Here is a 54943-nt window from a genome sequence, read left to right as displayed (position 1 = left end):
CTCACGGTGTGGGAGCGGGCGGTCCCGGCGGCCGAGGACCCGGCGCTGCGCGAGGTCGCCCTCGGCGCCGCGCTGCCCGACACCGCCGCCCGCGCCAAGGTCGTCTGGCAGGTGCTGCCGCTGCCGCTGACCACCCTGGGCATCGAGGACACCGAACCGGGACCGGCCGCCGTCCGCGACGCGTTCGAGAAGTGGGCCAGGGCCCAGGCGGCGCCCTCCGCCCGGCTCGCCGCCCGCGCCGAACGCCCCGGACACGCCGACGAGGACCCCTGCCTGGTCCGCCCCGACGCCCGCTACCGGGGCCCGGAGAACCAGCTTTACCGGGTGGAGGTGCACGCGGGCGGCGAGGCCGGGGACGCCACCTTCAAATGGTCCCGCGAGAACGGTTCCGTGGTCTTCCCGGTGGACGAACTGGAGGGCACCTGGGTGCGGTTGGCGACCCTGGGCGCCGACTCCAAGCTCGACCTGGAGGCGGGCGACCTGGTCGAGTTCACCGACACCGCATACGCCTCCCGCCTCGACGCGCTGCCCCTGCTGCGCGTCGAGGAGCTGGACCTGCCCGGCCGCCGCGTCCGCCTCTCCGCCGAGCCGGACCCGCGCGTCGGACGCCTGCCGCACCTGCACCCCTTCCTGCGCCGCTGGGACCACCGCGAAGGACCCCGCCGCAAGGGCCGTACGACGGCCCTGAAGGGCGGTGCCGTGCCGGTCGCCGAGGGGGAGTGGCTGCCGCTGGAGGACGGCGTCGAGGTCTACTTCGCCCGGGGCGGCGCCTACCGCACCGGCGACCACTGGCTGATCCCCGCCCGCACCGTCACCGGCGGCGTCGAGTGGGCCACCGACGCCGCGCGCCGCCCGCTGCTCCAGGCGCCGGCGGGCATCGAGCGCCACTTCGCCCCGCTGGCGCTGGTCACCGGCGAGGGCAGCACCGCCGACCTGCGGTACGCCTTCGGCCAGCTCGCCACGCAGATCCCCGCGGCCGACCAGGCGGCCCTGGACGCGGAGGAGCGGGCCGCCCGCGAGGAGCAGGCCGCCGAGGCCGCCCCCGCCGACGGCCGTTCACAGACCACGGCGGCGGCGGAGAACGCCGCGGAAGGAGACGAGTGATGGCACAGCCGATGAGCGGTTCCAAGCTGCTGGAGGTCCTGCGCGCCGAGGGCCTGACCGTCCACGAGGTGCGCGACTGGCGCCGTCACAACCGCAACACCAAGGGCCCCTGGGGCCCGGTCAACGGCGTGATGATCCACCACACCGTCACCTCGGGCACCGCGAACTCCGTGAACATCTGCTACGACGGCTACTCCGGGCTGCCCGGTCCCCTCTGCCACGGCGTCATCGACAAGGAGGGCCACGTCCACCTCGTCGGCAACGGCCGCGCCAACCACGCGGGCCTCGGCGACAGCGACGTGCTGCGCGCGGTCGTCGACGAGACGACGCTGCCGCACGACAACCAGGCCGACGTCGACGGCAACCGGCACTTCTACGGCTTCGAGTGCGTCAACCTCGGCGACGGCAAGGACCCCTGGCCCGAGGCGCAGAAGGAGGCCATCGAGAAGGTCTCCGCCGCGATCTGCCGCCATCACGGCTGGTCGGAGCGTTCCGTCATCGGACACAAGGAATGGCAGCCAGGCAAGCAGGACCCGCGCGGCTTCACCATGGACGGCATGCGTCAGCGCATCGCCGACCGGCTGGCCGCAAAGGGCGGCGGCGAGGGCGCGGGCGGCTCCGGGCCCGGCCCCAAGCCGAAGTACGCTCCCTTCCCCGGCAGCGGCTACTTCCACAAGGGCCAGAAGTCGCCGCTGATCACCGCGATGGGCCGCCGCCTCGCCGCCGAGGGCTGCGACCACTACGAGAAGGGCCCCGGCCCCGAGTGGACGGAGGCCGACCGCAAGTCCTACGCCGCCTGGCAGCACAAGCTCGGCTACCGCGGCAAGGACGCGGACGGCATCCCGGGCAAGGCGAGCTGGGACAGGCTGAAGGTGCCCTCGGACGGCTGACGCGCCCGCCGCCGGGCCACGCCGGTGCCGTCACCGCCCGAAGGGCCCTGCCGCGCGGGTGCCGTCACAGCCCGAACAGGCTTGCCGCGTTGTCGTGGCACACGGCCCGCAGCCACTCCTGTCCGAGGTCCAGCCGCTCCAGGGCGTGGAGCTGGTGGAGGTAGGGGTAGGGGATGTTGGGGAAGTCGGAGCCGAGCAGGACGCGGTCGCCGAGCGCGGCGAGCCGGGGCAGGGCCCGGCGGGGGAACGGCATGAACGCCTCGGTGAAGTCGGTGAGCGCCATCGTCGTGTCCAGCCGCACCTGCCGGTACCGCTCGGCGAGGCCGAGAAACTCCTCGTACTCGGGCATCCCCAGGTGCGCGACGACCAGCCGCAGCTCCGGGTGGAGCGCCAGCACCCGCGCGATCGGCTCGGGGCCGGTGTACTTGCCGGGCGCGGGCCCGGAACCGCAGTGGATCACCACGGGGACCCGGGCCTCGGCCAGCAGCCCCCAGGCCGGCTGGAGCAGTTCGTCGGCCGGGTCGTACGCCCCCACCTGCACATGTGCCTTGAACACGCGCGCGCCGGCTTCGATCGCCTGGCGGACGTAGGTCTCGACGCCCTCCTCGGGGTAGAGGGTGGCGGTGTGCAGACACTCGGGGGTCCGCCGGGCGAAGTCGGCCGCCCATCCGTTCAGCCACCGGGCCATGCCGGGCTTGTGCGGGTAGAGCATGGCGGTGAAGGCCCGGACGCCGAACCGCCGCAGCAGGTCGGCCCGTTCCGCCTCCTGGTGCCGGTAGCCGATCGGCCACTCCAGCCCGCCGGTCAGCGGCCCCTGGGTGTCGAAGTAGTCCCAGACCTTGCGCAGGACGCGCTCGGGCATGAAGTGCGTGTGGACGTCGATCAGGCCGGGGAGCCCGAGCCCGGCCCAGAAACGGCGGACCTCGGCGGCCTCCTCAGCCGCGGCCGCGACGGAGTCGGCAGGGTCGGCGGGGGCCAGGCGATGATCGTTCATGCCGCCCACGATCGTCCCTGATGCGGAGCGGGTCCACCCCTTTCCGCCAGGGGCGCCTGAGGAGTTCGTCACCCGCCGCTTTCCCGTGTGCGCACCGCTTTCCGGCGTCCGGCGGCTATCGCGCGACGCGCACCTGGAGGACGAGGTCGCGCGGCTCGGCGAAGCCGAGGCCCCGATAGAGCGCCTCGCCGTCGGAGGTGGCCGCCAGGCGCACGGTCGTGGCGGCCGTCTCGTCGGCGAACCAGGCGAGCAGCGCGCCCATGCAGGCGCGGGCGACGCCACGGCCGCGGAAGCCCGGTGAGGTGACGACGTTGGCGATCTCGCCGCGCAGGCCGCTCCGGTTGCGCGGACTCGGGGCGTGGTCGTCGATGGTGCCGACGGCGCAGCCGACCACCCCGGAGGCGGGCAGCTCGGCGACGAACGCGGCGAAGGTGCCCGCCTGACCCATCCGGCGGGCGAACCAGGCGGCGGCATCGGCCCGCCAGCCGGGGTCGGCGTCGACGTCCTCGCCCATCTCCGTCATCATCAGCGCGCGGAACGCGACCAGGTGATCGATGTCCGCGGGTCCGGCGCGCCGGACCCGGACGCCGTCGGCGTCACCGCCCATGCCGGGCCTGTCCCTCCGCGGGCGCGAGTACGGCGCGCAGCGCCTGCCGGAACTGCGCGGCCACGGTCGCGTCGAGCGGGGCGAGGAACTCGTCCTCCGCCGCGGTGTACGCCGCGTCCGCCTCGCGGTAGAGCGCCAGCCCGGACTCGGTCAGCTCGATGGCGTTGCGGCGGCGGTCGTTCGGGTCGGGCTTGCGGGTGACGACGCCCTTGGCCTCGAAGGCGTCGATCAGGGCGACCATCGTGGTGCGGTCGACGCCGAGCTTGGCCGCGACCGCCTGCTGGGACATGGGTTCGCGGCCGACGAGCACGCGCAGCACGCCGAAGTCCTTGCTGTCGATGCCGAACGGGGCGAGCGCGGCGTCGGTCAGCGCTGTCAGCCGCAGGTGCGCGTGCTTGACGAGATACCCGAGCGCGTCGTGCGGCTCCATGGCATGCGGTGCGGGGGTTGGCATACCCGAATCCTAGCCTTAGGCTGATAGTCAGCAACACTGACAATCAGTTGAGCGAACGAAAGAGGAACCAATGATTCTCGTGACAGGCGGAGCCGGCTTCATCGGTTCGCAGGCCGTTCGCGCGCTCCACGAGGCCGGGGAGAAGTGCGTGCTCCTCCAGCGCCGCCCGCCCGCGACACCGCCGCGGCTGGCCGACCTGCCCGTGGAAATGGCGCAGGGCGACATCGCCGATCTGGAGAGCCTGCGTGCGGTGGGCCGCCGGTACCCGATCACCGGAATCGTCCACCTCGCCATCACGGTGCCCTGGGAGGCCGGCGACGACGACGCGATCGGCGCCGCGGGCCGCGCGATCGACGGCTTCCTCAACGTCGTGCGGGTCGCCCAGGAGTGGGGCGTGCGGCGCGTCGTCGCGGCCGGCACCATCGGGGTCTACGGCGGCGTGGCCGTCGGCGGCGCGCTCGGCGAGGACCTGCCGCTGCCGATGAGCCACTTCCATGCCATCCCGACCCTGAAGAAGATCACCGAACTGCTGGCCGGACAACTCGCGGCCGGGACCGGCATCGAGATCGTCACCGCGCGCATCTCCGGCACCTGGGGGCCGGGCGGCCACCTGCCCGATCCCTTCTTCCCGGCGCCGTCCCTCCTCCACGCCGCCGCCCGGCGCACCACGCCCGACCTGTCCGGCCTCGTGCGTCAGCCGTACGCCGAGGACGCCCTCGACCTCTGCTACGTCAAGGACACCGGCCGGGCCCTCGCGCTCCTCCAGCTCACGCCGCGACTGCGCCACGCGACGTACAACGTCGGCTCGGGCCGGGCCACCAGCAACGCCGAGGTGATCGCGGCGATCGCCGCCGTCGAGCCCGCGTTCCACGTCGAACTGCCCTCACGGGAGGCGACGGCGCCGCAGTGGCTCGACACGACGCGCCTGCGCGAGGACACCGGATTCAGCCCCGCGTACGACACCGTTGCCGCGGCCGCCGATTACCTCGCCTTCCTGCGCGCGGGCAACGAACGCTAGAGCCTCTCGTTTGGATACGGCACGCCTCGCCGCCCGGGTCGTCGCCGTCGTCCATGAGGGCGCCGCCGTCACCCCGCCCCCTGCGCCCCCTCGGCGGAGACGAGCCAGGACCGGCACAGCCACCAGGCGTTGAGGGCGCCGAAGGTGTCATGGGGATCGATCCCGGTCACCTCCGCGAACCGCTGCACCCGGTTCCGCACCGTGTTCGGGTGGACGAACAACCGCTCCGCCGCCGCTGACACGTCCCGCCCGGCCTCCAGCCACGCCCGGACGGCGAGGGCGACCGGCCCGGTGTGGGCCCCGAGGGCGGTCGGCGCGGGGCGATGGCGTTCCGTCAGGACCGCGGACAGGTCCGCCCGGTCGGCCACCGCGGCGAGCACCGCCACGTCGGCGACGTGCACCACCCCTGTCCGCCCGGTCGACTCCGCGGCCGCCAGGGCGGCCAGGGCCAGCCGTCGCGCGGTGCCCAGTTCCTCGGGCTCGGCCGGACCGGCGAGCCCCGCGGCGACGGCGGCCCGGGCGGTGGGCGCCTGGGGGAGCACAGCGACCAGCAGCCCGTCGAGCTGCCCGGTGAGCGCCTGCGAACGGTCGCGCAGCATGTGCTCCAGGCCCCCGTCGCCCGGCCGGGCCACCAGCACCCACAGACCGCCGGTGACGGGCAGCCCGGCCTCCGCCGCGGCCAGCGCCGCCGCCGAGCCGCCTTCGAACAGCCGGCGCAGGATCGTCGGATTCCGGTCGCCCGCGCTGTGCCGGCCGGTGTCGGCGGCGCGGTGGGCCTTGATCAGCCGGGCCCGCACCGCCTCGGCCCAGTCGTCGTAGAGCTCGCGCACGTCGAGCAGCAGCCGGGCCTCGATCCCGGCCTCGGCGGCCGCCTCCCGGGCCCGCGACCAGATCGCGCGCTCGGAGACGTGGATGGCGCCGAGCACCGCCTCGATGGGCACGCCCTGCTGGGCGCGGGTGTGACCGAGTTCCGCCACGAAGGACAGCTCCGCCTCCGTGGGGCCCCGTCCGGCGGCCAGCGCGCGCGTCGCCGCGGCCAGCAGCGCTCTGGTGTGCGCGGCGATGTCCGCGGGCGCGAGCCCCGCGACCTCGGGCACCGTGGTACGGACGCCGGTCACCACGGAGGGCAGCAGGTCGTCCTCGCCGACCACCCGCTCGATCAGGTCGACCACGCTGCCCCAGTCCTCGCGTCGCATGCGGGGCATCCTCGCCCGGGTTGTGGCCGAGCACAAGCGGCTGGCCGAATCGGGTGACGCATGACATGTTCGGCGTGGTGAGGGGCCGCTTACCGTTGGGCCCAGCCACAACGCGGCGGCCGCGCGGTGAGACGCGGCGGCGCCCGCCCCTTTCCCCAGGAGCCACCATGCCCCCTTCCCGCCGGGTCGCCGTGATCGGCGCCGGTGCGGCCGGCCTCGCCGCCACCAAGGCCCTGCTCGACGAGGGCGTCGGGGTCGTCACCTACGAACAGGGCGACCGGCCCGGCGGGCTGTGGGCGCGCGACAACGCGAGCGGACTGTCCCCGGCCTACCCCTCCCTGCACCTCAACACCAGCAAAGGCCGTACCGAGTTCGCCGACTTCCCCATGCCGCAGCGGTGGCCGGACTACCCGTCGGCCGACCTGGTGGCCGGCTATCTCGCCGACTACAGCACGGAGTTCGGCCTCACCGGACACATCCGGTTCGGCACCACCGTCACGTCCGTCGAGCGCTCCCCGCAAGGCTGGACGGTGACGACCGGAACCGGCGAGACGGACCGGTACGACGCGGTCGTGGTCGCCAACGGCCACAACTGGCGGCCCCGTTGGCCCGAACCGGCCTACCCGGGTGACTTCGACGGCAGCCAGATGCACGCCCACGACTACCGCGGCCCCGAGATCTTCCGGGACCGGAGGGTGCTCGTCGTCGGCATGGGCAACTCCGCGATGGACATCGCCGTCGACGCCTCCTACGTCGCACACGGCCCCGTGCTGCTGTCGGCCCGCCACGGCGTCCACATCGTCCCCAAATACCTCTTCGGGCGGCCCTCCGACGCGACCGGCGGCGCCCTCGCGGCCCTGCCGTGGCGCATGCGCCAGCGCGTCGCCGAGACCATGCTGCGGCTGGCCGTCGGAACCCCGCAGCAGTACGGCCTGCCCGCCCCCGCAGGCGGTCTGTTCCAGAACCACCCCACCATCAGCGACACCATCCTGCACCGCCTCACCCACGGCGAGGTGGCCGCCCGGCCCGGTATCGAGCGACTCGACGGGGACAGCGTCGTCTTCACCGACGGCAGCTCGGAACCGGTCGACGTGATCGTGTGGGCCACCGGCTACCGCGTCCACATCCCCTTCCTGGACGCCCGCTGGCTCGGCGAGGACCCGGAGCGACTCCCGCTGTACCAGAGGGTCTTCCACCTGGAGGACCCGAGTCTCGCCTTCGTCGGGCTGATGCAGTCCACGGGCGCGGCGCTGCCCGTGGTGGAGGTCCAGGCCAAACTGGCCGCCGCCTGCTTCTCCGGCGGCTACGCCCTGCCCTCGCCCGAGGAGCAGCGGCGCGCCGTCGACCGCGCCCTGCGCGCCGCCGTCGCCCGCTGGGGGGACCGCCGCCCGCAGATGCGCATCGACTTCGACCAGTACGTCGCGGACATCCCGCGCGAGATCACGGCAGGACGCGCCCGGCTGCGGCGCGGCGCCCGCCCGTTCACCACCCCGGCCCGTGAAGGGAGCCCCGCATGAAGGCCGTGTCCAAGGGCCGAAGGGGCCTGCGCGACGCGCGCGGCCTCCGCGTCGTCGTCACCGGTGCCTCCGGCACGTTCGGCCGGGCCATCTGCGCCCGCCTCACCGAACTCGGCGCCCACGTCGTCGGCCTTGACCGTGCGCCCCGGCCGGACGACCCGGTCGAGGTGGTCGCCTGCGACATCACCGACGACGCGGGCACCGCGAGCGCCGTCGCCGCCGCGATCGACCGGCTCGGCGGCCTCGACCTGCTCATCAACAACGCCGGTGTCGGCGGGCCCGCCCCGGCCGAGTTGCCGCCCGGGGACGAGGTGCGGCGCCAGCTCGACATCAACCTGCTCGGCGCCTGGCGGGTGACCGCCGCGAGTGTGGCCGCCCTGGTGGCGTCCCGCGGCCGGATCGTCATGGTCTCCTCACGGATGGCCGCCCTCCAGCTCCCCCTGGCCGCCGCGTACGGCGCCTCCAAGCGGGCGCTGGTGGCCTACGCCGACGCACTGCGCCTGGAACTCGGCACACACGTGGGCGTCACCTGCGTGTACCCGTCGGCGGTGCGCAGCCCGATCCACGACTCGACCGCCGAAGCCGGGCTCTCCCTGGAGGGCATGAGCAGCTACGAGCCCCTGGAGGGCGTGGTCGACACGGTGCTGCGCGCCGCGCTGGGCCGCCGGGTGCGCCGCGACCTGTCGACCACCCGCCGCGGCGCCGTCGAGTTCTTCCTGGCCCGCCATCTGCCCTCCCTCACCGACCGGATCGTCGCCCGCACCCTCGCCGCCCGCGCCCGCTCCGGCGCCTTCGAGGGAGCCGAACTGGCCGCCGGCGTCGTCAGACGCCACACGGAGACACCGTGACCACGGTGCCCCGCACGCCGGGGGCGGACGACACCTCGACCCGCCCCCGGACCGGCGACCTCACCCTGTACGCGGCCGGGTCGATCGGCATGGGCCTGTGGGTCACCGTCCCCGGCCTGCTGCTCCTCTACTTCCTCACCCGGACCCTCGGCGTCCCCGCGGTCCTCGCCGGCACGACCCTGCTGCTGCCCAAGATCGTCGACGTCGTCGTCCATCCCCTCCTCGGTTCCCTGACGGACCGCCAGGCGCGCCGCAAGGGCCACCGGCGCGGACTGCTCCGGGTGGGGCTGTGGCTGGCGGTGGCCTGGATCGCCCTGTTCTCCGTGCCCGGCGGCCTGTCCGGAACGCCGGCCGCGCTGTGGGTCGGCGCCTGCTGCGTCGCCGGGAACCTGCTGTTCGCCTGCTTCCAGGTGCCGTATCTGACGACGCCGTCCGACCTGCGGATCGGCTACCACGAACGCACCCGCGTCTTCATGTTCCGCATGGTCTTCCTCACCCTGGGACTGCTCGTCGCGGGCGTCGCCGCCCCGGCCCTGGTGTCCTCCGGCGGGCACCGCGCCTACGCCCGGATGGCCCTGCTGCTGGCCGGACTCCTGGTGGCCTCGCAACTCGTCGGGCTCGCCGGTGTGCGCCGGCTGACCGACCGCTGCGGGTTCCGGCCCCCGGACGAGCGCGTCCACTCCGCCCGCGACGACATCCGGGCCGCCTGGCGCGACCGCGACTTCCGGGCGCTGGCGCTGTCGTACCTGTGCACCGGCACCACCACGCACCTGTTCCTGGCCGCGGTGCCCTTCTACACCGAGTACGTCCTGCGCGACCGGGGCCTGACCGCCGTGTTGATGGGAGCCTTCCTGGTCCCGGCGACCGTCGCCGGACCCGGCTGGCTGCGCGTGTCGAGACGCGTCGGCAAGCAGCGCGGGCTGCTGCTCTCCCAGGGCGTGTTCGTCGCCGGGTCCCTCGCGCTGGCGGTCGGCGGCCGGCTCGGCGCGGCCGGGGCCGCCGTCCTGGTGGCGGTCATGGGCACCGCCTTCGCCGGGCTCCAGCTGTTCGCGTTCTCGATGGTGCCGGACGCGGTGGCCGCGGCCGAGGCGCGCGGCTCCGCCCGCGCGGGCGCCTACACCGGGGTGTGGACCGCCACCGAGGCGGCCGGGACCGCGCTCGGCCCCTATGTCTACTCCACGGTGCTCGCCCTCGGCGGCTTCGTGTCCACCACCGAGGGCCGCTCCGTGCCGCAGTCCCACGCCGCGCACGTGGGGCTGCTGCTGGGCATCACCGTGGTCCCGGCCGTGTTCATGGCGGTGGCGATGGTGTGCCAGCGCCGGTGCGGCCTCGACCGCCGCTGACTTCTCGGCGGGGCGCCTGCGCCGGTATGCGCTCCAGGACCCCGCCCGCGAACACGTCGTACAGCGGCAGCGTCTCCAGGTGGACGTAGCCGATGTGGCAGTCGCAGACCGCGAGCGGGCAGGGGCGGGGCCGCAGCGCCCGCCGGTACGAGCCGTCGTACAGGTTGCCCAGCTCCGCGCGGACGAAGTGACAGCGGCGCACCGTGCCCTCGCCGTCCACGGAGACGACCGACTCCCCCGTACGGCAGGGCAGGCCCGCGCTGCGGTGCGGATGACGGCTGTAGGGGAAGAGCGGGTCCAGCGCGGTCCACCGTTCGGCCTCCGCGTCGGTGTAGGAGTGCCCCTCGGCGGCGTTGACCCACAGATAGACCTGCTCGGGCAGCTCGGCGCGCAGCCGCACGGCATGCTCCAGGTGCTCGGGCAGGCCGACCACGCCGACGCTGTGGCGCACCCCGCGGGCGGCCAGGTCACGGCACTTGGCGAGGAAGCGGTCGTACGGCGTCTGCCCCGGGTGGTAGGTGCACCACAGCGCGAGGGTGTCCAGGTCGGCCCCCTCCAGCCAGTCGGTGCGGCAGCTGAGGTTGGTCTGGATGGCCACCCGGCGGATGTGCGGCAGCCGGCTCAGTTCCACGAGCGCCCGCCGGTACCAGGACCGCACCAGGCCCTCGCCCCACGGGGTGAACAGCAGCGAGAGCCGGTCGTCCTGCTGCGCGGCCGCCCAGCCGGCGAAGCGCTCCAGCGCGGCCCGGTCCGCGGCCAGCTCGGCGCGGCTGTCCCGGCGCTTGGCGAACGGGCAGTACGGGCAGTCGTAGTCGCACGACGCCAGCGGGCCCCGGTAGAGAATCGTCAGGTCCATGCGCGCCCCGTCACTTCGGCTCGTAGGCGGCCATCCGCGCGCGCACGGCGGCGGAGAACAGCTCGGGGCCCACCGCGTCCGAGTGCGCCAGCCCCTCGGGGCTCAGCCGCAGCAGCCCCGGGCCCGCCGAGTCGTCCAGCCAGCCCCGGTCGCCGAACCGCGCCAGCTCGGCGGCGAAGTCGTCGCCGGGCGCGCTGCCGAACCGGTCCCGGTAGCCGGCCACCGGCATGCCCTCGGCCTGGAGCAGAGACTGCAGCAGATGACGGCGCCGCGCCTCGTCCGCCGTCATCTCCCACCCGAAGTCCGCGTGCCGGAAGCCGTCGGCGGAACGGGAGGCGTACGCGTCGATGATCCCCCGGATGCGGTGCATGTCCACCGCGTAGTCGAACGAGTAGTGCCACCGGGAGGTGTACGACCGCGCGCCGCAGCCGAGACCTACCATGCCGTCCGTCTGGCAGGCGTAGTCGCCCGCGCCGGTGTCCGGGGCGTCCGCGCGGCGGAACATGCGCATCGACACCTGCTCGTAGCCGTGCGCGAGCAACTGGTCCCGGCCGTGGCGGTACAGCCGCAGTCGCTGCTCGTCCCACTCGGCGTCACCGCACTCCACCCGCTCGCGCTGCCGGCCGAGACCGGTGAGCGGGCGCACATAGAGCGGGTACAGGTACAGCTCCTCCGGCCGCCAGGCGAGGGCCGCGTCCAGGGAACGGCTGAAGGACTCCTCGGTCTGGCCGTCGATGCCGTAGATCAGGTCGATGTTGAGGACGGGTATCCGCGCGTCGCGGACCCGGGCGAGGGCCGCCTCCACGTCCGCACGCCGCTGCGGTCGTACGGCGGTGCGCGCCTCGGCGTCGACGAAGCTCTGCACGCCCAGGCTCAGCCGGGTGATGCCCCGGTCGGCCAGCACCGCCAGCCGGTCGGCGGTCGCCGTGGCGGGCGAGGCCTCCACCGACAGCGGGATCGCGGCCAGATCGGCGCCCAGCCCCCGCTCGGCCAGATCGCACAGCCGCTCCAGCTCCGCCGCCTCCAGGAACGTCGGAGTGCCGCCGCCGAAGGCCGCGTTCGCGAACCGCGCCCCCTCGCCCAGCGCCTCGCGCACCGTTGACGCCTGCCGCTCCAGCGCGTCCAGGTAGGCGCCGGTCAGGCCGTCCGGCGCGCCGATCCGGGTGAAGAGGTTGCAGAACCCGCAGCGCACCTCGCAGAACGGGATGTGGAAGTAGAGCGAGAGGGCGTCCTTGGGCTCGTCCGCCCACAGGGCGCGCAACGACGCCTGCTCACGGGGCAGCGGACGGTAGGCGGTCTTGTGCGGATAGGCGTAGACGTACTGCTGGTACGGGCGGACGGCGGTGGTGGCCGTCGCGGTGGTGCTGGTCATCGGGCCTCGTCGACGAAGAAGTGGGCGTAGGGGACGGTCCAGACGACCTCATGGCCGATGCGGTGGCCCGTGTGGCCGTCCTCGCCGTACGCGGTGCCGTGGTCGGAGCAGACGATCGCGAGGCACGGGCGGCGGCTGCCGGCCGCGGCCAGGAGCCGGCCCATGTGCCGGTCCACGTACTCCAGCGCGGCCGCGTGCGAGGCTCGGGTGTCGCCCGCCTCGCGGGTGGCCCCGGGCAGATGGAACCAGTTGGGCTGGTGCAGCGCCGCCACGTTCACGAAGAGGAAGAGCCGCTGCTCCCGCGGGAGATCGGCGACGACCTTCTCGGCGCACGCCACCTGGGCCTCGAACGAGGTGGGGGAGGCCACCCCGAACTCCGGCTCCCAGTGACTCTCCTGGAACATCCCCGGCAGCACCGAGCCCAGCGGCCCCTGCTTGTTGAAGAAGCCCACACCGCCGATGCACACGGTGCGGTAGCCCACGGCGGCCAGACCCGAGACCAGGTCGGGCGTGTCGTAGACGAACGTGCCCGACGCGGTGCTCTCACTGCCCGCGAAACGGGCGGCGAACAGCCGAGGATGCGGACCCGGCGCCGCCGGCGTCGGCAGGAAACCGGCGAACATCGCTTGGTGGGAGGCGTAGGTGAAGCTGCCGGGCGCGTGCCGGCGCTCCCACCCGCCGCCCGGCAGATGCCGCGCCAGGTTCGGGATGCGTCCGGCCGCCGCCAGCTCCTGTGCCACGTCGTAGCGCAGGGTGTCGAGCGTGACCAGCAGCAGATCGTGGCTGCCCACGATCTCGGTCATGTCAAGCGGGGATGTCATGGTGGTGCTCCTCGTGTTCCGCCCGCCGCACGGCGGCCGGGGCCGCGGCGACCTGCGCGGTATAGGTGTCCAGGTGCTCGGCGCCGCTGCCGGGCAGGCCGGTCAGCCGGGGCAGCAGATCCCCGAAGGCGTTGACCTCGCCGACGGCGAAGCGGCGCCAGCCGGTGGCCGGCAGCACGTCCACGCCGACGCACAGCGTGCCCGGGAAGCACGCCGCCGCCCGCTCGGCCACCTCCAGCACCTCGGCGAAGTCGCGGCCCGCGGCCCGGACCGCCTCGCGGGCAGCGTCCAGATCGCCCCGGGCGCCGCCCAGGTGCAGGTTGGTCATGGGATGCCGGCTGGTCCGCACGACGGCATGCGTGGCCCGCCCCGCGACCACCACGACCCGCAGATCGGCCGCCCGGCCGCCCTGCGTGGCCTTCGGCAGCCACCGCTCCACGTGGATCCCGTCCGGGACCAGCGCGTCGACCAGGGCGGCGACCTCACGCTCCGAGGTGTAGTCGCGCACCCGCAGCGAGTTGTACAGCCGGCCGTCGTCGGTCCGCTCCACGGACGTCGTCGCCTTGACCCGCCCGGGACCCGCCACCGACAGCGCGAGGACACCGGAGGCCGACGAGCCATGGGCCGGCTTCACGAACGCCCGGGCGAACCGGGCCTCCCGCAACTGCCGCCGAAGCCCGTCCCAGCCGTCGACCGGACCGGTCAGCGCCGGCGGGACCGGGACGCCCGCGGCGGCGAGCCGGGCGTGGCAGCGCCGCTTGTCGAACATCACGGCGACCTCCTCCGGGTCCACGCTCGGCACCGCGCCCGCGCGGTGCGCCGCTCGTGTCAACTCCGTTACCACGGCGGTGAATCGGCGGTGCCACAGCGCCGTGCCCTCGACCCGGGTCGGCTCGTCGACGCCCCGCAGAAGCCGGTCGACCTCGGTGTTCTCACCGGGGGAGTCGATCCGTACCCACTCGTGCGGAGCGAACGCGTACCGGCCGCGCAGCACGTCCCGCCAGGCGAGCACGCGCGGTGCGGGGTGCCCCGCGGCGCGTACGGCGTCGGCGAACATGGTCGTCCGCCGGTTCTCGGGGTTGCCGACGACGGCGAACCGGAGGCCCGCGCCGGGCGCCGGGCTACTCGGAGACGGCGACATGACGCCACTCCTCGTCCCGCCACCGGTGCGGCACCTGACGGTCCGACAGGTCTACCTCGGTTCCGCCGTCGGCGAGGGCCGCGCGGATCCGGTCGGCCATGGAGTCGCCGAGGAAGTGGTGGTGCAGATCCAGCCGCTTCAGATGGGTGAGCGGCTGGCCGAGCAGCAGCGCCTCGCCACCGGCGTCGGTGAGGGTGCCCATGGACAGGCTCAGCGACTCCAGCCGGGCCACGACCGGCGCCGAGGCGACGGCGGCCGCGATCTCGTCCTGCGACTCACTGTCCTGGAGGCCGAGATGGCGCAACGACGGGAAACGGCCCCCGGCCAGGATGGGCGCGAGATCGGCCACGGTGGCGTCGCCGCCGTACGCCGCCGTGCCCAGCCACAGCTCCAGCCGCTCCAGCGCGGGCAGTTCACAGGCGCCGACCGCCTGCACCACCTGCCCCGGCAGGCCACCCGACTCGAAGCGCAGTACACGCAGCGCGTCGTGCCGCACCGGACGCAGCGACAGGGGCTCCTCGCCGAGCCCCTGCGAGTCGCCGCCGCGCACGCCCAGCTCCTCCAGCAGCGGGAAGTGTTCCAGTACCGGGGTGATGTCGGTGAGCTGGAGCCAGGAGATCTCGCACTCCTCGCTGGTGACGTCGGCGAGGAACAGGGCGCGCAGCGCGGGGAGACGTGCGGCATCCGCCACGATCAGCTCCAGCGCCGGCCGCAGTTCGCTGTACTCGTCCTCCCACCAGGGACCGACGACGAGGGCCCGGACCTCCCTGCTCGGCACCCGCTCGGTGAAGCTCCGCCACAGCTCGGGGAACGGAACCTCCCCGGCCTCGAAGCAGTCCAGCCGCCAGGCCACGTCGCCCGCGGCCGGAAGCGCCTCCCCGCCCGGCTCGGGCAGGGTGAAGACGGGCAGCCCGTGGAAGGTGTCGAAGTGATCGGCGAAGGTCATGGCCGCCTCACTCCGCGACCGCGGTGTAGCGGTGCACGACACCGTCGTGCTCCCAGGTGTCACCGTGCTCGGACAGGTCGACCTCGACACCGGCAGGCTCCAGCGCCGCCAGGACCCGCTGGGCCACCGGCTCGGTGACGTAGTTGTGGTGCAGGTCGAACCGGGTCAGATGGGTGAGCGGCTGCCCGTCGAGCAGCGCGAGAACGCCCTCGTCGGTGAGCACGCCCATGGACAGGCCGAGCGAGGACAGCTGGGCGACGACCGGCGCGCCCGCGACGGCGGCGGCTATCTCGTCCTGTATCTCGCTGTTGCGCAGGCCCAGGTGGCGCAGTGCCGGGAAGCCGCCCCCGGCCAGGAGCGGCGCGAGGTCGGCCACCGTGGCGTCGCCGCCGTACTCCGACACGCCGAGCCACATGTCGAGGTGCTCCAGCGCGGGCAGTTCGCTCGCGGCGACACCGCGCACGACCTCGCCGGGCAGACCGCCGGCCTCGAAGCGGAGCGTGCGCAGGTGCTGGTGGCGGACCGCGGGGAAGCGCAGTCCGGAGCCGCCGCGGATCCCGAACTCCTCGAGCAGCGGGTAGGCGTCGAGGACGGGGGTGACGTCGGACTGCTCGATCCAGGAGATCTCTTCCTGCTCCTGCTCCAGGTCCCCGATGAACACGGCCCGCAGGCCGGTCAGCCGCTCCCGGGCGTCCACGAGGCGGCGCACGATGAACTCGGAGTCGTTGTCGTACGCCTCGCCCCACTGGCCGACGATGATCGCACGCACACCGGCGGGGTCCACGGTCTCCAGGAAGCGGTCCCAGACCTCCTCGAACTCCTCGTCCGAGTCGTCGTCGTAGGGATCGCTGCTCAGCCGCCACGCCACGGCATCCGCCTCCGGCAGCTCCCGGCCCGACCCGGGGAGGGGGAAGTCGAAGGCCGGAAGGCCGTGCAGTTCCTTCAGATGCTCGACGTACGACATGACGCGCTGGCCTCCTGGGACCGTGATCGTGCGGTGGTTCCAAGAGTTCTACCAAGCGGCACCGACAACGCGGATGACGGGCTGTGGAAGACCGCCGAGGCGGGCCCGGACGGGGCCGCGGGATGATCCTGATGCCTTGACCACGCGGGCCACCGACGTGCTCACTCTGATGGCGGGTCAGGGAATTCACGCTCCCAGAACACAATGAGGCTGGCCATGGTCGTCCCATTGGAGGGGAGAGGGATGCAGTCCCGACAGTATGAAGAGGCGGTCGATGCCGCAGAGCTTCCCGCACGGCTGCGGCACGTGTATTGGATCGGCGGCGGGAGCGGGGCGGGCAAGTCGACGATCGCCCGCCGACTCGCCGACCGTTACGGTTGGCGCCTCTACGCGACCGACGACGTGATGCAGGATCACGCTGGACGGACCACGCCCGAGGAGGCCCCTTTCCTGCACGAGTTCATCGCCATGGACATGGACGAGCGATGGGTGAACCGGTCCCCGGGGATCATGCTTGAGACGTTCCATTGGTTTCGAGGCGAGGGCTTCGGTCTGATCATCGAAGACCTTCTGCGCCTGCCGCAGGAGCCGTGCGTCATCGTCGAGGGCTTCCGACTGCTGCCACACCTCGTGAAGCCTCTGCTCGCTGCTCCCGAGCACGCCGTCTGGCTCCTTCCCACACCTGATTTCCGCCAGGCCGCCATCCAGAGTCGGTCCGCACCGGGGGAAGGGTTCGTATGGAAGACCAGCGATCCAGCAAAGGCCGGCCGCAATATCGCCGAACGTGACCACATGTTCACAAGACGCCTTCAGCGGGAAGCCGAGCGTCTCCGACTGCGCACCATTCAGGTCACCACCACGATGACCGAAGACGATCTCGGACAGCAGGTGACCACAGCGTTCGGACTCGCAGGCGGGCGATGCCGAGCACGGCGTGATGTACCCCGTCACCCTTGAGACGGCAGTCACTCTGGCAGGTGAGGGAGGGATCCCGAAGCGAAGGCGAGGATGTCGCCGACTGCTTCGCGCAAGGTGCCGAAGTGGCGATGCACGCCCTCCACCGCTGTGGAGGTGTTGACGCCCCACACCGTCATCCCGGCGCGCAGCCCGGACTGCACTCCAGAGGGGGCGTCCTCGATGACCAGGCAGTCTCCCGGATGAGCTCCGAGTCGCGCGGCCGCCTGCAGATACGGCACCGGCGACGGCTTGCCTTCCTCCACGGCGGCCGCGTCCACCACGACCTGCGGGACCGGCAGGTTCGTCCGTGCGAAACGTCCACGTACCCGGTGCTCATAGTTCGACGTCACCAACGCCCAGGTCCCGGGCCGCAGAGCGTTCAGCAGTTCCGAGCCACCGTCGAAAGCCGTGTAGACGCCGGTACGGACGTCCTCGTCCTCCAACTCGTGCAGTGCGGCAAGACACTTCCGAGGGTCCTGGTCCGGAGCGACCTGCGCGAAGGTCTCCATCGGCCGAGTTCGTAGCGCCACTCGGTAGACGTCATCAGGGTCCAGCCCGTACCGCTCTGCCCAAGTCCGCCAGACCAGGCGCTGATTGTCCACAGCATCGATCAACGTGCCATCGACGTCAAACAGGACATACCTCATCGCGCCAGACTGCCCGGGTTCAATGCTCACTCTTCGATCATGCCATCAGGCTCTGACGAGGCACTTTGCGGGACAACTTAGCTCGGAGAAGCGGTGATCTCCACGACGCCCTGGACATCGCCGAGATCGTCCGCGAGCTCCTGGAGGAGGGATGGGAGATCGACCCCGAGGCGTGCGACCCAGCTCGACATCGACTTCACCCCGCTGCGCGAGCAGGACCTGACCGCCGCCGGCCTCACCCCGGCCGCCCGAGTACCGACGGACTCCGCCTTGCCCGCCACCGCGCGCACGGGCCTGTGTCTCTACAGCGCCGAGCGCGCCTACGTCGACGAGGACGCATCGGCCACCATGTCCCGCACTTGTACAACACCGGCCACACAGCCACCGGCATCCCGATGGACGAATAGAACTGGCCTACCAGACCTGAACAGAACTCCACGTCGCGTGCACGAGCGGCTACAGCCCCGGACGCCGAGGACCGTCAGGTCCTGCACTGCCTTCGTGGCGCCCTCTACCGCGCCGCCGCCGCGACGTGAGTTGGCCGCGTCGGCGAGTCGCGTGCCCGCGTCGTCGGTGGCACCGACGGGATCCGGTGCCACCGAACGGGCGCGGGAAGAGGTGTGCTTCGCAGCGTGCCGGGATGAGCGGCTGCGGTCGGAGTCCGGGTCAGCCGATCTTGCGGCGGACCAGCCAGACTGTGGCGATGGCCAGGAGCAGGGTGAGCAGGCCCATCCAGCCGGCCTCGATGAGCTGGAAGGGCCAGAAGCGGCCGGCGGGGTGGTAGCTCGTCACGATGGTGTAGTGCCGGGCCTGGAGCCAGTCCCTGTAGGTGGCCGAGGGACCGTTGCCGGACGGAAGTTGCGCCAGGTACTTCATGTACAGGCTGTGGCTCTGGGAGTCGTTGAGCGGGTGACCGGTGGGATCTGCGTATGCCGTGCCGATCACCCAGTCACGTGGGCCGGGTTTGCCGATGGTGGTCAGCGGCGTCATGTAGTGCTGGCGGAGCTTGAAAACGGTTGCCATGAGCAGGCCGAACGAGCCGAGGAAGACGGTACCGACCGCGACCATGGTGCGGCGGATGAGCAGGCCGACGAAGACGCCTGCCGCGAAGGCCAGCAGCGTCTGGACCGGGAAGACGATTCCCTCCAGCTCGAAGCCGAGATAGTCGCCGAACCCGACAGGCAGGACGTGGTCCAGCGGGGCGTTGTACCACGTGTACAGAGCGCCGAATGCCTCCGTGACCGCGACCAGTGCTACCGCGATCAGGGTCAGCTTGGTCAGCAGCCAGCGGGTGCGCCCGGCCGCCTGGGTCCAGGCGAACCGGTAGGTGCCCGTCTCCAGCTCCCTTGCGATCAGAGGCCCTCCGAGGAAGGCGCCGAATGCCCCGGGCAGCAGGAGGAGGAACAGGAAGGGCCACTTCGTCGCGTACGAAGTGAACAGGTCGTCGGCGAGCTGCTGGCAGCGGCCGCTGGAGTAGGACGTGCACTGGGCCAGCCCCAGCTGGTCGTAGGTCGAACGTGCCTGTATGCCTCCGGCCACCATCAGGGCGGCGAAGCAGGCCAGCATGGCCAGCAGGCCATAGAGGGCGAACCGGTGCTGGCGCCAGGTCACCCAGACGAGCCCGAGCCGGGGCAGCGAGGCGCCGCGGGTCAGGGACGGTGCATCAGTCGTCGCCATCAGTGGACCACCTGTTCGCCATGGAGGGGCTTCGGGCCGGGCAGGGCCGAGGCGGAGGGTTCACGCATGTAAGCCAGCACCAGTTCCTCCAGACCGACCGAGTGCCGTTGCCAGCCCGGCAGTGCGGCCGACGGGTCGGGGGTACGGACCAGCAGATGCGCCTGGGCGGTTGTGCGTCGTTCCCGGATGACCGGTAAGCGCCGCGTGACGGAATCGGCCTCCGCGGCCGGACCGGTCAGGACGTGATGCCCGGCCACCAGTTCCTCGACCTCACCGCAGACCTGGATCCGACCGCCGTGTACGACGACCACGTAGTCGCACACCCGCTCCAGTTCCGCGACGACGTGGGAGGAGAACACCACCGAGATGCCGTCCTCCGACACGGCCGTCATCAACGCCGACATGAAGTCGTGGCGCGCAACCGGATCCAGCGCGGCCAACGGCTCATCCAGGATGAGAAGTTCCGGGCGCTTGGCGAGCGCAAGGGTGAGCGCCACTTGCGAGCGCTGGCCGCCTGACAGAGCGCCGACCTTCGCCGCCAGGGAAATGCCCAGCTCCTTCAGGCGGTCCTGGGCGTGGTCGGCCTCCCATCGCCGGTTCATGGCGCGACCCATCCGCAGCATGTCGGCCACGGACAGGTTGCGGTAGAGCGCCGTTTCCTGGGCCACGAAGGCGACTGCGTCCAGCGCGTCGGCCGACCCCGCGGGCCTGCCGCCTGCCACTCGCACCTGCCCCGTCGTCGCCCTGGCCAGGCCTACCGCCAGGCTCAACAGTGTCGTCTTGCCCGCACCGTTCGCGCCGACCAGGCCGACCACGTGTCCGGCCGGAACTGCCAGCGAGCAGTCCCGCAGGGCCCACGTGCGGCCGTAGCGTTTGCCGAGTCCGGCCGTCTCGATCGCCAGGTCGCTGCTCATGCGACCACCCCCGCCCGGCTGCTGCCGCCTTCCTCGTCCGCGCGGCCTGCACGGCTGTGCCGCAGATCGTGCAGGGCCGCGGTGAACAGGGCGCTCATGCCTTCCTCGTCCACCCCGGCCTCGCTCGCCGTGCGCATCCAGGCCAGCAGGCTCTTGTGCAGGGCTGCCTGTTCCCGCAGCCCCACATGCTCCACGGTGCCCTCGACGAACGTGCCGACTCCCCGCCGGCCGGCCACCAAGCCCCGGTGTTCCAGCTCCCGGTAGGCCTTCAGCACGGTGTTCGGGTTGATCGCCAACCCGGCGACGACGTCCTTGACCCTCGGCAGTTGATCTCCGTGCCGCAGATACCCCAGCCGCACCGCCTGCTCCACCTGATGGACCAGTTGCAAGTAGGTGGGCACCCCTGATCCCGGATCGAGACGGAACTCGATCGGCGATGGCGAGCCATCTTTATCTACATTCATAGTTATTGAGTTAAAGCAGGTTTCTGGCGCCGTGTCAAACCCCCCTGTCCGCTCCGCCGTCGTCGTACACCGCGGCGATCGAGCGGTACCTCACCGGCGCGGCATCGCGAAGTCCTCCGCACGGATCCACCGGATCTCGCTGGTCCAGCTTGTTCGCCCGCGCTGCCGCCGGCTCGGCCGGCGCCTCCGGCAGTGCCGGGTCGTCGATGGCGGTGACGGGGAAGGCGGGCGGCTTCGCGCCCCGGCGGGCGGGGCCGGTGGCCGCCACCGTCGACCGCGAGCTGTCCATCGCCCACAGGGCAATCGGCTGGTGGCAGCGCCAGGGCTGGATCGAAGGCGGCCCGACGATCGGCATCGGGCGGCGGCCGGCACCGCCCGACCGCACCAAGGCCCTGGCGCCGCAGAGTGGATTCACTGACAGTCCGGCACTGCCCAGCTTCGCTCATCTCGGCGATCCCCCGTGGGAAGCCGCTCGCGGGGCCGTTGTCAGACCCCCCGCGTAGCGTCGTGGACATCGGTCGGCGAGGCGCCGCCGGGGGAAGGGGACACGTATGTACCGGCAAGGGGACGTCCTGATCGTGCCCGTGGCGGAGGAGGCACTGCCGCCGGGCACCGACCGGCTGCCGCACCGGCCGCGGGACGCCCGGGGCAGGCTGGTGCTGGCCCTCGGTGAGGTCACCGGCCACGCGCACGCGGTGGTCGGGCCGGGCACCCTGGTCCGGGAGACCGGGCCGTTCGGCACCGCCTACCTCCATCTCCCGGACGGCGGACGGGTGGTGCACGAGGAACACGCGGCGATACCGCTGCCCAAGGGCTGGTACCGCGTGGTGCGCCAGCGCGAGTACGTGCCCGGCGCGGTCCGCGTGGTGGCGGACTGAACCGACGGGGGCGGCGGCTGTGGTTCGAGGAGACCGGACGAGCGATGAGGGCGGGGACGCGGCGGTGACGATGGCGGATGGGGAAGCCGGGGGAGCGATGACGGCGGGGAGCGGCGCGGTGACGACGACGGGCACGACGGATGCGACGGGCATGACGGAAGCGACGGACGCGGCGGACGCGACGCAAGCGGGGGACGTGACGGACAAGTGGCGGGCGGTGGCCCGGGCGACCGGCCCCGCGGATCGCGCCGCCGCCGAGGAAGGCGTGCGTCTGGCCTACCGGCTGGCGGGCCTGCCCGAGCCCGAGAGCATCCTCTGGGTGGACTCGCCCCGCGAGGGCGCGGTGCTGGCCGCCCGGATCACGGCGGCGGGCACGGCCGGCCGCGGCGTCCGCGACGCGGTGCGCACCCGGCCCTGGGCCACCGCACGCCGGCGCCTCCTCGACCGGCTCGGGCCGGCCGGCTGGGCCGAGCACTGGGCGCTGACCGGCGGTCAGTTGTGGGACGGCATGGTGATGCTGACCGATCGGATACGGACCGCTGTGACGGAGGACCGGACCGGCGTGGTGGCCGCCGGGCAGGCGGATCCCCTGGTGCTCCTCGACGCGGTCCTGGGCCAGTACGACGCGGCCTGGCTGGCGGCCTTCGACGGCCAGGAGGGCGGCGAGGGGCTCGCCGGGCTCGCCGCGGTGGCCCGCTCCGCGGGCTGGTGGTGGCCGTACGAGAGGACGGTGGTCGTCTGCGAGCGCCCCGTGGAACTCCACCTGGACGAGGCGGGTCGGCTCGACAGCGGCGACGGCCCCGCGCTCGCCTTCCCCGACGACTTCGCCCTGTACGCCTGGCGCGGCATGCCGGTCCCGGCCGAATTCCTCGCCGAACTCGCCGAGTTGACGCCCCGGCGGATACGCGAGGAGGGGAATGCCGAACTGCGCCGCGTGATGCTGGAGCACTACGGCTACGACCGCTACCTCAGGGAGTCCGGCGCCGAACCGGTCCAGCGGGACGAGACGGGCATGCTCTGGCGCCTGGAACTGGAGGGCGACGAGCCCCAGGTGATGGTCGAGGTCGTCAACTCCACCCCGGAACCCGACGGCACCCACCGCACCTACTGGCTCCGTGTCCCGCCCCGCACCCGCACCGCGCGGGAGGGCGTCGCCTGGACCTTCGGCCTGGAGGAGGCGGAGTACGCCCCGATGCGGCAGACCTGAACCAGCCGCAGCACGCCGGCCCTCAGCGGAGGCGGCCGTCCTTCGACGCCGCCTCCCGGGCGTCCAGGACCTCCTCCAGGTGCTCCTCCGCCCAGGCACGCGCCGCGTCCAGCAGTTCCAGAAGGCTCCGGCCGAGCGGGGTGAGTGCGTACTCGACGTGCCGCGCGGGTCCCGCCTGGACCGTGCGGACGAGGAAGCCGTCGCGCTCCAGCGCCCGGAGCGACTGGGTGAGCACCTTGGGCGTGACGCTCCTCAGCGGGACCCGGAGTTCGGAGAACCGCCGCGGGCCGTACGCGAGGCACTGGATGATCATCCCTGCCCATTTGTCCCCCACCCGGAAGGGCATCAGATCAGAGGGGCAGACGGGGTCGAACATCTCCGGATCCAGTGGCGTCGTCACCGGGCCACGGTAATGCGGTATCCGGGTGGTAACCACGGCCTCGACTACCTTGCCAGGACGAGTCGGCAGGAACGAAGAGGCGAGGTGGGCGGTTCATGAGCGAGATCATCGTCTTCGGCGCGGGCGGCAGCGCCGGACGGGCGGCTGTCGGCGAGGCCCGGCGCCGCGGGCATCAGGTGACCGCGGTCGTCCGGGTCCCGTCAAGGCACCGTGACCTCGACGGCGGGGGAGTCCGTCTCCTGGCGGGCGATGTCACCGACGCGGACGCTGTCGCGGGCCTCGCCGCCGGGCACGACGCCGCCGTCATGGCCGCCTACGATCCCGGCGCCCGGCCCGACGTCTTCTTCCCGGCCGCCGCCCGGGCGCTGCTCGACGGGCTGGCGCGGGCGGGCGTGGGCCGGCTGGCCGCCGTCGGTCTGTCGGCGACGATGGAGACCCCCGAGGGCACGCCGCTGATGGACACCCCGGGCTTTCCGCCGGAGTACCGGCCCTTCTGCCTCGGCCACGCGGCGGGGACCGCCGTACTGCGGGCGTCCGCCGGCACGCCGGACTGGGTGATCGTCTCTCCGGCGGGCGACTTCGGCTCCACCGGGACGCGCTCCGGCCGCTATGCCGTCTCCGGCGTCGACACGGCCGCCCGCGTCTCCCACGGCGACTTCGCGATCGCCCTGCTGGACGAGATCGACGCGCCCCGGCACCACCGGACGCACATGGGCGTCAAGAGCGCCTGACCGGAGCGGGCCTCAGGCCGCGGTGTCGAGCGTGTTCCCCCAGGCCTCGACCGTGATGACCTCGCCGCGCCGGGCGAGGACGTGGTTGACGAGGGTGTCGTGCAAGACGGGGTCGGGGTCCGCGCAGGCGTCGGACAGGACGGTGACCCGGTAGTCGAGGTCGGCGGCCTGCAAGGCGGTGGACAGGACGATCCCGCCGGTCGCGATGCCGGCCAGGACGAGATGGCCGATGCCCTGAGCGGCCAGGATCTGCTGGAGGTTGTTCCCGGCGAACGCGCTGACACGGTTCTTGTACACGACGATCTCGCCGTCCGCGGGGGCGACGTCCGGGTGGATCGCGGCGCCGGGGTCGTCGGGCGTGAACAGGTGCAGCGGCAGCGCCCCGAAGGTCTTGTTGCGGGGGTGGGCGTCGACATGACCGGGGCGCAGCCGAAGCGCCACGTGGATGACCGGCACACCGGCGGCACGGGCGGTGTGGAGGGCGCGCACGGCACGGGGCAGATAGTCGTCGGCCACATGGGAGAGATGACTGTTCTGCAGGTCCATGAGCAGCAGGGCGGTGCGGGACACGGTGGTGCCTTTCGTACGGTCTTGCGGTCTCGGTCCGCGGTGTCGGCCCGTGGTCTCGGTCCGCGGTCCCGGCCCGTGGTTTCGGTCCGAGGTCGTGGTCTCGGGCCGTGGGGAGGGCTACTTCGCCGTTCGGGTGTCCGGCGTCGCCGCCCGGCCGAGCGTGCGGTCGAGAACGGTCAGCAGGAGGTAGAGCACTCCGGCGCCGAGCATCACCCAGGCGAGCTGGTGCATGCCGCCGGTGTCGGCGCGCTGCCCGAAGGACGCGGCGGACGCGGAGGAGGCGATCATCGAGCCGATGTAGGCGAAGGTGCGCAGCAGTCCGGCCGAGGACGCGATCCGCTCCGGATCGGCCTGGAAGTAGACGGAGTTCTGCAGGGCCAGGTTGTTGAGTCCCTGCGGGATGCCGAAGAGCAGGGAGACGAGGAACAGCGCCCACAGCGCGCTGCTCCCGCCGAGCGTCAGGATCACCAGACAGGCGACGATCTGCCCCGCCGCGCCGACCAGCAGCTTCCCGCGCACGCCCGGCCGCCGTCCGGAGACGATCGAGACACCGATCGCCACCAGGAACGTGGGGATCTGCACCAGCCCGGCGTGGAAGGGGGACAGCCCGTATCCCTCTTCCGTCCACTGGCTGAAGCCGTAGAGGAAGGCGTAGGAGACGACGTACGCGACGAGCGCCCGGCCGTAGGTGGCCAGGAGCGGCGTGTTGCCGCCGAACACCCGCAGGTCGATGAAGGGGGTGGCGGCCCGCAGCTCCCGCACCGCGAAGGAGGCCCCCAGGGCGGCGGCGGCCACCAGCAGGTACCAGGTGCGCGGATGCGGGTTCATCAGGAACAGCAGCAGTGAGGTGAGCATCGCCGCGAACAGCGCCATGCCCGGCAGGTCCAGCTGGGCGGCCAGCCGTCCACGCCGCCCCGGGGACTCGCTCGTTGTGGCGGCGGCGGGCTTGGGCAGCCACAGCAGACCCAGCACCACGGACGCGACGGACAGCGGCACGTTCAGCGCGAAGGTGGCGCGCCAGCCGCCCACCGCGATCAGCAGGCCGCCGAGCAGTGGGCCGATGACCGCGATGGTCTGGTTGGCGACCGCCAGGGCGGTCAGCACCCCGCCGGGACTGTCCCGCCCGGTGCGCTTGGCCTCGCTGCGCAGCAGGGCCATCGCGGCGGGATAACCCGAGCAGGTGCCGAATCCGAGGAGCACCCGGGCGAGGATCAGCACCGCCATGTTCGGGGCCAGGCTGCCGACGACGCCCGCGATCCCGACCAGGCTGGTGCTGAGCAGGAAGAGCCTTCGTGGCCCGAAGAGGTCGATGAGCCGGCCCAGGACCGGCTGTCCGAGCGAGGTGGCCAGGTAGAGGGCGGAGACCAGCCACGCGGTCTGCGAGGGCGGCGCGCCCAGGGCCTTGCCGATGGGGATGAGCGCGACGGAGATGATGGTCGAGTTGATCGGGTTGAGGACCGAGCCGAGCATCATCGGCGGCAGCAGCCGCCGGTCGAAACCGGGCTTGTCCGTCTCCCGTATCGCCCCGGGCTTCGTCTCAGTCATGGGTCAGCCTCTTCAGTACGGCCATGGCGGCGATCACGTTCCGGCGTTCCTCTTCCGTGCAGCGGTCCTGCAACCGGGCGGCGAGCCACTCCGTGCGGACCTGCCTGCCCTTCTCCACCCGGCGCCGGCCCTCCGCGGTCAGCTCGATCAACAGGCGCCGTCCGTCGTCCGGGTCGGGCGTCCGCTCCACCAGCCCCAGCGCGGCGAGCGCGGCGACCATCGCCGTCATCGACTGGTGCCGCACCCCCTCGTCCGTGGCCAGCTCGCTCGCCGTGACACCCCCCTTGTCGGCCAGCCGGGTCAGCACGGACGCCTGCCCGAAGGTCATGTCCTCGGACTCGGACGCTTTCAGGATGCGCCGCCGCAACCGGCTGATCACCGCGCGGACCTCACGCGACGCCTCGACCGCCGACGGCGACGGGCTCGGATTCTCACTCATGCCGGCACTCTAAGCTGTACAGCCTTACCTGTACAGTTTCACCTGTACGGCTACGGGGATCACCCTCGTCCGGGGCCGGGGAGTACCCGCCGTATCGTTACCTCGCATGTGGCCAGGAGAGCAGCCACCGGGGGGCGGAGAGAACTCGCAGCAGCCCCCGGTCGAAAACCAACCGAACCCCTACCAGCAGGCCGGGTACCACCAGCCGAACCCATATCAGCAACCTCAGCCATGGAACGCGCCCACCCAGCCGGCCGGGGCGCCCGTGCCCGCGCCGCCGGGCGGTGGCGGCCGGGACCGGACCAGGCTCGTAGCGGTCGTCGCCGCCGCGGCCGTCGTCCTCGCCGCGGGTGTCACCGGCTTCCTGGTTCTCGGCGGCGACAAGCACGACCGGGTGGAGCCGGGCCCCACCGCGTCGCCGCGGCAGAGCACCGGCAACCCGCGGAGCTCCGACGGCCGCACCGCCACGGTCAAGGGCTGGAAGGTCGTCACCAACCCGACCCAGGGCATCGCCTTCGACGTCCCGCCGCAGTGGAAACTCCAGACGCCCGACTGGGTCACCTACGTCTCCAGGAACGGCGACCCGGACGACAAACCGCTCATCGGGGTCCAGGCACCCGCGTCCCTGAAGCCCGAGTGGTGCTCCTCCGACACGGACAGGGACGGCACCGTGGACGACACCGCCCTGGCCACCGCGGGCAGCAGGCGCAACAACGGGGCCCGCAGCACCAAGGAGATAGCCGGCACCGACCCGAGGACCTGGGTCTACGGCGCCTACACCCAGCCGGACGAGACGAAGGTGAAGTCCGGCACCGTCGAGCCCTTCACCACCAGCTCCGGCCTCCGGGGCGATCTGGGCAGCGCCTGGTCCGCGGGGGCGGCGAAGTCCCGGAAGTGCGCGACGGACGGCAAGGCCTGGACCTTCGCCTTCAAGAACGCGCAAGGGGACCTGGTCTCCTGGTCCTTCTTCGGCGCCAAGGGCGTCCCCGGCGAGGTGACGGACGCGACGGTACGGAAGATCGCCGCCACCGTGCGTCTCTACAAACCCCCCTCCGACTCCTGACCCACCGACCGACCCCGGGGCGGCCGGCCTTCGAGCGGCCGCGCCGGGGTGGTAACCCCCCTGCCATGACCGGGGGGAAGCCCCCCCGACGGCCCGGTGGCTGGCAGGCTGTCTCGGACGGACGGCCGTCGCGAGACTCGATGGCATGACGATTTCCACCGACATCCCCGTGGCCGCGGGCACCCCCGCCGCCCCTCCCCGCCCCTCGACGCCCCAGGCCGGCAGCGACTTCGCCAGACTCTCCCGGCGCGTCGCGGAGGCGGGTCTGCTGGCGCGGCGCCCCGGTTACTACACGGCGCGGCTCGGTGCGGTGGTCGCGCTGCTGGCGGCGGGCTGGGGAGCCTTCCTCGCGCTCGGGGACACCTGGTGGCAGCTCGCGGTCGCCGCCTTCCTGGCGCTGATGTTCGGTCAAGTCGCCCTGCTGGCCCACGACCTGGCCCACCGGCAGGTCTTCCGGCGGCGCCGGCCGAGCGAGATATGGGGCCGGCTCTTCGGCAACCTCGGCATCGGCATGAGCTACGGCTGGTGGATGAACAAGCACACGCGTCACCACGCCAACCCCAACCACGAGGGACTCGACCCCGACGTCGCCCCGGACATCCTGGTGTGGTCCACCGACCAGGCCCGCGACAGCCGCGGTCTGGCCCGCCTCATCGGTGGCCACCAGGCCTCCTGTTCTTCCCGCTGCTGACACTGGAGGGCTTCAACCTGCATGTCGCGAGCGTGCGGGCGCTGCGCTCGCCGTCGATGAAGAACCGGCTGCTGGAGGGCTCCCTCCTCTTCCTGCACATCGCGGCCTACCTGTCCGCGCTGTTCGTGGTGCTCTCCCCCGGCAAAGCGGTGGCGTTCCTCGCCGTGCACCAGTGCCTCTTCGGCGTCTACCTCGGCTGCACCTTCGCACCGAACCACAAGGGCATGCCGACCTTCCGCGGTGACGAACGGCCCGACTTCCTGCGCCGCCAGGTGCTCACCTCCCGCAATGTGCGCGGCGGCCTGTTCACCGACGTGATGCTCGGTGGGCTCAACTACCAGATAGAGCACCACCTGTTCCCGAGCATGCCCACGCCCCATCTGCGCCGGGCCCAGGCCGTGGTGCGCGCGTACTGCGCGGAGATCGGCGTGCCGTACCACGAGACCGCGCTGATCCAGTCCTACCGCGAAGCGCTCACCCATATGCACCGGGTGGGGGAACCGATCAGGCGGCGGCGCAGGGCGGCGGTGTGACGTGCGCGAGGGTCAGGACAGCCACTCCTCGATGAGGTCGGCGGCACGCCCGGTGCCGCCCTCGGCCCGTGCCTCGGCGCGCAGCCGCGCCGAGCGGCGTGCGACCTCCGCGTCCCCGGTCAGGTCCGCCAGAGCGGTCCGCAGGGCGTCGGCCGTGGCGTCCGCGGTGTCGATGCGGCGGGCCACCCCCAGCTCCACCAGCCGGTCGGCGTTCATGAACTGCTCGGCGGCCTGCGGTACGGCGATCATCGGGACGCCCGCCAGCAGTCCCTCGCCGCAGCCCCCCATGCCGGCGTGGGTGACGAAGGCGTCCGCCTGGTCGAGGATCGCCCGCTGCGGGACCCAGGAGTGGACCTCGACATTGGACGGGACGGTGCCGAGTTCGCGGGGGTCGGTGTACTTGCCGATCTGGAGGACGACGTGCCAGCCGGGCAGATCGCCGTAGGCCGCGAGGCACCGGCGGTAGAACTCCGGCTGCCGGGTGAAAGCCGAGCCCAGGGACACCAGTAGGACCTTCTCCGCGCCCGCCGGGCGGGCCCAGCCCTCCGGGGCGTCCGCCGCCCGGTCGAAGCAGGGTCCGACGTAGGTCACCGTGCTGGTGTCGACCCGCTCGGCGTGCGGCTGCATCGCCCGGGGGATGAGCGCCAGGGTGCGCGCGGGACGGCCGGTGAAGGCGTCCACATCGGTGGTGGCCGCCCCGCACCCGGCGAGCCACTCGGCGAACCTCGCCCAGTGGGCGTCGGCGCCCGGCAGCCGCCGGATGTGCGCCCCCACCTCCTCGCCGTAGCCCTCCCACGCCACGAACGTCGGGGACAACTGCGTCACCGGCCGGCCCTGCGACTCGGCGAGGGCCCGCCCGGCGTAGGCGCCGATGTCGTACAGGTACAGATCCGCCGGGTCGTCGTCGTAGGCGGCGCGCAGCCGGGGGAGTGCCTGGACGGCGTCGGAGAGGAAGAGGTCCATCACGGCGACGGGGTCCTCGGGCCAGGTGTTGTCGGCGAACGGCAGCCCGGACGGGCAGGGCACGAGTTCGGCACCGGCGCCCGTGACCAGGTCGGCGACCGCCGGGTCGTTGGCATAGGTCACCCGGTGGCCACGCGCCACCAGTTCGCGGATGACGGCGAGGCTGGGCAGGACGTGGCTGACGATCGGGATGCCGACCATGGCGATGTGGGCACGGCGGCGCGACGCGGAGGGCAGGGAAGACAAGACGACTCACTCATTCCAGGTCTACGGCGAAACGGCGAAAGGGGCCCGGCAGGCCCGCGCGCTGACGGAAACCGGCCGTCGTCGCGGACGTGTCGAGGCATGCGGAAGGGAGACCGGGGCGCTGCCCCGCCCCGTTCAGCCGTAGATCTGAGTGAAGCGCATGCCGGTGACTCTAGCCGTGCGCAGGCTCCCCGGCACCACCTTTTCCGCAGCGGCAAGCGGTTGACGCTGCCCGGTCGAGCTGTTGTACGGTCCACTGGTTCCACCGCTGGTGAGGGACGTGCCGTGCCCGGTGGCGCCCGATCCGCCGCACGACCGTCGAGGAGACCCACATGTTCATCCAGCCCTGGGACGCCGGTCTGGACGACGCCGAATGGCAGGCCTGGATCGCCGACGGCCACGACTTCGGACAGCTCAGCGTCAACGGTCTGCCCGGCGAGGCACCCGTCGTCGTGCCCACCCACTTCGTCACCGACGGCGGCCACCTGCTGATCCACCTCGCCCGGCCCAACCCGGTCTGGAAGGCGATCGAGCACGACCCGAACGTCACCTTCAGCGTCAGCGGTGACTACGCCTTCATCCCCGGCCCCTGGCGCGCCGCGCCCGAGGTCCCGCCCACCGACGGCGTGCCGACCAGCTACTACGCGGCCGTCCAGTTCACCTGCCGCGCCCACATCATCGACGAGCCCGAGGCCAAGGCCGAGCTGCTGCGCCGCCAGCTCGCGCACTTCCAGCCCGACGGCGACCACGCCCCCGTCGAGGCCGACCAGCCGCCCTACGGCCGGATGCTGCCGGGCATCCGCGGCCTGCGGCTGGAGGTCGTCGAGGTACGGGCGAAGTTCAAGTACGACAACCACAAGCCCGTCGAACTCCGCACCACCGTCGCCGACCGCCTCACCGAACGCGGCGAGGGCCTCGACGTGCACACGGCCCGCCAGCAGCTGCGCCGTGTGGACCGCATCGGCACCTGGAAGGCCTGACGCCCGCTCCCCGGCACGCTTCACCCCGGCGACGGCCGGCCGCCGGGGTGGGCTCGCATGATCGCCGTACCCTCCGCAGAATGGTGCTGTATCCGACCTGCCACGCGGGCCTCACCGCCGTACGGGGCCGCAACCCGTGATCCGCGAGGTGGGCGCCCCGTATCCGGGAGGCGACATGCACCACCGAACGGTCGAGGAACTCATGACCCGGGACGTCGTCCGGGCACGGCATGACACCTCGTTCAAGGAAATCGCGAGGCTGCTGGAGGAGAACGACGTCACCGCCGTACCCGTGGTGGACGAGACGGACCGTCCGCTGGGTGTGGTGTCCGAGGCCGACCTGCTGCGCAAGAGCGCCGACCAGGCCGACCCGTCGGGTCTGACCCCCGTCCCGCATCCGGAGGCCTGGGAACGCGCCAAGGCCGAGGGCACCCGCGCCGAGGAACTGATGTCCGCTCCCGCGGTGTGTGCCCGCCCCGGGTGGACCGTGGTCGAGGCCGCCCGTCTCATGGAGACCCAGCGTGTCAAACGCCTGCCCGTGGTGGACGAGGCGGACCGGCTCGTGGGCATCGTCAGCCGCGCCGACCTGCTGCGGGTCTTCGTGCGCCGCGACGAGGCCATCCGCGAGGAGATCAACCGGGATCTGCTGCGGGGCACGCTCCTCCTCGACCCCCGCGATGTGACGGCGGAGGTGCGGGACGGCAAGGTCACCCTCTCCGGCATCGTGGAGTTCCGGAGCCAGATCCCCGTCGTCGAGAAGCTGTGCCGTGGCGTCGACGGGGTGGTCTCGGTGTCCGGGGATCTCGCCTACCGGACGGACGACGCACGGGACGCGCCCACCGGAACGTGAGACCGCGCGTGCGGCGGCGCGGCCGGCCCGGTCAGACGACGTCGAGCACGTCGGCCACCGGCCGCCGGGGACTCGCGGGACCCTCGGGGCCGTAGCCGAGACGGATCACCATCTGGACGTGGGCCATGGCCGAGACGGGGTCACGGACGGCCCAGCGGGTCTCGGACCACTCCAGGGGCAGGGAGGTGAGCGAGGCGACCAGCCCGTCGGTGGTGGCCCGGAGCAGGACTCGCTCCAGTGCCTGACCGGCGCGCAGCCAGTCCGCCGGGCCGTCCTCGTCCGTGCCGAGCAGCGCGATCTTCGGGTTCTTCTCGAAGTCGGCCTGCCCGCGGCCGGGTACCGGACGACCGGCGGCGAAGTCGCGTACCGGGGCCGAGGAACCGCGCTGCCGGGGGCCGAACGCCTCGGCGGGGATGCCGTCGGGCACCCCGGCGGCGTCGGGCGCGGCTGGTTCCGTACGCGCCCACCGTGCCGTCTCCGCACGCCAAGCCGGGTCGCCCGCTTCCTGGCCCTCGGCGTCCCGCACCAGTTCCAGGACCGACTGCACGTGCCAGGCGCCCGGCATCACGAGCTGGGCACCCTCGGCACGCGCCGCTTCGTGCAGCCGATCCCGCACGTCGGCGGGGATGTCCTCCTCGCGGTAGGGGAAGCGGCTCGAATGCCGTCTGGGGACCGCCGGGTGCAGTGCGGCCAGCGCGTCGTCGGGTGACCCGGTACCGGGGAGGCTCACCTCGGCGAGGAAGTCCGGGTGCGCGGGATCGGGCAGCAGCCGGACGGCCGGGGCGAGCCCCGCCGCGGCGGCGGAGACCCGCAGGTTCAGCAGCGCCGCACCGCAGCCCAGGTGCAGGCCCCGGTTCTCCGGGTCGGCCTGCGGGAGGGTGCGCTCCAGGTCGGCGTACAGCCGCAGCACACCGGTGTCCCGCAGGTAACGGAACGCCCAGGGCTGCGCGTTGCCCAGGGAGGGCGCCGCGGCGGCGTCCGTGACGAGCGCGGTGACCGCGCTCACGGCGAGGTGCTCTGGCGTCACGGTGGCTTCCCTTCGTACCGGCTCGGCGGTTCACCCGTGGGTCGGGACCGCGAGGACAGGACAGAGGGCGTGGTGCAGCACGCCCTGGCTCACGGAGCCGAGCAGCATGCCCGCGAAGCCGCCGCGGCCGCGGGTGCCCACCACCAGGCCCAGTGTGTGGGCCGAGGCCTCGGTGAGCACCTGGACCGGATGGCCCGCGACCACTTCGTGGCGCAGCTCCACCTCGGGGTAGCGCGCGTGGCGGCCCGCCACGATCTCGGAGAGCAGCCGGCGGGCCTCCTCCTGCGACCCGTGCTCGTCGAAGACCCTCAGCGGCCCGTGCTCCCACACGAGCAGGGCCCGCAGCCCGGCGCCCCGCAGGGCCGCCTCCTCGAACGCCACGTCGACCGCCGCCGCGGAGCGTTCGCTGCCGTCGACGCCGACGACGTAGTACGGCCGGTCCTGGGCCAGGGGTTCCGGCTCGGGCACGACCACCAGGGGGCAGCGGGTACGGGCCATCACCGGCAGGGCGGTCGACGCGGACCCGAACACCTCCCGCCGCCGGCTCAGGTGGCGCGAGCCCAGGACGAGGGAGGTGGCGTCGCGGCTCTGCTCGCACAGCGTCCACACCGGATCCGGATCCCCCTCGGCGAGCAGGGTGTCCACCTCCAGGCGCGGGTGCCGGGCCGTGACGAACTCCGCGGCCTCCTCCAGCACCTGCTTCCCGGCCTCGTGCAGCGCCTCGTTCCACCCCTCCCAGGAGGGGGGCACCGCCTGTCTCCGGTCGCCTGGGGTCGGCACGCCCTCGACGTGGACCAGGCGCAGCGGCAGCCGGCGGCGGTCGGCCTCGTCCGCCGCCCAGGCCGGCGCCATCCGGTGGGCGCGGTCGGGATCGACGCCCACCACGATCGGCCGGCGGGCGGGACCGGTGTTCCGAGCGCCCCGGTCGTCCGCGCTCGGAGGTACGGGAGCGGACATCGTCCTCATCTCCTCCCGGCGGCGCGGGCGCCGCCGCCCTTTCCATGAAAAGGCAGGAGCGGCCGCCCCGCACAGCCGACGGGACGCCCGTCACCGAGCGGCGCGCGACGCGGCGGTCAGGCCAGCTCGGCCGACCGGTTTTCGTCCACGATCCGGTACCCCGTGCTCGTGTACAGGTTCATGGCCACCTCGTTGCCGCCCCACACGGTGAACATCAGCGCCGAGTCGCCCGCCGCGAACGTGGCCTGTTCGCCGACGGTCATCGCGGCCCGCCCGTATCCCTTGCCCCGGTGCTCCTCGTGGATGTGCAGCGAGTACCCGTAGCTGACCCCCGGCAGGTATCCGTGCCGCAGCCACGCCGTGCCGATCGGCTCGCCCGCCGCCTCCAGCACCAGCAACGTGTTGTCGGGCGTGGCCAGGCCCTCGGGCAACAGGTCGGCGAAGTCCTGGTCCGACTTGCGTACGGCCCCCTCCTGGTCCAGCGCCCCGGAGCGGACGATGTCGCCGACGTAGGCGGCCTTCTCCAGGGCGAGCCAACCGGCGTACTCGTCCTCGGTCATCGGCCGCGCGGTGACACCGTCGACCGGCTCCGGCGCGGAATCGACGCGTCGCGCCCTGACCTGCCCGCGGACGCGGTAACCGGCGAACATCTCGCCCGTGGCGGGTTCGGTGACCCGGACCCCCACCCGGCGCGCCCCCCGCTCCGCGCACCACCGCTCCGCCCACTCCCGGGCGGCCTCCTCGTGCCCCCGGCCCGCATGGCCCGCCTCGACGTACAGATCCCCGATGCTCCCCGCGAGCGCCCCCCGCTCCTCGTCCACCTTCACGGCCACGAACCCCACCCGGACCCCGGCGTCCATGATCCCGGCGACCGTCCAGTCCCCGACCAGGGCCCGGCCCTTCGGCACGTATGCCTCCGCCGCGGCCGCCCCGAGCCCGGCCGCCTCGTACGAGGCGACGAGCCGCCGCTCGAAGTCCTTCTGCCACACCGTGTCGTCATCGAGAACGCTGAATTCTGTCACCCGGTCACATTAGCCACATGATCATGAGCGGGGAGATCCGTTCAGAGCAATCTCGCCTCGCCCGCCTTCGCGATCGCCTCCACCCGGTTCCGTGCGCCGAGCTTGTGCATCGCGGATTGGAGATACGTCTTCACGGCGTTGCGCGCGAGGTGGAGTTCCGCGGCGATCTCCGGGTTCTCATGGCCGGGTACGACATGACGCCCTTGCGCTGTCTGTTCCTCGCCGGCGAGCGCCTCGACCCGGACACCTACGCCTGGGCCCGCCCGACGCTGGACGTGCCCGTGATCGACAACTGGTGGCAGACCGAGACGGGCTGGCCGATCGCCGCGAACCCCCCGGGGACTGGAGCCGATGGAGGTCAAGCCGGGCCCGCCGAGCGTGCCCATGCCGGGCTACGACCTGCGGATCCTCGACTTCGAGGGACATGACCGCCCGGCGGGCGAGGAGGGCGCCATCGCGCTGCGGCTGCCGCTGCCGCTGCCGCCCGGCACGCTCACCACGCTGTGGGGGGACGACGAGCGCTACGTGGACGCGTACCTGTCCCGCTATCCGGGCTACTACCTCACCGGCGACGGCGGATACCGCGACGAGGACGGCTATGTGTTCGTCATGGGCCGCACGGACGACGTGATCAACATCGCCGGGCACCGGCTGTCCACGGGCGCGATGGAGGAGGTCGTCGCCGCCCATCCCGACGTCGCCGAGTGCGCGGTCATCGCGGTGCACGACGCCCTGAAGGGGCAGGTGCCGCGCGCCTTCGTGGTGCTGAAGGCCACCGCCACCCGCGATCCCGGCGAGCTGGAGGCGGAGATCGTCCGCGAGGTCCGCGACCGGATCGGCCCGATCGCCGCGCTCAAGGACGTCACGGTGGTGGCCCTGCCGAAGACCCGTTCCGGCAAGATCCTGCGCGCCTCCATGCGCTCGCTCGCCAACGGGGACGACACCCCGGTGCCCGCCACCATCGACGACCCCGCCGTACTGGAATCACTGCGCCTCGTGCTGCGCAAGGAGAGCTGATGCAGACCGAAGACCCGACCCGTGAGACCGCGGGGACGCCCGGCGCCAGGCCGGACGCGCACTCCGGAGGCCGGATCCAGGACGCGCGGCTCGCGGACCGGATCATGACCGCCGAGGAGGCCGCGGCGCTGATCCCGGCCGGCGCGACGGTCGGCATGAGCGGCTTCACCGGCGCCGGCTACCCGAAGGCGGTGCCGCAGGCCCTCGCCGGCCGCATCGCCGCCGCGAGCGCGCGCGGCGAGCGGATGCGGGTCGACGTGTGGACGGGCGCCTCCACCGCCCCGGAACTCGACGGCGTGCTCGCCGAGGCCGAGGGCATCGAACTGCGCCTGCCCTACCAGTCCGACCCCATCACCCGCCGGGAGATCAACGAGGGGCGGATGGAGTACCTCGACATGCACCTCTCGCATGTCGCGCAGATGGTCTGGCAGGGCTTCCTCGGCCCGCTGGACGTGGCCGTCATCGAGGTCACCGGCGTCACCGACGACGGCCGCCTCATCCCGTCCTCCTCGGTAGGCAACAACAAGACCTGGATCGAGCGCGCGGACGCGGTGATCCTGGAGGTCAACTCCCGCCAGCCGGCCGGGCTGGAGGGCATGCACGACATCTACTACGGCACCGCCCTGCCCCCGCACCGGACGCCCGTCCCCATCGTCCGGCCCACCGACCGCATCGGCGTCCCGCACCTGCTGTGCCCCACCGAGAAGATCATCGGGGTCGTGCCGACCGACGCCCCCGACCGCAACACCCCGTTCTCGGCGCCGGACGAGGTCTCCCGGCGGATCGCCGGGCACGTGCTGGACTTCCTGGCCCACGAGGTCGCGCGGGGACGCCTCCCGGAGAACCTGCTCCCCCTCCAGTCGGGCGTGGGCAACGTCGCCAACGCCGTGCTCGCCGGACTCGACGAGGGACCGTTCGAGAACCTCACCGCCTACACCGAGGTCATCCAGGACGGCATGCTGCACCTGATCGACACCGGCAAGCTGGTCGGCGTCTCGGCCACCGCCTTCTCGCTCAGCCCGGGAGCGGTCGAGCGGTTCAACGCCCGCGCGGGGGAGTACCGCGACAAGATCGTGCTGCGCCCCCAGGAGATCAGCAACCACCCCGAGGTCGCCCGCAGGCTCGGCTGTCTGGCCATGAACGGCATGATCGAGGCCGACATCTACGGCAACATCAACTCCACCCATGTCATGGGCAGCCGCGTCCAGAACGGCATCGGCGGCTCCGGCGACTTCGCCCGCAACGGCCTGATCTCCTTCTTCCTCAGCCCCTCGCGGGCCAAGCAGGGCGCGATCTCCGCCATCGTGCCGATGGTGTCCCACGTCGACCACACCGAACACGACGTGGACGTCATCGTCACCGAACAGGGCCTCGCCGACCTGCGCGGCCTCTCGCCCAAGCAGCGCGCCCGCCGCGTCATCCAGAACTGCGCCCACCCGGACTTCCGGCCCGCCCTGGAGGACTATTACGAGCGCGCCCTGCACTCCTCCTACGGCCGCCACACCCCGCACCTGCTGGAGGAATCCCTCTCCTGGCACACACGGTTCATGAGGACCGGTTCCATGCGCTGAACGGCGATGCGGAAATCCCCCGGGCCCGCTCACCGGACATACCGGCGTGGGTCTTCTGGGATAGAATGCCGGTTATGGTCTGGGAAATGCTGGGCCTGGGTTTCGTACTCAGTCTCGACAATTTCCGGGTATCGATCGCGCTCGGCACCGTCCCCTTCGGACCGAGACGCGCGGTGCAGGTCGCGGGGACCTTCGGGCTGTGGGACGCGGTCATGCCCCTGATCGGGCTGTTGATCGGCCACGAGATCGGGGAGTCCATCAAGGGCTACGCCGATGTGGTGGGCGCGGCGGCCCTCGGCGGTTACGGCCTCTTCCTCGTCGTCTCGGCCCTGCGCCGCCCGGAGCCGGACGAACTCGACCATCCGTGGGCCCTGTTCGGCATCCCGTTGACGCTGAGCCTGGACAACCTGATCGCCGGAGCGAGCCTCGGGATCCTCGGGCTCTCCCCCTGGCTGTCCGCCGCCGTCTTCGGCCTCATCACCGCGGGGATGTCCCTCATCGGGCTGCGTCTCGGCCGCGCCGCCGCCCGCCTCGTCCGGCTCCGCTCGGACCTGGTCAGCGGAGTCACCCTGATCATCGCCGCCGCGGCCCTGCCGCTGGTGTTCGGCGGCTGAGGGCTGCCACGTCCCACGAGCGCCGGGCCGCGGCCCGGGGGCTCTCAGCCCGTGTGCCCGGCCGGCCGGCGCACCTGGTGCGGGCGGGGGACCAGCGGCGGACCGCCGCTCCGCGCCCCGGCGTTGGCGGCCTCGACCGCCCGCGTGACCAGTTCGTGGTCGGGCGACAGATGGCAGACCGGGTCGGTGCGCGCCGCGTCGCCGGTGAGCAGGAACGCCTGGCAGCGGCACCCGCCGAAGTCCACCTCCCGCCGTGGACAACCGCGACAGGGCTCCGGCATCCAGTCGGTGCCCCGGAACGCGGTCATCACCGGGGCCTCGGCCCAGATCCGCGCCAGGGAGTCCTCGCGCACGCTCGCCCGGGGCAGCGGCAGCGACTGGGCGGCCGGGCACGGAAGCACGTCGCCGTTCGGCGTGACGGTCAGCTGCCGGGCGGCCCAACCGCCCATGCAGGGCTTCGGATAGCGGCTGTAGTAGTCGGGGATGACGTAGACGATGTCCATCCGGCCCCGCAGCCGCTCCCGCGCGGCCCGTACGACGCCCTCGGCCGCAGCGAGCTGCGCCCGGCTCGGCAGCAGCGCCTCGCGGTTGCGCCAAGCCCAGCCGTAGTACTGGGTGTTGGCCAGCTCCACCCGGTCGGCGTCCACCTCCTCGGCCAGGGCCAGCACCTCGGCGACGCGGTCGATGTTGTACCGGTGCAGCACCACGTTCACGGTCAGCGGCCAGCCCAGCTCCTTGACCGTGCCCATCGCCTCGACCTTGCGCCGGAAGGACGGGATCCCGGCGATCCGGTCGGACCTCGCCGGCTCGTCGGCCTGGACGCTGATCTGCACATGGTCCAGCCCCGCGGCCCGCAACTCCCGCGCCCGCGCCCGCGAGAACCCCAGGGCACTGGTGATCAGGTTGGTGTACAGGCCCAGGTCGCGGGCGTGCGCCACGATCTCCACCAGGTCGCGCCGCAGCAGCGGTTCACCGCCGGACAGATGGCACTGCAACACCCCGAGATCGCCGGCCTCCGTCAGCACCCGCAGCCATTCAGCGGTGCTCAGCTCGTCCCCGTAGTCGGCCAGATTCAGCGGGTTCGAGCAGTACGGGCACGCGAGCGGGCAGCGGTATGTCAGCTCGGCGAGCAGACCGTAGGGGCTATCCATCGGTATCGCCACCGCCGTCGCCATCGGTATGGGTATCGGCATGGCCGAGTTCCACGTAGCGCCGGGCGGCGAGCCGGGCGAGGAACTGCCGTACCTCGTCGCCGGGGACGCGCTGGTAGCGCGCGCCCAGCTCGCTCACGATCCCGGCCACGGTGTGCCGGCCGTCGCACAGGTCGAGGATGGCCGCGCCGCTGTCGTTCAGCACCACCACCGCCTCGGGGTGGAGCAGGATCCGGCGCTGCCTGGTCCGGTCGAAGCCGAGCCGGACATGGCGCGCCAGCCGGGGCCGGTCGGAGCCGGACACCACGGCGCCGGGACGGGGCGTCGTCGCCGTGCGGCTCGGCGGGTTCGTTCCGGTGGGGTGCGGGTCCATGACGGTCACTCCGGGTAGGCCTGGTCGACGGCGTCCATCAGGCTCCACAGGACGTCGCACTTGAACGACAGCGCGGCGACCGCGCGGGCCCGCGACTCGGCGGTCCGGCAGCGCGCGGTGACCACGTCGAGGGCGTGCTCGCAGTCCCGGGGAGCCTGCTCCAGCCGGGCCCGGAAGTAGGCGAGGCCCTCGGGGGCGATCCACGGGTACCACCGCTCGAACCCGGCCAGCCGCGCCGCCATCAGGTCGGGCGCGAACATCTCCGTGAGCGACGACGCCACCGCCTCCACCCACGGCCGGGTCCGCGCGAAGTTCACATAGGCGTCCACGGCGAACCGCACCCCCGGCACCAGATGCCGGTGGTCCAGCATCTCCTCGCGGCTCAGCCCGGCGGCCTCCCCCAGACGCAGCCACGCCTCGATGCCGCCCTCCCCGGCGGCGGTGCCGTCATGGTCGAGGATGCGCCGGATCCAGCGGCGGCGGACCTCCAGGTCGGGGCAGTTCGACAGGATCGCCGCGTCCTTGCGGGGGATGTTCTCCTGGTAGTAGAAGCGGTTCGCGACCCAGCCCCGGATCTGCCCGGGGCTCAGCAGACCGGCGTTCATCCGGACGTGGAACGGGTGCTGGTCGTGGTACCGGCGCGCATGGGCCCGCAGCGCCTCGACGAAACCGTCGGCGCTCGTCACCGTGGCCGTCGTCGGCACGGCACTACACCTGGATCTCCAGGCCGTCCATGGCGACCTCCATGCCGTACTCCTCCACCGTACGCCGCTCGGGCGTGTCCTCCAGGAGGATCGGATTGGTGTTGTTCATGTGCACGAAGACGGTCCGCCCCACGCCCAGCGACGAGAGCTGCGCCAGGCTGCCGTCCGGGCCGTCCAGGGGCAGGTGGCCCATCTCCCGGGACGTCCTGTCGGCCAGGCCGAGCCGTACCAGCTCGTCGTCGCGCCAGCACGTCCCGTCGATCAGCAGGCACGGGCAGCCCTCGATCTCCCTGCGCAGCGCCCGGGTCAGCGCCTGCACCGCCGGCAGGTAGACCAGCGTCCCTCCACCGCGTTCGTCGGTCAGCCGGTAGCCCACGACGCGGTCGTGGTCCGGGCCGCCGCCGAACCGGGGGTGCTTGGTGGTGGGCACGTCGAACGCCCGGCAGAACAGCCCGTCCCCCAGGGGGAAATCGGTGCCGGGGATCACCGCGCGCCACTCGACGGGGCAGTAGTGCTCCAGCGTGCGCAGGATCCCCGAGCCGTCCCGCAGGGACTTGTGCACCGTCGGCGTGGCGTACAGCAGCAGGGCGCGGGCCTCGCGCAACAGCAGCAGGCCGAGGGTGTGGTCCAGTTCGGCGTCGGTGAGCAGCACCGCCTCCAGGGGCGTCGTACGGTCACCGCGCGGACGCAGACCGGAGAAGGACTCGATCTGGGCGCGGATGTCGGGCGAGGCGTTGACCAGGAACCACCGGCGGCCGTCGGCGCTGACCGCGACCGACGACTGGGTACGCGCGACCCCGGCACCCGAGCGGACCGCGGCGCACACCGGGCAGGCGCAGTTCCACTGCGGGGAACCGCCCCCGGCTGCCGAACCCAGCACACGCAGCAACACGACGGCACCTCCGTTCACCGAGAGGACGCGAGGAGAGGAGAGGGCACGGGGTGGCCGGGCACCGGGGTGGCGCCGGACCGGCCGGCGCCACCCCGAGCGACCGCTCCTCCCGTCCGCTACTCCTCCAGCCGGGCGAGGTACATGGTCACCTCGGCCGCGACCACGATCTCCTCGAACTCCGGTGTCTCCCACACAGCGAGCTCGCACTCCATGGATCCACCTCCTCTCTGCCCATCGCGGCAGGCTCCGCGTACGCGCTAGGACGGTTCCGGAAGGGCGAAGGTGAACAGCGCGCTTCCGTGCCCCGCGCCGAGCATGCCGGGCAGGAACCCCTCGGCCCAGCCGCCCCAGCCGACCGGCACGGCGACGTACTGCCTGCCGTCGACCATGTAGGTGGTCGGGCTGCTGTGGTGGCCGCTGCCGCACTGGAAGTGCCACAGCCGCTCCCCGGTGCGGGCGTCGAACGCGTCGAACTCACCGGAGGGTTCCCCGGCGAACACCAGGTCGCCGCCGGTGACCAGCGTCGAGGCGCACATGGGCAGTTCGTTGCGCCAGCGCCACTTCTCCGCACCGCTCGCGTCGAACGCGCTGACCGATCCGGCCATGTCCTCGATGTCCACCTGAACGCCCGCGCCCCAGTAGGGGATGCTCTCCTTGAACTCTCGGCGCCGCCGGGTGGCCGTGGCACCGGTGTCCTGGACCGGGACGTAGAACAGTTCGGTCCTCGGGCTGTAGGCCGCGTGCGTCCACTCCTTGGCGCCGGCCGGACCCGGATAGAAGTGGACCGGCTCCCCTTCCTTGTCCGGGTAGAGCTTGGCCGTCACCTGGCCGTCCCTGGTGATCGCTCCCCAGGTGATGCGGTCCACGAAGGGGGTGATCGAGACCCGCTCTCCGTTGGTGCGGTCGAGGACGAAGAAGTAGCCGTTCTTGTCGAAGTGCCCCAGCAGTCGGCGTCCGCCCTGTTCGAACAGGATGCACTCGCTGATGCTGTCGTAGTCCCACAGGTCGTGCGGCGTGCACTGGTAGTGCCAGCGGATCTGACCGCTGTCCACGTCGACGGCGATGATGCAGTCCGTGAACAGGTTGTCGCCCTCGCGGACGGCTCCGTCGAAGTCGGGCGCCGGGTTGCCGGTGCCGACGTACAGCAGGTTCGTCTCCGGGTCGAAGGTGCCGGTCAGCCAGCAGTTCGCGCCGCCCCGGGCCCACGCCTCGCCGTCGGCCGGCCAGGTCTCCGCGCCGGGCTCTCCGGGCTTCGGCACGGTGTAGCAGCGCCACTGGTGCTCGCCGGTCTCCAGGTCGAACGCGTCGAGGTGGCCGCGCACGCCGAACTCGCCGCCCGAACTGCCCACGATGACCATGTTCTTCACGATCAGCGGGGCGACGGTGGCGCTCTCGCCGGCCCGGACGTCGCCGTAGGTCGTGTCCCAGACCCGCTTGCCGTTGGTGGCGTCGAGCGCGAGCAGACGGGCGTTCGCCGTGACGAAGAAGAGCTTGCCCTGGGCCACGGCGACCCCACGGTTGACGTTCCCGCAGCACAAGGACACGTCGAAGGGGATCGCGTGCTTGTACCGCCAGATCTCCGTGCCCGTCTTCGCGTCGAGGGCCCAGATCCAGCCGTCCCAGCCGGACAGGAACATGACCCCGTCCACGACGATCGGGGTGGCCTCGAAGGAGTAGGTCGACGCGCCCGCGATCAGACCGGTGGTGCCGGCCTGGAACACCCACGCGGGGACCATGCGCTTGACGGACTCGGTGTCGAGCTGGTCCAGCGGGCTGTAACGCTGCCCGTTGTAGGCGCCGTAGTAGGTGAGCCAGTTCTGCGGTTCCTCGCGGGCCCGCAGGATGCGTTCGTAGTCGACGCCTGCCACCACCGGCGGCGCGACCTCTCCGCCCGCGACCTTGCCGCTGAGGCTGCCCTGGTCGACGGCCTCGCCCGCGTCCACGTAGTCGACGCTCATGTGCTCCGCCTCCTTCCTCTCACGGTCGCGGCTGCTGCGGACGGTCGAGGCGGGCCTCCGGCGGAGCGTCCCCGAGGACGACGATGGACCCGGTCAGCCCCCGGCCCTCGTCGTTGCCCGTGGGCGAGCCGAACCAGTAGTAGCCCGGTCCGTCGAGGTTGAGGTGCGCCCGTCCGCGCGAATGGTTCACCAGCCAGATGAACTTCCGGTCGCCGTTGCTCGGCAGAAGCGCGCAGTGCGTGTTCATGTCGTCATTGACGAGTTCGAGCTCGATGTCGCCTCCATGCGGCATGACCAGAATGGAGGGATCCCAGGAAAGCTCATCGGGATTGATGCGAATGGTGGCCCGCATGTGGCCTTCGGAGTCCACGGTGGCCCGGCCGATGCTTCCGGTGCCCAGCACCTGGCCCAGCGCCGCTTTGTTCTGTGCGTTCAACCCGATCTGGTCCAGCAGGTCGGTTCGCTCCCGCGTGGTCGTCATCGGGGCTTCACTCTCCTCGTCCAAAACCGCTGGTCGGATTGGCCTCCATTTCTTTTCCGTGTGGTGGATTAATCACACCGAAAAAACAATTGATTGCGAGTCTTTGAACAGCTTCATAAAAGGCTCCGCAAACGGCTCCATAAACACGCTACGCCGGACGGATCACCCCGACAAGGGCGACCGGAGGTCCGGGCCGGCGCGTGCCGTTCGCCCGCTCGTTGCTACCGCTCGTCCCCGCCGCACGACCGCTGGGACGGGGGGAGGCCGTACCGGTCGAGGTTCATGACCTTGTCCCACGCGGCGACGAAGTCCCGTACGAACTTCTCCCGGGCGTCGTCACTCGCGTAGACCTCGGCGAGCGCGCGCAGCTCGGAGTCGGAGCCGAAGGCGAGGTCGACGCGGCTGCCGGTCCACCTGACCGCTCCGGTGCCGCGGTCCCGGCCCTCGAAGGTCGCCGCGGCGGGGGAGACCGGCTCCCACCGCGTGTGCACGTCGAGCAGGTTCACGAAGAAGTCGTTGGTCAGCGATCCGGGCGTCGGGGTGAAGACGCCCAGCGGCGACTGCCGGTAGTTGGCGCCCAGCACCCGCAGGCCACCCACCAGGACGGTCATCTCGGGCGCGCTGAGGCCCAGCAGGTTCGCCCGGTCGACCAGCAGATGCTCCGGGGGCAGGCGGTGCCCGCCCTCGCCGAGGTAGTTGCGGAACCCGTCCGCGGCCGGTTCCAGCGGGGCGAAGGACTCCACGTCGGTCCACTCCTGCGGGGCGTCGGTGCGGCCCGGGGTGAAGGGGACCTGGATGTCGTGTCCGGCGGCCGCGGCGGCCCGCTCGACGGCGGCGACGCCGCCGAGCACCACCACATCGGCCAGCGAGACCCTCTTGCCCCCGCCCCGCTCGCTGCCGAACGACTCCCGGATCCCCTCCAGGGCGTCCAGCACCCGCGCCAGCGCCTCGGGTTCGTTGACCTCCCAGCCACGCTGCGGTTCGAGGCGGACGCGGGCGCCGTTCGCCCCGCCCCGCCGGTCGCTGACACGGAACGTCGAGGCCGACGCCCACGCGGTCGAGACGAGCCGGCCGACCGGCAGGCCGCAGGCGAGGATCCGGCGCTTGAGCGCGGCGATGTCCGCCGCGTCGACGAGCGGGTGGTCCACGGCGGGGACCGGGTCCTGCCACAGCGACCGCTCCCGGGGGACCAGCGGTCCGAGATAGCGCTCGATCGGACCCATGTCGAGGTGCGTCAGCTTGAACCACACCCGGGCGAACGCGTCCGCGAGCCGGTCCGGGTGCTCCAGGAAGCGCCGCGCGATCGGCTCGTAGACCGGGTCGAGGCGCAGCGCGAGGTCCGTCGTCAGGATCGTCGGGGCGTGCGTCGCGGCCGGGTCGTGGGCGTCCGGCACGGTACCGGCCCCGCCGCCGTCCCTGGGGATCCACTGCCACAGGCCGCCGGGGCTCAGCTCCAGCTCCCACTCGTACCGGAAGAGGGTCTCGAAGTAGCTGTTGTCCCAGCGGGTCGGGGTGGGGGTCCAGGTGCCCTCCAGGCCGCTGGAGACGGCGTCCGGGCCCCTGCCGGTGCCGTAGCCGCACCGCCAGCCCAGGCCCTGCTGCTCAAGGGGGGCGGCCTCGGGTTCGGGGCCGAGCCAGACTTCCGGATCGGCCGCGCCGTGCGTCTTGCCGAACGTGTGGCCGCCCGCGATCAGCGCGACGGTCTCCTCGTCGTTCATCCCCATGCGCAGGAACGTCTCGCGGATGTCCCGCGCCGAGGCCAGCGGGTCCGGGACGGTGTTGGGACCCTCCGGATTGACGTAGATCAGGCCCATCTGCACGGCCGCCAGCGGCTGCTCCAGCTCCCGCACCCCGCCGTGGCGCTCGTCGCCGAGCCAGACCCGCTCCCGGCCCCAGTACACGTCCTCGTCGGACTCCCAGACCTCCGCACGGCCGCCGGCGAACCCGAAGGTCCGCAGGCCCATCGTCTCCAGGGCGCGGTTGCCCGCGAAGACCATCAGATCGGGCCAGGAGATCTTCCGGCCGTACTTCTTCTTCACCGGCCACAGCAGGCGGCGCGCCTTGTCGAGATTGCGGTTGTCCGGCCAGCTGTTCACCGGCGCGAAGCGCTGCATGCCGCAGCTCGCGCCCCCGCGGCCGTCGCTGACGCGGTACGTCCCGGCGCAGTGCCACACCATCCGGAGCACGAGCGGCCCGTAGTGCCCGAAGTCGGCGGGCCACCAGGGCTGCGAGGTCGTCAGCACCGCGTCGACGTCCCGGGCCAGGGCGTCGAGGTCGAGGGTCGCGAACTCCGCGGCGTAGTCGAAGCCCTCGCCGAACGGGTCGGCGATGGCGGGGTGCTTGCGCAGGACCGAGAGGCCGAGCCGGTGCGGCCACCAGTCGCGGTTGCGCGGGCCGCCGACCGGGCCGCCGCGGGGCCCGGCGGGGGCGGCGAGGCCGAGACCGCCGCCCGCCACGGTGTGCCGGTTGTCGGACACGGGGGCCTCCTTCCCGGAGATCGAAGCCGGTACTTGCCGGCGCCCGGAACCAAGGCGCCGCTCGTGGACGCCCGGAGCCCCGGCATCGCTCGTGGACGCCCGGAACGAGGCGCCGCTCGTGGACGGCCGGGACCAAGGCGTCGCTCGTGCACCTCAGATGCCCAGCGCGCGACGCACGGCCGCCGCGTTCCGCCGGGAGACCGGCACCATCTCCTCCGACCCGTCGTCCATCACCAGGGAAAGCTCGCCCTTCGGCCCCCGTTCGACCTCCCGGACGCGGCCGAGGTTGACCACGTACCGCCGGTGCACCCGCAGGAAGCCGGCGTCCGCCAGCTCGCCGTCGAGCTTGTCCAGGCCCGGACAGGCGGCCCGCAAGCGCCCCTGATCGGTGCGGAGCCACACGTCGTTGCCCCGCGACTCGGCGAACGAGACCTCCGTCGGCCGCAGCAGCACCATCCGGTTGCCGTGCACCGCCACCAGCCGGCGCGGCCGCACCGCGGGATGCGCCGCGCCCTCCGCCCGGGGCAGCAGCGCCCCGTCGCGGGTCCCGAACGAGACCAGGTTCCCGATCGGGCGCCCGGACGAGAAGACCGGCCGGATGCCGACCGACGTCGGCTCGTCACAGGGGTGGGCGAAGATCTGCGTCGCACCGACCCAGGCGGGGTCGTGCGCCGCCTGCCCGGTGGCGTGCCGGGAGGCCGCGCTCAGCTCCGGCAGCCCGGGATTCCAGCGCAGCGTCGGATCGATCGCCGGGGTGGACGCCGGGACGCCCAGGAGCGTGCCCGCCGACTCGTCGGCGATCACCACCCGGCCCCCGGCGTCCAGCGCGGCCAGCGGCGCCCCGGAACACCTCCTGGCCCGCGTGTAGGCGGCGACCAGTTCGGTACCGCTGTCCCGGGCGCGCCTCTTGAGGGGGTGCCGGGCCATGCCGGCCGCGTGCGCCAGCCAGCTCGCCGCGGACGCCGGAAGCCGGCTGTGCCAGCAGCAGATGCCGAGGACCGCGATCGGTTCCCTGGTCACCACGTCCCGTACCGCGATGCCCGCGCAGCCCCAGTGGTGGAAGGCCTGGCACCAGTGCTCCGGACCACTGATCGGGACCGGCCCGTGCGCCTCAAGGGCCGTCCCCATGCCGTTCGTGCCGGCCGCGGACTCGGACCAGCAGAACCAGGGCGCCAGCCGGGCGTCGTACGCCCTCGCCAGCGTCGCCTGGTCACCCCACTCGGCCAGGATCCGGCCCGACGCGTCGGCGACCGTGACGACACCACCGAGGCCGCTCACCTCGTGCGCCACCGCGGCCGCCCGGAACCCCAGCTCGGCGAACACGACGTCGTGCTCCGGTGGGTGACCGGGCCCTGCGACGGCCACCGGGGCCTCGGCGAGATGCGGATCGACCCGGTACTGCTCCCGGCAGCGGTGCCAGGAGACCGCCACCAGGGGCCTGACCCCCGGCACCCGGTCCTCCCCCCGCACGAACCGCTCCCAGGCGGCCAGTACCGCGCCGTCCCCGAGATCCGCCGACACCGGCTCGGCGAGCCGAGACACATCCCTCATGGTTCAGAACCACCCTCGGTCCATCCCCGACGCCTGGTTTCCACCGATTCGCCAAGAATCCGTGTAGTACACACCCTAGGTACCGCCGCGCTCGCGCGCACGCCCCTCTCCGGGGCGCGGCCGCACGAGGGGTTCCTCAGGAGTGCCGGTGATAGACCTTGTTGGCGATCCGCCAGCCGGCGTCGGCGCGGACCAGCAGGAAGACGTCCGTGAACGTGTCCGCTCCGTGCCGCAGCGTCATGGTCGCGGTCGCCACGCTGCCGTGGACGTCGAGGGCGTCGACGCGTCGGCGCCGGGCCGGCTCGTCCGGGGCCGGCCGGCCCGGGAAGAGGGCGCAGTACTCGTCCAGGCGCCAGGAGACGAACGCCCCGTCCCGGATGCCCTCGATGTGGGCGGTGGGCAGGAACGCGTCGCGGAAGTGGGCGGGGTCGCCGGTGGCGTGCCCGCGCATGTACGCGCGGAGCGGTTCGAGCACGGCGTCCCCGGTGAAGGGGGCCGTGGCGGCGACGGCGATGTCGGCGTCCGGGGCGACGGGCGTGCCGGTGCCGGTGCCGGTCAGGCCGGCCGCGCTGCGCAGGGGGGTTTCGGACGCGGCTGCCAGGAGCGCCATGTCCTTGGCCAGCGCGCCGATCGTGAACTCGGCCGTGGCGGCGGTCGCCCGGTCCCCGAGGAAGGGACGTTTGCGGGCCACGAGCCCGCCGAGTTGGCCGAGTTCGAGAACGTCCAGCACCTGGTCCCGCGGCAGCCCGAGGGCGTCGGCCTGCCGCAAGGAGTCGCGCAGCGCCAGTACGGCGCCGGCCAGGCTGTTGTTGGCTATCAGCTTGAGGGCGGCGGCGGTCGGAGAGTCGTCGACGCGGTGTACGGTGCCCAGCCTCTCCAGAACCGGGCGGACCCGGTCGAGCACGCCCTGGTCTGCGGCGGCGAGGACGCGCAGCGCGCCGACGGCCCGCACCGAGCCGAGCACGGGCGCGTGGACGTACGCCCGGCCGAGCCGGCGGGCCAGGCTCGACGCCTCGCCGGGGGAGACGGTGCTGGTGTTCACCACCACGGCGTCCGCGCGCAGTGCGTCCCGGACACGGTCGAGCACCTGGGCGCAGGCCGCGCCGTCGAACAGCGCCAGGAGCACGACGTCCGCCTTCGCCACGGCATCCTCCGGATCGCCGGTCGTCCTGAAGGTGCCCGGGGTACGCCCGGAACGCGTCCAGCCGACGACGTCCCAGCCGTCGGCCGCCAGCCGTGTGGCCATCGCCTCGCCCATGCGCCCCAGGCCGAGGACGGCGATCGTGATCGTGTGCGGTGTGGTCATGCGCGCCACGGTGGCGCGGCGCGGGAGTTGCGACAAGCGCAGATCTCGCAGACCAGCCATGCGCCGTGCGCATACCGGATGGTCATACTGACGCCATGGATCTGACGTCGTGGCGAACCTTCGTGACCGTGTGCCGGCTCGGCTCGCTGTCCGCGGCGGCAGCTGAGCTGCATCACACCCAGTCGGCCGTCTCCCGGCAGATCGCCGGGCTGGAACGGCGGCTCGGCGTGCCGTTGATGGAGCGCCACGCGCGCGGCGTGCGGCCGACACCCGCCGGAGAGGTGTTCCGCCACCACGCGCTGGCCGCGCTCAACGAGGCCGACCGCGCCGTGCGCGCCGTACGGGCGGCGGGCGACGGGTCGTACGGCCGTCCGCTGGCCGTCGGCGCGACACCCTCGCTCGCCGCGGGGATCGTCCCCGAGGCCATCCGCGCCCTGTTGGAGCGGGCCGGTCCCCTCCGGTGGAGTCTGCTCCCCGGCCTCAGCGCACCACTGCACCAGCGCGTGATCGCCGGCGATCTCGACATCGCCGTCGTCACCGACGCACCACCGGGGCTGCCCCACGATCCCCGGATCGAGCGCCGCTTCCTCGGTCTGGACGACATGGTCGTCGCGCTGCCCGTCGGCCATCCGCGGTCCGGGCGCGGCCCGCTGCCCATGGGGGCGCTGAGCGAGGAGACCTGGGTGGAGGACAACGACGGCTCGGCGGCGCTCCTGCGCCAGCATGCCGCCCGCGCCGGGACCAGCGCCCGCATCGACCTCACCGCGGCCGACCTGCCCGGCAAACTGGCCCTGGTCGCCACCGGGCACGCCATCGCGCTGGTGCCCGGTGTGCTGAAGCGCGCGCTGCGCGCCGACGTCACCACGGTGGACCTCGCCGATCCCCCCACCCGCGGCATCTACACGATCACCCCGCGCCGCGACCCCCACCCCTCCGCGGCAGCCCTGCTCGACGCGCTCGCGGGGGCCTTCGCCGCCACCCGCCCCGGGAGGGAGCCGGGCGAGTCAACTCGTGGGCTGGAAGGGGTAGTTGCCGTCCTGCCCGGCGAATTCCGTCGCGGTCTCAGGGCGTACCCGGAAGCAGAGGCCGAACGGAACTGACCGACCGTGACCCCGTCCCGCCGGGATGACCGACGCACTCGGTACGATCACCAGGATCGTCCACCCGGAGGAGTCCAGCCCAGTGACCGTCGCCCCACCGCCCCGCGCCCCCGCCGGCGTTCTTCCGATGGAGACGCTGGCCCGCGCCGAGGGCGACGAGCGACTGTCGGCCCTGCTCTGGCGGGCAGGTTCCGGCTGGCGGATGATCAGCAGCGCGGTGCTCGGCGGCGGCATCGGCGAGCGCTCCTGGGTCCTCAACGCCCAGGTCTCGCACGGCTACGGCCGCACCGACCCCGACGCCCACCTCGCGAGCCTCGCCCACGCCGCCGGAGCCCAGGGGCCGGGCGTGGGCCTGATGACGGCCGCCGACGTCCTGCGGCACGGCCGCGCGTGCGACGGCGGCGTGGAGGCGGTGGTCACCGCCGGCCTCGGCGTCCACGGCTGGGCCGCCACCCCCGCGCCGGGCACGCTCGCGCCGCCCGCTCCCGGCACCATCAACATCGTGGCCGTCATCCCCACCGCCCTGACCGACGCCGCCCTGGTCAACGCGGCGACCACCGCCACCGAAGCCAAGGTCCAGGCGCTCCTCGACTCCGGCTACCACTGTTCCGGCACCCCCACCGACGCGGTCTGCGTCGCCGCCTGCGCCCCTCGGCCCGGCGAGGAACCGCAGACCTTCGCCGGGCCCCGCTCCCTGTGGGGCGCCCGCCTGGCCCGCGCGGTCCATTCCGCGGTGTGCGCTGCCGCGACGCTCGCGTGAGCGGCCGTGCGGGGCGTCAGCGTGCGAACTTCTCGACGGCCGCCGGGGTGACCGGAGTGAAGAAGTTGACGAGGTTGCCGTCGGGGTCACGGAACAGCAGCGAGCGGTTGCCCCAGGGCATCGTCGTGGGCCCGCCGACGAAGTCGGTGACGAAGCCGGTCAGGTTCTGGTGGACACGGTCCACGTCGTCGACGAGGAACTCGGTGATCACGCTGTGGTTGGCCGCCGGGCGAGCGGAGCCCGGCGCGAACAGCGGGACGGTGCGGGTGCCGGCGATCGCGAGGGTCGCGCCCGCGGTCCTGAGTTCGGCGAAGTCCTCGGTGGCCCACGTCGCCCGCGCCCCGGTGGCGCGCTCGTAGAACTCGACGAGGCGCGCCACGTCGCCGGTGATGATGCGGATCGAGACGAAGTCCATGGGATCTCCTTGGCTGTGCTGAAGGCGTGCACTGCGCAGGCTAGGAGCAATAGCGGACAGAACCGGTCCGGTATTCGCGTTAGGTTGGGATCCATGTCCCGACCCACTGGCCGCGTGCTGACACTCCTGGAACTGCTCCAGTCCGGCGGCACCCGGACCGTGGCCGAACTCGCCGACCGGCTCGGCGTCGACGGACGCACCGTGCGGCGGTACGTCGGCCAACTGCTCGACCTGGACGTGCCCGTGGAATCGGTGCGCGGCCGCTACGGCGGGTACCGGCTCGCCCCCGGGTACCGCTTGCCTCCGCTCATGCTCAGCGACGACGAGGCGCTGGCCGTGCTGCTCGGCCTGGTCGCCGGCCGCCGGACGGGGTTGACGACGACGGAGCGGGCGGCGAACGAGACGGCGTCGGCGAAGATCCGGCGGGTGCTGCCCAGGCACCTCGCCCGCCGGCTCGACACCCTCATGGAGGCACTCGACTTCACCGACCGGCCCGGCGAGTTCGACACCCCGGACACCGAGGTGCTGCTCACCCTCGCCGATGCGGTGCGCCACCGCCGACCGGTCTCGGTCCGCTACACCGACCGCGACGGACGGCGCAGCGAACGCACGCTGCACGCGTACGGGATCGTCGCCCATGGGGGCCGGTGGTACGTCACCGGCCAGGACGCCCGGATCGGCGAGGACCGGACCTTCCGGCTCGATCGCATCGCGGACGCGAGGACCCTGCCCGGCTCCTTCGAGGCGCCCGCCGGTCCAGGCCCGGCACAGCGCGTGCTGTCGGGATTCGCCACGGCGGAGTACCGGCATGAGGTGACCTTGCGGATCCAGGGAACGGCCGAGCAGATCCGCGCCCGACTGCCCGCCGGCGTCGCGACCCTGGAAGAGCACGAGCGCGAGGCGGGGGCGACCGAGCGCTGGCTGCGCGTCGAGCTACGGGCGGAACGGCTCGACTGGCTGCCTCCGGTACTGGCCTCACTCGACCGGCCGTTCGTCATCGAGCGCCCCGACGAACTCCGCGCCCTCGTCACCGCACTCGCCACCCGCCTGGCAGCCTCCGCTCGTCGGGCCTGACGGCGGCCACCTTGATCTTCTGGCCGCCGGAGCGGGGGCTTTCGGTGAGACGGTTCAGTCGCGAGGCAGGAGCAGCCGCGAGAGGCCCGTGGTCACGAGGAGCAGGGTGGCGACGGTCAACAGGCCCAGCCGCATGCCGGGGACGGAGAAGGCGCCGCCGGCGCCGGCGAGCAGGCTGCCGAAGAGGGCGACCGCGAGGGCACCGCCCAACTGGCGGAGGGAGTTGAGCAGTCCCGACACGGTACCCGCGCGCTCCGCCGGGACCGCGTCGATCAGCAGCGCGGTCAGCGCGGGCACCGCCAGCGCCCCGCCCGTGCTCAGCGGCAGCAGCAGGACCAGTACCAGCCACACCGGGGTGTGCGCGGCCAGCGGCAGCATGGCCAGCATCGCGACGGCGAAGACGAGTTGGCCGACGACGATCACCGCCCGACGCCCGATCCGCTCCGCGAGACGGGGCGAGACCAGGTTCGTGGCCGTCACCACCGCCGACATCGGCACGAACATCAGCCCGGCCGCCGTCGCCGACATCCCCCGCAACTGCTGGTAGTACAGCCCCAGCAGGAAGATCCCGCCGTAGAAAGCGGCGTTGATGGCGAAGCCGACCGCGAGCGGGACCGCCACCCGGCGATCCCCCAGCAACGCCGGAGGAATCATGGGCTGACGGTGCCGGGACTCCACGACACGGAACACCGCCCCGGAGACGACTGCGAGCGCGGCCGCGGCCAGTACGGGGAGGCTGGTCCAGCCCAGATGGCCGCCCTCGATCACCGCGACGGCCAGCCCGGCCAGGGCCAGTACGGCGGTCAACTGGCCCGCGCCGTCCAGCGCGGCGGGCCGGCGCGGCGAGCGCGGCACCCGTGCGAGCAGACCGAGAATCACCGCGCCCACCGGGAGGTTGAGCAGAAAGACCGCCCGCCAGCCGGCCGACTCGGTGAGCAGCCCGCCCAGCACCGGGCCCGCGGCCATCGCCACCGAACCCCCGACGGTCCACAGCGCGATGGCCCGCGCACGCTCCCTGCTGTCCTCGTGGGCCTGCCGGATCAGAGCCAGCGAGGCCGGCATGACGACCGCGGCGGCCCCGCCCTGCGCCACCCGCGCGGCCACCAGCACACCGATGCCGGGCGCCAGCGCGCAGCCGAGGGAGGCGAGGGTGAACAGGGCCACGCCCCAGGCATAGGCGCGACGGGCGCCCGCGCGGTCGGCGACGGCACCGGCGGAGAGCATCAGGGCGGCGAACATCAGCGTGTACGCGTCCACCACCCACTGCAGGCCCGCCATCCCGCCGTCGAGGGACTCCCGGATCGCGGGCAGCGCGATGTTCACCGCCGACACGTCGATGGTGATCACGGTGAACCCGAGCAGCGAAGCGACCAGCGCGAGCCCCGGCCGCCGAGGCGCGGCCGTGGTGCCCGCGGCCGGCCGGGCCCCGGGCACCGGCCACTCGGGCTCGCGCCCGTGGGCGGGGGCGGCGGACGGTGAGGGGGAAGGGGTGCCCGGCATGGTGGCCTCCTGGATGGACGATCAGCACGGTCGACGGCGTCCGAAAGGGACGATCGGGCGGGCGGCCACGGACGCCGGGACCGCGGTCCGGTGTCACGCACCCCCTGGGCCCGCGTCGCCGGGCCGCCCGCTCCGGGTCAACTCTGCGTCCGTTCCTGGTCCTTCGGCAGACCGCACCGCACCCGGGGTGCGGCGTTCCAGGCCCTGACACGGCCCCCCAACGCCCGTGCGGGCCTGCCACAATTGACCGAATGGGAGCAGCGGCAGACGTGCGGGGCACCGAACTCGGCAGATACCTGAAAGCCCGCAGAGCGCGGATACGGCCGGAAGACGTCGGTCTCCCGGCCGGTGCGGGCCTGCGCCGCACACCCGGACTGCGCCGGGAGGAACTCGCCGCGCTGGCCGGCGTGAGCGTGGACTACTACATCCGCCTCGAACGCGGCCGCGAGACGAACCCCTCGGCCGCCGTCGTCGACGCCCTCGGCCGCGCCCTGCGCCTGCGCGGCGACGCCTACGAACGCCTCCACGAACTGGCGGAGTTGGCCTCCGGCCGGACCTCCGAGCTGCCGGCCTGCCTTGACCACACCGTCCGCGACTCGGTCCTGCGCATGCTGGAGTCGGTACGCCCGCTGCCCGCCTACGTCGTGAGCCGGTACAACCGCCTACTGGCCGCGAACCAGCCCGGCCGACGGCTGCTGCCCGGCCTCTGGGACTGGCCCGAACACCAGCGCAATCTGACCCGCTACCTCTTCCTCCACCCCGTGGGCAGGACGCTCTACGACCCCTGGGAGGACACCGTCGCCCTCTCGGTGGCGCACCTGCGCGCGGTCGCCGGTGCCGACCCGGACGACCCCGAGCTGACCACCCTGGTGGGCGAACTCGTCCTGAAATCACCGGAGTTCGCACGCCTCTGGGAGCGGTACGACGTCTGCGAGCGCGGCGGCGGCCAGAAGAACTTCCGGCACCCCAAGGTCGGACCCATGACCCTGACCTACGAGGTCATGCGACTGGCGCGGTCGGGCGGCCAGCGGATGGTCGTCTACCAGGCGGCCCCCGGCACCGCCGACGAAGAAGCCATGCTCCGGCTCGAAGTCGGGGCGCATGGCACGAAGAGCGCCCCGCGGACCGCCGGTGCGGAGGGCGCGCCCGGCGCCGCCTGCTGAGACA

55 protein-coding genes and 2 pseudogenes (1 of these 57 cut by a window edge) are annotated in these 54943 nt (G+C 72.7%); 21 read left to right on the top strand and 36 right to left on the bottom strand.

The window, feature by feature from the left end; genetic code table 11:
• Positions 1-1104, top strand: partial view of a DUF6519 domain-containing protein gene (locus AB0927_RS28980; RefSeq protein ID WP_366670698.1) — the 3' portion only. It extends 447 nt beyond the left edge of the window; the window shows 1104 of its 1551 coding nt (coding positions 448-1551); its start codon lies beyond the left edge, outside the window; the stop codon is at positions 1102-1104.
• Entirely contained in the window at positions 1104-1994 is an 891-nt protein-coding gene (locus AB0927_RS28975) for a peptidoglycan-binding protein (RefSeq protein ID WP_366670697.1), read from the top strand. The genes AB0927_RS28980 and AB0927_RS28975 overlap by 1 nt, the downstream gene beginning before the upstream one ends.
• A gap of 64 nt (positions 1995-2058) precedes the next feature.
• Here AB0927_RS28975 and AB0927_RS28970 read toward each other — a convergent pair whose 3' ends face one another.
• From AB0927_RS28970 to AB0927_RS28960, 3 genes are all read right to left on the bottom strand, one after another.
• Complete coding sequence (locus tag AB0927_RS28970; protein ID WP_366670696.1) at positions 2059-2988, bottom strand: amidohydrolase family protein; 930 nt, start codon at positions 2986-2988, stop codon at positions 2059-2061.
• Between the two features lie 115 nt (positions 2989-3103).
• Complete coding sequence (locus AB0927_RS28965) at positions 3104-3595, bottom strand: GNAT family N-acetyltransferase (protein WP_366670695.1); 492 nt, start codon at positions 3593-3595, stop codon at positions 3104-3106.
• On the bottom strand, positions 3585-4049 hold the full coding sequence (locus AB0927_RS28960) for a MarR family transcriptional regulator (RefSeq protein ID WP_366670694.1): 465 nt from the start codon (positions 4047-4049) through the stop codon (positions 3585-3587). The genes AB0927_RS28965 and AB0927_RS28960 overlap by 11 nt, the downstream gene beginning before the upstream one ends.
• Positions 4050-4119: 70 nt before the next feature.
• On the opposite strand from AB0927_RS28960, the gene AB0927_RS28955 reads away from it, so the two are divergent.
• Complete coding sequence (locus AB0927_RS28955; RefSeq protein ID WP_366670693.1) at positions 4120-5067, top strand: NAD(P)-dependent oxidoreductase; 948 nt, start codon at positions 4120-4122, stop codon at positions 5065-5067.
• A 68-nt stretch (positions 5068-5135) separates the two neighbouring features.
• Here the strand turns inward: AB0927_RS28955 and AB0927_RS28950 are convergent, their stop codons facing one another.
• Positions 5136-6263, bottom strand: a complete 1128-nt coding sequence (locus AB0927_RS28950; protein ID WP_366670692.1) for a helix-turn-helix domain-containing protein — start codon at positions 6261-6263, stop codon at positions 5136-5138.
• A 167-nt stretch (positions 6264-6430) separates the two neighbouring features.
• Between AB0927_RS28950 and AB0927_RS28945 the strand changes: the two genes are divergently transcribed.
• Genes AB0927_RS28945 through AB0927_RS28935 form a run of 3 tightly spaced genes read left to right on the top strand, consistent with a single transcriptional unit; the run spans position 6431 to position 9971 of the window.
• Positions 6431-7780, top strand: coding sequence for an NAD(P)-binding domain-containing protein (locus AB0927_RS28945; RefSeq protein WP_366670691.1), 1350 nt, complete (start codon positions 6431-6433; stop codon positions 7778-7780).
• Positions 7777-8628 (top strand): SDR family NAD(P)-dependent oxidoreductase, encoded by an 852-nt coding sequence (locus AB0927_RS28940; protein ID WP_366670690.1) that lies wholly within the window; start codon positions 7777-7779, stop codon positions 8626-8628. Before AB0927_RS28945 ends, AB0927_RS28940 begins: the two co-directional genes overlap by 4 nt.
• Positions 8625-9971: an MFS transporter gene (locus AB0927_RS28935; protein ID WP_366670689.1), complete on the top strand. Its 1347-nt coding sequence runs from the start codon at positions 8625-8627 to the stop codon at positions 9969-9971. Before AB0927_RS28940 ends, AB0927_RS28935 begins: the two co-directional genes overlap by 4 nt.
• Here the strand turns inward: AB0927_RS28935 and AB0927_RS28930 are convergent.
• The 6 genes from AB0927_RS28930 to AB0927_RS28905 are packed head-to-tail and all read right to left on the bottom strand — an operon-like array spanning position 9919 to position 16071.
• Positions 9919-10827 carry an STM4011 family radical SAM protein gene (locus tag AB0927_RS28930; protein WP_366670688.1) on the bottom strand — a complete coding sequence of 303 codons (909 nt, stop codon included), beginning with the start codon at positions 10825-10827 and terminating at the stop codon, positions 9919-9921. The genes AB0927_RS28935 and AB0927_RS28930 overlap by 53 nt on opposite strands.
• 10 nt (positions 10828-10837) lie before the next feature.
• Positions 10838-12199: an STM4012 family radical SAM protein gene (locus AB0927_RS28925; protein ID WP_366670687.1), complete on the bottom strand. Its 1362-nt coding sequence runs from the start codon at positions 12197-12199 to the stop codon at positions 10838-10840.
• Positions 12196-13002 (bottom strand): STM4013/SEN3800 family hydrolase, encoded by an 807-nt coding sequence (locus AB0927_RS28920; RefSeq protein WP_366670730.1) that lies wholly within the window; start codon positions 13000-13002, stop codon positions 12196-12198. Before AB0927_RS28920 ends, AB0927_RS28925 begins: the two co-directional genes overlap by 4 nt.
• Position 13003: 1 nt before the next feature.
• Complete coding sequence (locus AB0927_RS28915; RefSeq protein WP_366670686.1) at positions 13004-14161, bottom strand: STM4014 family protein; 1158 nt, start codon at positions 14159-14161, stop codon at positions 13004-13006.
• Positions 14142-15107: an STM4015 family protein gene (locus tag AB0927_RS28910; RefSeq protein WP_366670685.1), complete on the bottom strand. Its 966-nt coding sequence runs from the start codon at positions 15105-15107 to the stop codon at positions 14142-14144. The genes AB0927_RS28915 and AB0927_RS28910 overlap by 20 nt, the downstream gene beginning before the upstream one ends.
• Positions 15108-15114: 7 nt before the next feature.
• Positions 15115-16071: an STM4015 family protein gene (locus tag AB0927_RS28905; protein WP_366670684.1), complete on the bottom strand. Its 957-nt coding sequence runs from the start codon at positions 16069-16071 to the stop codon at positions 15115-15117.
• A 243-nt stretch (positions 16072-16314) separates the two neighbouring features.
• Between AB0927_RS28905 and AB0927_RS28900 the strand changes: the two genes are divergently transcribed.
• Positions 16315-17028 (top strand): shikimate kinase, encoded by a 714-nt coding sequence (locus tag AB0927_RS28900; protein ID WP_366670683.1) that lies wholly within the window; start codon positions 16315-16317, stop codon positions 17026-17028.
• A gap of 8 nt (positions 17029-17036) precedes the next feature.
• Here AB0927_RS28900 and AB0927_RS28895 read toward each other — a convergent pair whose 3' ends face one another.
• The 5 genes from AB0927_RS28895 to AB0927_RS28875 form a co-directional block, all read right to left on the bottom strand.
• Entirely contained in the window at positions 17037-17675 is a 639-nt protein-coding gene (locus AB0927_RS28895) for an HAD-IA family hydrolase (RefSeq protein WP_366670729.1), read from the bottom strand.
• Between the two features lie 666 nt (positions 17676-18341).
• Positions 18342-19352: a hypothetical protein gene (locus tag AB0927_RS28890; protein WP_366670682.1), complete on the bottom strand. Its 1011-nt coding sequence runs from the start codon at positions 19350-19352 to the stop codon at positions 18342-18344.
• Positions 19352-20266 carry an ABC transporter ATP-binding protein gene (locus AB0927_RS28885; RefSeq protein ID WP_366670681.1) on the bottom strand — a complete coding sequence of 305 codons (915 nt, stop codon included), beginning with the start codon at positions 20264-20266 and terminating at the stop codon, positions 19352-19354. Before AB0927_RS28885 ends, AB0927_RS28890 begins: the two co-directional genes overlap by 1 nt.
• Positions 20263-20667, bottom strand: coding sequence for a GntR family transcriptional regulator (locus AB0927_RS28880; protein WP_366670680.1), 405 nt, complete (start codon positions 20665-20667; stop codon positions 20263-20265). Before AB0927_RS28880 ends, AB0927_RS28885 begins: the two co-directional genes overlap by 4 nt.
• 97 nt (positions 20668-20764) lie before the next feature.
• Positions 20765-21019 (bottom strand): hypothetical protein, encoded by a 255-nt coding sequence (locus tag AB0927_RS28875; protein ID WP_366670679.1) that lies wholly within the window; start codon positions 21017-21019, stop codon positions 20765-20767.
• Between the two features lie 262 nt (positions 21020-21281).
• Between AB0927_RS28875 and AB0927_RS28870 the strand changes: the two genes are divergently transcribed.
• Together AB0927_RS28870 and AB0927_RS28865 are read left to right on the top strand one after the other, a co-directional pair.
• The gene (locus tag AB0927_RS28870; protein WP_366670678.1) at positions 21282-21608 is read left to right on the top strand and encodes a hypothetical protein; all 327 of its coding nucleotides are present in this window, start codon (positions 21282-21284) and stop codon (positions 21606-21608) included.
• 151 nt (positions 21609-21759) lie between these two features.
• Positions 21760-22815, top strand: a complete 1056-nt coding sequence (locus AB0927_RS28865) for a DUF6745 domain-containing protein (RefSeq protein ID WP_366670677.1) — start codon at positions 21760-21762, stop codon at positions 22813-22815.
• Between the two features lie 22 nt (positions 22816-22837).
• Here AB0927_RS28865 and AB0927_RS28860 read toward each other — a convergent pair whose 3' ends face one another.
• Complete coding sequence (locus AB0927_RS28860; RefSeq protein ID WP_366670676.1) at positions 22838-23215, bottom strand: helix-turn-helix domain-containing protein; 378 nt, start codon at positions 23213-23215, stop codon at positions 22838-22840.
• A 95-nt stretch (positions 23216-23310) separates the two neighbouring features.
• Here AB0927_RS28860 and AB0927_RS28855 point away from each other — a divergent pair, with 95 nt between their 5' ends.
• Positions 23311-23946, top strand: coding sequence for an NAD(P)H-binding protein (locus AB0927_RS28855; RefSeq protein ID WP_366670675.1), 636 nt, complete (start codon positions 23311-23313; stop codon positions 23944-23946).
• A gap of 12 nt (positions 23947-23958) precedes the next feature.
• Here AB0927_RS28855 and AB0927_RS28850 read toward each other — a convergent pair whose 3' ends face one another.
• The 3 genes from AB0927_RS28850 to AB0927_RS28840 all read right to left on the bottom strand — a co-directional run bounded on the left by AB0927_RS28850 (position 23959) and on the right by AB0927_RS28840 (position 26500).
• On the bottom strand, positions 23959-24516 hold the full coding sequence (locus tag AB0927_RS28850) for a cysteine hydrolase (RefSeq protein WP_366670674.1): 558 nt from the start codon (positions 24514-24516) through the stop codon (positions 23959-23961).
• 117 nt (positions 24517-24633) lie between these two features.
• Positions 24634-26061, bottom strand: a complete 1428-nt coding sequence (locus AB0927_RS28845; RefSeq protein WP_366670673.1) for an MFS transporter — start codon at positions 26059-26061, stop codon at positions 24634-24636.
• Positions 26054-26500, bottom strand: a complete 447-nt coding sequence (locus AB0927_RS28840; protein ID WP_366670672.1) for a MarR family transcriptional regulator — start codon at positions 26498-26500, stop codon at positions 26054-26056. The genes AB0927_RS28845 and AB0927_RS28840 overlap by 8 nt, the downstream gene beginning before the upstream one ends.
• 106 nt (positions 26501-26606) lie before the next feature.
• Here AB0927_RS28840 and AB0927_RS28835 point away from each other — a divergent pair, with 106 nt between their 5' ends.
• Both AB0927_RS28835 and AB0927_RS28830 read left to right on the top strand, forming a co-directional pair.
• The gene (locus AB0927_RS28835; RefSeq protein WP_366670671.1) at positions 26607-27563 is read left to right on the top strand and encodes a hypothetical protein; all 957 of its coding nucleotides are present in this window, start codon (positions 26607-26609) and stop codon (positions 27561-27563) included.
• A gap of 145 nt (positions 27564-27708) precedes the next feature.
• A pseudogene (locus AB0927_RS28830) lies at positions 27709-28787 on the top strand (acyl-CoA desaturase).
• A gap of 12 nt (positions 28788-28799) precedes the next feature.
• Here AB0927_RS28830 and AB0927_RS28825 read toward each other — a convergent pair.
• Positions 28800-29951, bottom strand: coding sequence for a macrolide family glycosyltransferase (locus AB0927_RS28825; RefSeq protein WP_366670728.1), 1152 nt, complete (start codon positions 29949-29951; stop codon positions 28800-28802).
• A gap of 377 nt (positions 29952-30328) precedes the next feature.
• Between AB0927_RS28825 and AB0927_RS28820 the strand changes: the two genes are divergently transcribed.
• Together AB0927_RS28820 and AB0927_RS28815 are read left to right on the top strand one after the other, a co-directional pair.
• The gene (locus AB0927_RS28820; RefSeq protein WP_366670670.1) at positions 30329-30976 is read left to right on the top strand and encodes an FMN-binding negative transcriptional regulator; all 648 of its coding nucleotides are present in this window, start codon (positions 30329-30331) and stop codon (positions 30974-30976) included.
• Positions 30977-31151: 175 nt separating this feature from the next.
• Positions 31152-31826 carry a CBS domain-containing protein gene (locus tag AB0927_RS28815; protein ID WP_366670669.1) on the top strand — a complete coding sequence of 225 codons (675 nt, stop codon included), beginning with the start codon at positions 31152-31154 and terminating at the stop codon, positions 31824-31826.
• 31 nt (positions 31827-31857) lie between these two features.
• Here AB0927_RS28815 and AB0927_RS28810 read toward each other — a convergent pair whose 3' ends face one another.
• From AB0927_RS28810 to AB0927_RS28795, 4 genes are all read right to left on the bottom strand, one after another.
• Positions 31858-32853, bottom strand: coding sequence for a nitroreductase (locus AB0927_RS28810; protein ID WP_366670668.1), 996 nt, complete (start codon positions 32851-32853; stop codon positions 31858-31860).
• Between the two features lie 30 nt (positions 32854-32883).
• Positions 32884-33810, bottom strand: coding sequence for a universal stress protein (locus tag AB0927_RS28805; protein WP_366670667.1), 927 nt, complete (start codon positions 33808-33810; stop codon positions 32884-32886).
• Between the two features lie 116 nt (positions 33811-33926).
• Positions 33927-34832, bottom strand: coding sequence for a GNAT family N-acetyltransferase (locus AB0927_RS28800; RefSeq protein ID WP_366670666.1), 906 nt, complete (start codon positions 34830-34832; stop codon positions 33927-33929).
• A 41-nt stretch (positions 34833-34873) separates the two neighbouring features.
• Positions 34874-34966: a hypothetical protein gene (locus tag AB0927_RS28795; RefSeq protein ID WP_366670665.1), complete on the bottom strand. Its 93-nt coding sequence runs from the start codon at positions 34964-34966 to the stop codon at positions 34874-34876.
• Between the two features lie 42 nt (positions 34967-35008).
• Between AB0927_RS28795 and AB0927_RS28790 the strand changes: the two are divergent.
• From AB0927_RS28790 to AB0927_RS28780, 3 genes and pseudogenes are all read left to right on the top strand, one after another.
• Positions 35009-35849, top strand: a pseudogene (locus AB0927_RS28790) (AMP-binding protein); the annotation flags it as partial.
• The gene (locus tag AB0927_RS28785; protein WP_366670664.1) at positions 35849-37420 is read left to right on the top strand and encodes an acetyl-CoA hydrolase/transferase family protein; all 1572 of its coding nucleotides are present in this window, start codon (positions 35849-35851) and stop codon (positions 37418-37420) included. The pseudogene AB0927_RS28790 and the gene AB0927_RS28785, both read left to right, overlap by 1 nt.
• 74 nt (positions 37421-37494) lie before the next feature.
• Positions 37495-38034 (top strand): manganese efflux pump, encoded by a 540-nt coding sequence (locus tag AB0927_RS28780; protein WP_366670663.1) that lies wholly within the window; start codon positions 37495-37497, stop codon positions 38032-38034.
• 44 nt (positions 38035-38078) lie between these two features.
• On the opposite strand, the gene pqqE is transcribed toward AB0927_RS28780, so the two are convergent.
• From pqqE to AB0927_RS28730, 10 genes are all read right to left on the bottom strand, one after another.
• Complete coding sequence (pqqE, locus tag AB0927_RS28775) at positions 38079-39185, bottom strand: pyrroloquinoline quinone biosynthesis protein PqqE (protein ID WP_366670662.1); 1107 nt, start codon at positions 39183-39185, stop codon at positions 38079-38081.
• Entirely contained in the window at positions 39178-39558 is a 381-nt protein-coding gene (gene pqqD / locus AB0927_RS28770; protein ID WP_366670660.1) for a pyrroloquinoline quinone biosynthesis peptide chaperone PqqD, read from the bottom strand. Before pqqD ends, pqqE begins: the two co-directional genes overlap by 8 nt.
• Positions 39559-39563: 5 nt before the next feature.
• Positions 39564-40262, bottom strand: a complete 699-nt coding sequence (pqqC, locus tag AB0927_RS28765; protein WP_366670658.1) for a pyrroloquinoline-quinone synthase PqqC — start codon at positions 40260-40262, stop codon at positions 39564-39566.
• Between the two features lie 4 nt (positions 40263-40266).
• Positions 40267-41154, bottom strand: a complete 888-nt coding sequence (pqqB, locus tag AB0927_RS28760) for a pyrroloquinoline quinone biosynthesis protein PqqB (RefSeq protein ID WP_366670657.1) — start codon at positions 41152-41154, stop codon at positions 40267-40269.
• A 116-nt stretch (positions 41155-41270) separates the two neighbouring features.
• Entirely contained in the window at positions 41271-41366 is a 96-nt protein-coding gene (gene pqqA / locus AB0927_RS28755) for a pyrroloquinoline quinone precursor peptide PqqA (RefSeq protein ID WP_366670656.1), read from the bottom strand.
• Positions 41367-41411: 45 nt separating this feature from the next.
• Positions 41412-43112, bottom strand: coding sequence for a PQQ-dependent dehydrogenase, methanol/ethanol family (locus AB0927_RS28750; RefSeq protein ID WP_366670655.1), 1701 nt, complete (start codon positions 43110-43112; stop codon positions 41412-41414).
• A gap of 19 nt (positions 43113-43131) precedes the next feature.
• A complete protein-coding gene (locus AB0927_RS28745) occupies positions 43132-43593 on the bottom strand; it encodes an MSMEG_3727 family PQQ-associated protein (RefSeq protein WP_366670654.1) in 462 nt (153 codons plus the stop codon).
• A 221-nt stretch (positions 43594-43814) separates the two neighbouring features.
• The gene (katG, locus tag AB0927_RS28740; RefSeq protein WP_366670653.1) at positions 43815-46070 is read right to left on the bottom strand and encodes a catalase/peroxidase HPI; all 2256 of its coding nucleotides are present in this window, start codon (positions 46068-46070) and stop codon (positions 43815-43817) included.
• Between the two features lie 153 nt (positions 46071-46223).
• A complete protein-coding gene (locus AB0927_RS28735) occupies positions 46224-47621 on the bottom strand; it encodes a LytTR family transcriptional regulator DNA-binding domain-containing protein (RefSeq protein ID WP_366670652.1) in 1398 nt (465 codons plus the stop codon).
• Between the two features lie 136 nt (positions 47622-47757).
• Positions 47758-48927, bottom strand: a complete 1170-nt coding sequence (locus tag AB0927_RS28730) for a nuclear transport factor 2 family protein (RefSeq protein WP_366670651.1) — start codon at positions 48925-48927, stop codon at positions 47758-47760.
• Between the two features lie 95 nt (positions 48928-49022).
• On the opposite strand from AB0927_RS28730, the gene AB0927_RS28725 reads away from it, so the two are divergent.
• On the top strand, positions 49023-50027 hold the full coding sequence (locus AB0927_RS28725; RefSeq protein WP_366670650.1) for a LysR family transcriptional regulator: 1005 nt from the start codon (positions 49023-49025) through the stop codon (positions 50025-50027).
• Between the two features lie 127 nt (positions 50028-50154).
• Positions 50155-50787 (top strand): adenosylcobinamide amidohydrolase, encoded by a 633-nt coding sequence (locus AB0927_RS28720; protein ID WP_366670726.1) that lies wholly within the window; start codon positions 50155-50157, stop codon positions 50785-50787.
• Positions 50788-50803: 16 nt separating this feature from the next.
• Here the strand turns inward: AB0927_RS28720 and AB0927_RS28715 are convergent, their stop codons facing one another.
• The gene (locus AB0927_RS28715; RefSeq protein ID WP_366670649.1) at positions 50804-51202 is read right to left on the bottom strand and encodes a VOC family protein; all 399 of its coding nucleotides are present in this window, start codon (positions 51200-51202) and stop codon (positions 50804-50806) included.
• A 93-nt stretch (positions 51203-51295) separates the two neighbouring features.
• On the opposite strand from AB0927_RS28715, the gene AB0927_RS28710 reads away from it, so the two are divergent.
• A complete protein-coding gene (locus AB0927_RS28710) occupies positions 51296-52276 on the top strand; it encodes a YafY family protein (RefSeq protein WP_366670648.1) in 981 nt (326 codons plus the stop codon).
• A 54-nt stretch (positions 52277-52330) separates the two neighbouring features.
• Here AB0927_RS28710 and AB0927_RS28705 read toward each other — a convergent pair whose 3' ends face one another.
• Positions 52331-53776, bottom strand: coding sequence for an MFS transporter (locus tag AB0927_RS28705; RefSeq protein WP_366670647.1), 1446 nt, complete (start codon positions 53774-53776; stop codon positions 52331-52333).
• 251 nt (positions 53777-54027) lie between these two features.
• Here AB0927_RS28705 and AB0927_RS28700 point away from each other — a divergent pair, with 251 nt between their 5' ends.
• The gene (locus tag AB0927_RS28700) at positions 54028-54939 is read left to right on the top strand and encodes a helix-turn-helix domain-containing protein (RefSeq protein WP_366670646.1); all 912 of its coding nucleotides are present in this window, start codon (positions 54028-54030) and stop codon (positions 54937-54939) included.
• The last annotated feature ends 4 nt before the right edge of the window (positions 54940-54943 follow it).

It is taken from the genome of Streptomyces sp. NPDC048106 (genome assembly GCF_040706415.1).
GTDB lineage: Bacteria > Actinomycetota > Actinomycetes > Streptomycetales > Streptomycetaceae > Streptomyces.
The sequence above is the reverse complement of the archived record's forward strand: the minus strand, read 5'-3'. Positions and strand labels throughout refer to the sequence as shown.

Coding starts and splice junctions, on each gene's coding strand:
- AB0927_RS28975 (WP_366670697.1), top strand. CDS start 1,104: ATGGCACAGCCGATGAGCGGTTCCAAGCTGCTGGAGGTCCTGCGCGCC.
- AB0927_RS28970 (WP_366670696.1), bottom strand. CDS start 2,988: ATGAACGATCATCGCCTGGCCCCCGCCGACCCTGCCGACTCCGTCGCG.
- AB0927_RS28965 (WP_366670695.1), bottom strand. CDS start 3,595: ATGGGCGGTGACGCCGACGGCGTCCGGGTCCGGCGCGCCGGACCCGCG.
- AB0927_RS28960 (WP_366670694.1), bottom strand. CDS start 4,049: ATGCCAACCCCCGCACCGCATGCCATGGAGCCGCACGACGCGCTCGGG.
- AB0927_RS28955 (WP_366670693.1), top strand. CDS start 4,120: ATGATTCTCGTGACAGGCGGAGCCGGCTTCATCGGTTCGCAGGCCGTT.
- AB0927_RS28950 (WP_366670692.1), bottom strand. CDS start 6,263: ATGCGACGCGAGGACTGGGGCAGCGTGGTCGACCTGATCGAGCGGGTG.
- AB0927_RS28945 (WP_366670691.1), top strand. CDS start 6,431: ATGCCCCCTTCCCGCCGGGTCGCCGTGATCGGCGCCGGTGCGGCCGGC.
- AB0927_RS28940 (WP_366670690.1), top strand. CDS start 7,777: ATGAAGGCCGTGTCCAAGGGCCGAAGGGGCCTGCGCGACGCGCGCGGC.
- AB0927_RS28930 (WP_366670688.1), bottom strand. CDS start 10,827: ATGGACCTGACGATTCTCTACCGGGGCCCGCTGGCGTCGTGCGACTAC.
- AB0927_RS28925 (WP_366670687.1), bottom strand. CDS start 12,199: ATGACCAGCACCACCGCGACGGCCACCACCGCCGTCCGCCCGTACCAG.
- AB0927_RS28920 (WP_366670730.1), bottom strand. CDS start 13,002: ATGACCGAGATCGTGGGCAGCCACGATCTGCTGCTGGTCACGCTCGAC.
- AB0927_RS28915 (WP_366670686.1), bottom strand. CDS start 14,161: ATGTCGCCGTCTCCGAGTAGCCCGGCGCCCGGCGCGGGCCTCCGGTTC.
- AB0927_RS28910 (WP_366670685.1), bottom strand. CDS start 15,107: ATGACCTTCGCCGATCACTTCGACACCTTCCACGGGCTGCCCGTCTTC.
- AB0927_RS28905 (WP_366670684.1), bottom strand. CDS start 16,071: ATGTCGTACGTCGAGCATCTGAAGGAACTGCACGGCCTTCCGGCCTTC.
- AB0927_RS28900 (WP_366670683.1), top strand. CDS start 16,315: ATGCAGTCCCGACAGTATGAAGAGGCGGTCGATGCCGCAGAGCTTCCC.
- AB0927_RS28895 (WP_366670729.1), bottom strand. CDS start 17,675: ATGAGGTATGTCCTGTTTGACGTCGATGGCACGTTGATCGATGCTGTG.
- AB0927_RS28890 (WP_366670682.1), bottom strand. CDS start 19,352: ATGGCGACGACTGATGCACCGTCCCTGACCCGCGGCGCCTCGCTGCCC.
- AB0927_RS28885 (WP_366670681.1), bottom strand. CDS start 20,266: ATGAGCAGCGACCTGGCGATCGAGACGGCCGGACTCGGCAAACGCTAC.
- AB0927_RS28875 (WP_366670679.1), bottom strand. CDS start 21,019: ATGGACAGCTCGCGGTCGACGGTGGCGGCCACCGGCCCCGCCCGCCGG.
- AB0927_RS28870 (WP_366670678.1), top strand. CDS start 21,282: ATGTACCGGCAAGGGGACGTCCTGATCGTGCCCGTGGCGGAGGAGGCA.
- AB0927_RS28865 (WP_366670677.1), top strand. CDS start 21,760: ATGACGGAAGCGACGGACGCGGCGGACGCGACGCAAGCGGGGGACGTG.
- AB0927_RS28855 (WP_366670675.1), top strand. CDS start 23,311: ATGAGCGAGATCATCGTCTTCGGCGCGGGCGGCAGCGCCGGACGGGCG.
- AB0927_RS28845 (WP_366670673.1), bottom strand. CDS start 26,061: ATGACTGAGACGAAGCCCGGGGCGATACGGGAGACGGACAAGCCCGGT.
- AB0927_RS28840 (WP_366670672.1), bottom strand. CDS start 26,500: ATGAGTGAGAATCCGAGCCCGTCGCCGTCGGCGGTCGAGGCGTCGCGT.
- AB0927_RS28835 (WP_366670671.1), top strand. CDS start 26,607: ATGTGGCCAGGAGAGCAGCCACCGGGGGGCGGAGAGAACTCGCAGCAG.
- AB0927_RS28825 (WP_366670728.1), bottom strand. CDS start 29,951: ATGGTCGGCATCCCGATCGTCAGCCACGTCCTGCCCAGCCTCGCCGTC.
- AB0927_RS28820 (WP_366670670.1), top strand. CDS start 30,329: ATGTTCATCCAGCCCTGGGACGCCGGTCTGGACGACGCCGAATGGCAG.
- AB0927_RS28815 (WP_366670669.1), top strand. CDS start 31,152: ATGCACCACCGAACGGTCGAGGAACTCATGACCCGGGACGTCGTCCGG.
- AB0927_RS28805 (WP_366670667.1), bottom strand. CDS start 33,810: ATGTCCGCTCCCGTACCTCCGAGCGCGGACGACCGGGGCGCTCGGAAC.
- AB0927_RS28785 (WP_366670664.1), top strand. CDS start 35,849: ATGCAGACCGAAGACCCGACCCGTGAGACCGCGGGGACGCCCGGCGCC.
- AB0927_RS28780 (WP_366670663.1), top strand. CDS start 37,495: ATGGTCTGGGAAATGCTGGGCCTGGGTTTCGTACTCAGTCTCGACAAT.
- pqqE (WP_366670662.1), bottom strand. CDS start 39,185: ATGGATAGCCCCTACGGTCTGCTCGCCGAGCTGACATACCGCTGCCCG.
- pqqD (WP_366670660.1), bottom strand. CDS start 39,558: ATGGACCCGCACCCCACCGGAACGAACCCGCCGAGCCGCACGGCGACG.
- pqqA (WP_366670656.1), bottom strand. CDS start 41,366: ATGGAGTGCGAGCTCGCTGTGTGGGAGACACCGGAGTTCGAGGAGATC.
- AB0927_RS28750 (WP_366670655.1), bottom strand. CDS start 43,112: ATGAGCGTCGACTACGTGGACGCGGGCGAGGCCGTCGACCAGGGCAGC.
- AB0927_RS28745 (WP_366670654.1), bottom strand. CDS start 43,593: ATGACGACCACGCGGGAGCGAACCGACCTGCTGGACCAGATCGGGTTG.
- AB0927_RS28735 (WP_366670652.1), bottom strand. CDS start 47,621: ATGAGGGATGTGTCTCGGCTCGCCGAGCCGGTGTCGGCGGATCTCGGG.
- AB0927_RS28730 (WP_366670651.1), bottom strand. CDS start 48,927: ATGACCACACCGCACACGATCACGATCGCCGTCCTCGGCCTGGGGCGC.
- AB0927_RS28725 (WP_366670650.1), top strand. CDS start 49,023: ATGGATCTGACGTCGTGGCGAACCTTCGTGACCGTGTGCCGGCTCGGC.
- AB0927_RS28720 (WP_366670726.1), top strand. CDS start 50,155: ATGGAGACGCTGGCCCGCGCCGAGGGCGACGAGCGACTGTCGGCCCTG.
- AB0927_RS28715 (WP_366670649.1), bottom strand. CDS start 51,202: ATGGACTTCGTCTCGATCCGCATCATCACCGGCGACGTGGCGCGCCTC.
- AB0927_RS28710 (WP_366670648.1), top strand. CDS start 51,296: ATGTCCCGACCCACTGGCCGCGTGCTGACACTCCTGGAACTGCTCCAG.
- AB0927_RS28705 (WP_366670647.1), bottom strand. CDS start 53,776: ATGCCGGGCACCCCTTCCCCCTCACCGTCCGCCGCCCCCGCCCACGGG.
- AB0927_RS28700 (WP_366670646.1), top strand. CDS start 54,028: ATGGGAGCAGCGGCAGACGTGCGGGGCACCGAACTCGGCAGATACCTG.